This window comes from Nostoc sp., assembly GCF_036917555.1.
Lineage (GTDB): Bacteria > Cyanobacteriota > Cyanobacteriia > Cyanobacteriales > Nostocaceae > Nostoc.
Genome location: NZ_JBALDD010000050.1, coordinates 1 through 54,026 on the forward strand (window position 1 = coordinate 1; position 54,026 = coordinate 54,026).

At 41.1% G+C, this 54,026-nt stretch carries 71 protein-coding genes and 2 pseudogenes (1 of these 73 running past the window's edge); 39 read left to right on the forward strand and 34 right to left on the reverse strand.

Annotation, left to right across the window (positions count from 1 at the left end; translation table 11 throughout):
* Positions 1–263 precede the first annotated feature (263 nt).
* The 6 genes from V7K60_RS19430 to V7K60_RS19455 all read right to left on the reverse strand — a co-directional run bounded on the left by V7K60_RS19430 (position 264) and on the right by V7K60_RS19455 (position 2,363).
* Complete coding sequence (locus tag V7K60_RS19430; protein WP_334927456.1) at positions 264–473, reverse strand: hypothetical protein; 210 nt, start codon at positions 471–473, stop codon at positions 264–266.
* Positions 470–1,141, reverse strand: a complete 672-nt coding sequence (locus V7K60_RS19435; RefSeq protein WP_334927458.1) for a hypothetical protein — start codon at positions 1,139–1,141, stop codon at positions 470–472. Before V7K60_RS19435 ends, V7K60_RS19430 begins: the two co-directional genes overlap by 4 nt.
* Before the next feature lie 3 nt (positions 1,142–1,144).
* On the reverse strand, positions 1,145–1,396 hold the full coding sequence (locus V7K60_RS19440) for a hypothetical protein (RefSeq protein WP_334927460.1): 252 nt from the start codon (positions 1,394–1,396) through the stop codon (positions 1,145–1,147).
* Between the two features lie 68 nt (positions 1,397–1,464).
* Complete coding sequence (locus V7K60_RS19445) at positions 1,465–1,650, reverse strand: hypothetical protein (protein ID WP_334927462.1); 186 nt, start codon at positions 1,648–1,650, stop codon at positions 1,465–1,467.
* 20 nt (positions 1,651–1,670) lie between these two features.
* Positions 1,671–1,889 carry a hypothetical protein gene (locus V7K60_RS19450; RefSeq protein ID WP_334927463.1) on the reverse strand — a complete coding sequence of 73 codons (219 nt, stop codon included), beginning with the start codon at positions 1,887–1,889 and terminating at the stop codon, positions 1,671–1,673.
* Between the two features lie 129 nt (positions 1,890–2,018).
* Positions 2,019–2,363, reverse strand: a complete 345-nt coding sequence (locus tag V7K60_RS19455; RefSeq protein WP_334927465.1) for a hypothetical protein — start codon at positions 2,361–2,363, stop codon at positions 2,019–2,021.
* 571 nt (positions 2,364–2,934) lie between these two features.
* Between V7K60_RS19455 and V7K60_RS19460 the strand changes: the two genes are divergently transcribed.
* The 3 genes from V7K60_RS19460 (at position 2,935) to V7K60_RS19470 (ending at position 4,378) form a co-directional block, all read left to right on the forward strand.
* The gene (locus V7K60_RS19460) at positions 2,935–3,198 is read left to right on the forward strand and encodes a helix-turn-helix domain-containing protein (protein ID WP_334927468.1); all 264 of its coding nucleotides are present in this window, start codon (positions 2,935–2,937) and stop codon (positions 3,196–3,198) included.
* Between the two features lies 1 nt (position 3,199).
* The gene (locus tag V7K60_RS19465; RefSeq protein WP_334927470.1) at positions 3,200–3,616 is read left to right on the forward strand and encodes a helix-turn-helix domain-containing protein; all 417 of its coding nucleotides are present in this window, start codon (positions 3,200–3,202) and stop codon (positions 3,614–3,616) included.
* A 216-nt stretch (positions 3,617–3,832) separates the two neighbouring features.
* Positions 3,833–4,378 carry a hypothetical protein gene (locus tag V7K60_RS19470; protein WP_334927472.1) on the forward strand — a complete coding sequence of 182 codons (546 nt, stop codon included), beginning with the start codon at positions 3,833–3,835 and terminating at the stop codon, positions 4,376–4,378.
* Positions 4,379–4,405: 27 nt separating this feature from the next.
* Here V7K60_RS19470 and V7K60_RS19475 read toward each other — a convergent pair whose 3' ends face one another.
* Complete coding sequence (locus V7K60_RS19475; RefSeq protein ID WP_334927474.1) at positions 4,406–4,663, reverse strand: hypothetical protein; 258 nt, start codon at positions 4,661–4,663, stop codon at positions 4,406–4,408.
* A gap of 126 nt (positions 4,664–4,789) precedes the next feature.
* On the opposite strand from V7K60_RS19475, the gene V7K60_RS19480 reads away from it, so the two are divergent.
* Together V7K60_RS19480 and V7K60_RS19485 are read left to right on the forward strand one after the other, a co-directional pair.
* Entirely contained in the window at positions 4,790–5,014 is a 225-nt protein-coding gene (locus V7K60_RS19480; protein ID WP_334927475.1) for a hypothetical protein, read from the forward strand.
* A gap of 10 nt (positions 5,015–5,024) precedes the next feature.
* A complete protein-coding gene (locus V7K60_RS19485; protein WP_334927477.1) occupies positions 5,025–5,171 on the forward strand; it encodes a hypothetical protein in 147 nt (48 codons plus the stop codon).
* A gap of 113 nt (positions 5,172–5,284) precedes the next feature.
* On the opposite strand, the gene V7K60_RS19490 is transcribed toward V7K60_RS19485, so the two are convergent.
* Together V7K60_RS19490 and V7K60_RS19495 are read right to left on the reverse strand one after the other, a co-directional pair.
* On the reverse strand, positions 5,285–5,437 hold the full coding sequence (locus tag V7K60_RS19490) for a hypothetical protein (protein ID WP_334927479.1): 153 nt from the start codon (positions 5,435–5,437) through the stop codon (positions 5,285–5,287).
* Positions 5,434–6,018, reverse strand: coding sequence for a tyrosine-type recombinase/integrase (locus V7K60_RS19495; RefSeq protein WP_334927481.1), 585 nt, complete (start codon positions 6,016–6,018; stop codon positions 5,434–5,436). The genes V7K60_RS19490 and V7K60_RS19495 overlap by 4 nt, the downstream gene beginning before the upstream one ends.
* A gap of 221 nt (positions 6,019–6,239) precedes the next feature.
* Between V7K60_RS19495 and V7K60_RS19500 the strand changes: the two genes are divergently transcribed.
* The 11 genes from V7K60_RS19500 to V7K60_RS19550 all read left to right on the forward strand — a co-directional run bounded on the left by V7K60_RS19500 (position 6,240) and on the right by V7K60_RS19550 (position 15,279).
* Entirely contained in the window at positions 6,240–6,569 is a 330-nt protein-coding gene (locus tag V7K60_RS19500) for a hypothetical protein (RefSeq protein WP_334927483.1), read from the forward strand.
* On the forward strand, positions 6,569–6,790 hold the full coding sequence (locus tag V7K60_RS19505; RefSeq protein ID WP_334927485.1) for a hypothetical protein: 222 nt from the start codon (positions 6,569–6,571) through the stop codon (positions 6,788–6,790). Before V7K60_RS19500 ends, V7K60_RS19505 begins: the two co-directional genes overlap by 1 nt.
* A gap of 212 nt (positions 6,791–7,002) precedes the next feature.
* The gene (locus tag V7K60_RS19510) at positions 7,003–7,437 is read left to right on the forward strand and encodes a hypothetical protein (protein WP_334927487.1); all 435 of its coding nucleotides are present in this window, start codon (positions 7,003–7,005) and stop codon (positions 7,435–7,437) included.
* A 6-nt stretch (positions 7,438–7,443) separates the two neighbouring features.
* Entirely contained in the window at positions 7,444–9,543 is a 2,100-nt protein-coding gene (locus V7K60_RS19515; protein ID WP_334927489.1) for a collagen-like protein, read from the forward strand.
* A 104-nt stretch (positions 9,544–9,647) separates the two neighbouring features.
* Positions 9,648–10,529, forward strand: coding sequence for a hypothetical protein (locus tag V7K60_RS19520; protein ID WP_334927490.1), 882 nt, complete (start codon positions 9,648–9,650; stop codon positions 10,527–10,529).
* A gap of 81 nt (positions 10,530–10,610) precedes the next feature.
* Complete coding sequence (locus V7K60_RS19525; RefSeq protein WP_334927491.1) at positions 10,611–11,237, forward strand: hypothetical protein; 627 nt, start codon at positions 10,611–10,613, stop codon at positions 11,235–11,237.
* Positions 11,230–11,466, forward strand: a complete 237-nt coding sequence (locus V7K60_RS19530; protein WP_334927492.1) for a hypothetical protein — start codon at positions 11,230–11,232, stop codon at positions 11,464–11,466. The genes V7K60_RS19525 and V7K60_RS19530 overlap by 8 nt, the downstream gene beginning before the upstream one ends.
* 1 nt (position 11,467) lies before the next feature.
* A complete protein-coding gene (locus tag V7K60_RS19535) occupies positions 11,468–11,920 on the forward strand; it encodes a hypothetical protein (protein ID WP_334927493.1) in 453 nt (150 codons plus the stop codon).
* A 213-nt stretch (positions 11,921–12,133) separates the two neighbouring features.
* Positions 12,134–12,379 carry a hypothetical protein gene (locus V7K60_RS19540; protein ID WP_334927494.1) on the forward strand — a complete coding sequence of 82 codons (246 nt, stop codon included), beginning with the start codon at positions 12,134–12,136 and terminating at the stop codon, positions 12,377–12,379.
* Between the two features lie 275 nt (positions 12,380–12,654).
* Positions 12,655–13,920: a M16 family metallopeptidase gene (locus tag V7K60_RS19545; RefSeq protein ID WP_334927495.1), complete on the forward strand. Its 1,266-nt coding sequence runs from the start codon at positions 12,655–12,657 to the stop codon at positions 13,918–13,920.
* A gap of 87 nt (positions 13,921–14,007) precedes the next feature.
* Entirely contained in the window at positions 14,008–15,279 is a 1,272-nt protein-coding gene (locus tag V7K60_RS19550; RefSeq protein WP_334927496.1) for a M16 family metallopeptidase, read from the forward strand.
* Here the strand turns inward: V7K60_RS19550 and V7K60_RS19555 are convergent.
* Positions 15,238–15,492 (reverse strand): hypothetical protein, encoded by a 255-nt coding sequence (locus V7K60_RS19555; protein WP_334927497.1) that lies wholly within the window; start codon positions 15,490–15,492, stop codon positions 15,238–15,240. The two genes, V7K60_RS19550 and V7K60_RS19555, sit on opposite strands and share 42 nt — an antisense overlap.
* Here V7K60_RS19555 and V7K60_RS19560 point away from each other — a divergent pair.
* Both V7K60_RS19560 and V7K60_RS19565 read left to right on the forward strand, forming a co-directional pair.
* Positions 15,390–16,385 carry a peptidoglycan-binding domain-containing protein gene (locus V7K60_RS19560; protein ID WP_442944431.1) on the forward strand — a complete coding sequence of 332 codons (996 nt, stop codon included), beginning with the start codon at positions 15,390–15,392 and terminating at the stop codon, positions 16,383–16,385. The genes V7K60_RS19555 and V7K60_RS19560 overlap by 103 nt on opposite strands.
* Before the next feature lie 432 nt (positions 16,386–16,817).
* Complete coding sequence (locus tag V7K60_RS19565; protein WP_094347683.1) at positions 16,818–17,171, forward strand: phage holin family protein; 354 nt, start codon at positions 16,818–16,820, stop codon at positions 17,169–17,171.
* Positions 17,172–17,176: 5 nt separating this feature from the next.
* Here the strand turns inward: V7K60_RS19565 and V7K60_RS19570 are convergent, their stop codons facing one another.
* The 3 genes from V7K60_RS19570 to argS all read right to left on the reverse strand — a co-directional run bounded on the left by V7K60_RS19570 (position 17,177) and on the right by argS (position 20,144).
* A complete protein-coding gene (locus tag V7K60_RS19570; protein ID WP_334927598.1) occupies positions 17,177–17,644 on the reverse strand; it encodes a cobalamin biosynthesis protein in 468 nt (155 codons plus the stop codon).
* Between the two features lie 47 nt (positions 17,645–17,691).
* On the reverse strand, positions 17,692–18,255 hold the full coding sequence (locus V7K60_RS19575) for a Uma2 family endonuclease (RefSeq protein ID WP_334927499.1): 564 nt from the start codon (positions 18,253–18,255) through the stop codon (positions 17,692–17,694).
* A gap of 125 nt (positions 18,256–18,380) precedes the next feature.
* A complete protein-coding gene (gene argS, locus V7K60_RS19580) occupies positions 18,381–20,144 on the reverse strand; it encodes an arginine--tRNA ligase (protein ID WP_334927500.1) in 1,764 nt (587 codons plus the stop codon).
* Positions 20,145–20,871: 727 nt separating this feature from the next.
* Between argS and V7K60_RS19585 the strand changes: the two genes are divergently transcribed.
* On the forward strand, positions 20,872–21,705 hold the full coding sequence (locus V7K60_RS19585; RefSeq protein WP_334927501.1) for a DUF4114 domain-containing protein: 834 nt from the start codon (positions 20,872–20,874) through the stop codon (positions 21,703–21,705).
* Positions 21,706–21,829: 124 nt separating this feature from the next.
* On the opposite strand, the gene V7K60_RS19590 is transcribed toward V7K60_RS19585, so the two are convergent.
* On the reverse strand, positions 21,830–23,098 hold the full coding sequence (locus V7K60_RS19590) for a tetratricopeptide repeat protein (protein WP_334927502.1): 1,269 nt from the start codon (positions 23,096–23,098) through the stop codon (positions 21,830–21,832).
* A gap of 210 nt (positions 23,099–23,308) precedes the next feature.
* Between V7K60_RS19590 and V7K60_RS19595 the strand changes: the two are divergent.
* Positions 23,309–23,529, forward strand: a pseudogene (locus V7K60_RS19595) (DUF711 family protein); the annotation flags it as partial.
* Between the two features lie 122 nt (positions 23,530–23,651).
* Here V7K60_RS19595 and V7K60_RS19600 read toward each other — a convergent pair.
* Entirely contained in the window at positions 23,652–24,320 is a 669-nt protein-coding gene (locus tag V7K60_RS19600) for a 2OG-Fe dioxygenase family protein (RefSeq protein ID WP_334927503.1), read from the reverse strand.
* Between the two features lie 240 nt (positions 24,321–24,560).
* Here V7K60_RS19600 and sfsA point away from each other — a divergent pair, with 240 nt between their 5' ends.
* Entirely contained in the window at positions 24,561–25,286 is a 726-nt protein-coding gene (sfsA, locus tag V7K60_RS19605; protein WP_334927504.1) for a DNA/RNA nuclease SfsA, read from the forward strand.
* 192 nt (positions 25,287–25,478) lie between these two features.
* On the opposite strand, the gene V7K60_RS19610 is transcribed toward sfsA, so the two are convergent.
* The gene (locus V7K60_RS19610) at positions 25,479–25,880 is read right to left on the reverse strand and encodes a fasciclin domain-containing protein (RefSeq protein ID WP_334927505.1); all 402 of its coding nucleotides are present in this window, start codon (positions 25,878–25,880) and stop codon (positions 25,479–25,481) included.
* Positions 25,881–26,345: 465 nt separating this feature from the next.
* Positions 26,346–26,510 carry a hypothetical protein gene (locus tag V7K60_RS19615; protein WP_334927506.1) on the reverse strand — a complete coding sequence of 55 codons (165 nt, stop codon included), beginning with the start codon at positions 26,508–26,510 and terminating at the stop codon, positions 26,346–26,348.
* 111 nt (positions 26,511–26,621) lie between these two features.
* Here V7K60_RS19615 and modA point away from each other — a divergent pair, with 111 nt between their 5' ends.
* From modA to V7K60_RS19630, 3 genes are all read left to right on the forward strand, one after another.
* Positions 26,622–27,464, forward strand: coding sequence for a molybdate ABC transporter substrate-binding protein (gene modA / locus V7K60_RS19620; protein WP_334927507.1), 843 nt, complete (start codon positions 26,622–26,624; stop codon positions 27,462–27,464).
* A 66-nt stretch (positions 27,465–27,530) separates the two neighbouring features.
* Positions 27,531–28,133: a DUF642 domain-containing protein gene (locus V7K60_RS19625; RefSeq protein WP_334927508.1), complete on the forward strand. Its 603-nt coding sequence runs from the start codon at positions 27,531–27,533 to the stop codon at positions 28,131–28,133.
* 274 nt (positions 28,134–28,407) lie between these two features.
* Entirely contained in the window at positions 28,408–29,061 is a 654-nt protein-coding gene (locus tag V7K60_RS19630) for a DUF642 domain-containing protein (RefSeq protein ID WP_334927509.1), read from the forward strand.
* Between the two features lie 160 nt (positions 29,062–29,221).
* Here V7K60_RS19630 and V7K60_RS19635 read toward each other — a convergent pair whose 3' ends face one another.
* Both V7K60_RS19635 and V7K60_RS19640 read right to left on the reverse strand, forming a co-directional pair.
* Positions 29,222–30,880, reverse strand: a complete 1,659-nt coding sequence (locus tag V7K60_RS19635) for an S-layer family protein (protein ID WP_334927510.1) — start codon at positions 30,878–30,880, stop codon at positions 29,222–29,224.
* Positions 30,881–30,986: 106 nt separating this feature from the next.
* A complete protein-coding gene (locus tag V7K60_RS19640; RefSeq protein WP_334927511.1) occupies positions 30,987–31,187 on the reverse strand; it encodes a hypothetical protein in 201 nt (66 codons plus the stop codon).
* On the opposite strand from V7K60_RS19640, the gene V7K60_RS19645 reads away from it, so the two are divergent.
* The 3 genes from V7K60_RS19645 (at position 31,173) to V7K60_RS19655 (ending at position 33,492) form a co-directional block, all read left to right on the forward strand.
* Positions 31,173–32,612 (forward strand): alpha-amylase, encoded by a 1,440-nt coding sequence (locus tag V7K60_RS19645; RefSeq protein WP_334927512.1) that lies wholly within the window; start codon positions 31,173–31,175, stop codon positions 32,610–32,612. The two genes, V7K60_RS19640 and V7K60_RS19645, sit on opposite strands and share 15 nt — an antisense overlap.
* Before the next feature lie 253 nt (positions 32,613–32,865).
* Complete coding sequence (locus tag V7K60_RS19650) at positions 32,866–32,997, forward strand: hypothetical protein (protein ID WP_334927513.1); 132 nt, start codon at positions 32,866–32,868, stop codon at positions 32,995–32,997.
* Positions 32,998–33,273: 276 nt separating this feature from the next.
* On the forward strand, positions 33,274–33,492 hold the full coding sequence (locus tag V7K60_RS19655; protein ID WP_334927514.1) for a hypothetical protein: 219 nt from the start codon (positions 33,274–33,276) through the stop codon (positions 33,490–33,492).
* Between the two features lie 130 nt (positions 33,493–33,622).
* Here V7K60_RS19655 and V7K60_RS19660 read toward each other — a convergent pair whose 3' ends face one another.
* The gene (locus V7K60_RS19660) at positions 33,623–34,639 is read right to left on the reverse strand and encodes a FecCD family ABC transporter permease (protein ID WP_334927515.1); all 1,017 of its coding nucleotides are present in this window, start codon (positions 34,637–34,639) and stop codon (positions 33,623–33,625) included.
* Positions 34,640–34,716: 77 nt separating this feature from the next.
* Positions 34,717–34,884 carry a hypothetical protein gene (locus V7K60_RS19665; RefSeq protein WP_334927516.1) on the reverse strand — a complete coding sequence of 56 codons (168 nt, stop codon included), beginning with the start codon at positions 34,882–34,884 and terminating at the stop codon, positions 34,717–34,719.
* Between the two features lie 81 nt (positions 34,885–34,965).
* Between V7K60_RS19665 and V7K60_RS19670 the strand changes: the two genes are divergently transcribed.
* Both V7K60_RS19670 and V7K60_RS19675 read left to right on the forward strand, forming a co-directional pair.
* The gene (locus V7K60_RS19670; RefSeq protein WP_094348971.1) at positions 34,966–35,745 is read left to right on the forward strand and encodes a cysteine hydrolase family protein; all 780 of its coding nucleotides are present in this window, start codon (positions 34,966–34,968) and stop codon (positions 35,743–35,745) included.
* 129 nt (positions 35,746–35,874) lie between these two features.
* Positions 35,875–36,330 (forward strand): cupin domain-containing protein, encoded by a 456-nt coding sequence (locus V7K60_RS19675; protein WP_334927518.1) that lies wholly within the window; start codon positions 35,875–35,877, stop codon positions 36,328–36,330.
* Between the two features lie 313 nt (positions 36,331–36,643).
* Here V7K60_RS19675 and V7K60_RS19680 read toward each other — a convergent pair whose 3' ends face one another.
* The 6 genes from V7K60_RS19680 to V7K60_RS19705 all read right to left on the reverse strand — a co-directional run bounded on the left by V7K60_RS19680 (position 36,644) and on the right by V7K60_RS19705 (position 42,879).
* Complete coding sequence (locus tag V7K60_RS19680; RefSeq protein ID WP_334927520.1) at positions 36,644–38,785, reverse strand: HEAT repeat domain-containing protein; 2,142 nt, start codon at positions 38,783–38,785, stop codon at positions 36,644–36,646.
* Positions 38,786–38,965: 180 nt separating this feature from the next.
* A complete protein-coding gene (locus tag V7K60_RS19685; RefSeq protein ID WP_334927522.1) occupies positions 38,966–39,232 on the reverse strand; it encodes a hypothetical protein in 267 nt (88 codons plus the stop codon).
* A 96-nt stretch (positions 39,233–39,328) separates the two neighbouring features.
* On the reverse strand, positions 39,329–39,805 hold the full coding sequence (locus tag V7K60_RS19690) for a hypothetical protein (RefSeq protein WP_334927524.1): 477 nt from the start codon (positions 39,803–39,805) through the stop codon (positions 39,329–39,331).
* Between the two features lie 246 nt (positions 39,806–40,051).
* Entirely contained in the window at positions 40,052–41,140 is a 1,089-nt protein-coding gene (locus tag V7K60_RS19695) for a 2-aminoethylphosphonate aminotransferase (RefSeq protein WP_334927526.1), read from the reverse strand.
* 77 nt (positions 41,141–41,217) lie between these two features.
* The gene (aepY, locus tag V7K60_RS19700) at positions 41,218–42,378 is read right to left on the reverse strand and encodes a phosphonopyruvate decarboxylase (RefSeq protein WP_334927527.1); all 1,161 of its coding nucleotides are present in this window, start codon (positions 42,376–42,378) and stop codon (positions 41,218–41,220) included.
* A gap of 135 nt (positions 42,379–42,513) precedes the next feature.
* Positions 42,514–42,879, reverse strand: a complete 366-nt coding sequence (locus V7K60_RS19705) for a LysR substrate-binding domain-containing protein (protein ID WP_334927599.1) — start codon at positions 42,877–42,879, stop codon at positions 42,514–42,516.
* A 151-nt stretch (positions 42,880–43,030) separates the two neighbouring features.
* On the opposite strand from V7K60_RS19705, the gene V7K60_RS19710 reads away from it, so the two are divergent.
* Positions 43,031–43,624, forward strand: a complete 594-nt coding sequence (locus tag V7K60_RS19710) for a class II glutamine amidotransferase (RefSeq protein ID WP_334927528.1) — start codon at positions 43,031–43,033, stop codon at positions 43,622–43,624.
* Positions 43,625–43,820: 196 nt separating this feature from the next.
* Here the strand turns inward: V7K60_RS19710 and V7K60_RS19715 are convergent, their stop codons facing one another.
* On the reverse strand, positions 43,821–43,952 hold the full coding sequence (locus V7K60_RS19715; RefSeq protein ID WP_334927529.1) for a hypothetical protein: 132 nt from the start codon (positions 43,950–43,952) through the stop codon (positions 43,821–43,823).
* A 459-nt stretch (positions 43,953–44,411) separates the two neighbouring features.
* Here V7K60_RS19715 and V7K60_RS19720 point away from each other — a divergent pair, with 459 nt between their 5' ends.
* Positions 44,412–44,621, forward strand: a complete 210-nt coding sequence (locus V7K60_RS19720; RefSeq protein WP_334927530.1) for a hypothetical protein — start codon at positions 44,412–44,414, stop codon at positions 44,619–44,621.
* A gap of 64 nt (positions 44,622–44,685) precedes the next feature.
* Here the strand turns inward: V7K60_RS19720 and V7K60_RS19725 are convergent, their stop codons facing one another.
* Positions 44,686–45,006 carry a DMT family transporter gene (locus V7K60_RS19725; RefSeq protein ID WP_334927532.1) on the reverse strand — a complete coding sequence of 107 codons (321 nt, stop codon included), beginning with the start codon at positions 45,004–45,006 and terminating at the stop codon, positions 44,686–44,688.
* A gap of 390 nt (positions 45,007–45,396) precedes the next feature.
* On the opposite strand from V7K60_RS19725, the pseudogene V7K60_RS19730 reads away from it, so the two are divergent.
* Positions 45,397–46,034, forward strand: a pseudogene (locus V7K60_RS19730) (IS4 family transposase); the annotation flags it as partial.
* Between the two features lie 71 nt (positions 46,035–46,105).
* Here V7K60_RS19730 and V7K60_RS19735 read toward each other — a convergent pair.
* Positions 46,106–46,759, reverse strand: coding sequence for a hypothetical protein (locus V7K60_RS19735; protein ID WP_334927533.1), 654 nt, complete (start codon positions 46,757–46,759; stop codon positions 46,106–46,108).
* A gap of 588 nt (positions 46,760–47,347) precedes the next feature.
* Between V7K60_RS19735 and bchM the strand changes: the two genes are divergently transcribed.
* On the forward strand, positions 47,348–48,034 hold the full coding sequence (gene bchM, locus V7K60_RS19740) for a magnesium protoporphyrin IX methyltransferase (RefSeq protein ID WP_334927535.1): 687 nt from the start codon (positions 47,348–47,350) through the stop codon (positions 48,032–48,034).
* 52 nt (positions 48,035–48,086) lie between these two features.
* Here the strand turns inward: bchM and V7K60_RS19745 are convergent, their stop codons facing one another.
* The gene (locus V7K60_RS19745) at positions 48,087–48,236 is read right to left on the reverse strand and encodes a hypothetical protein (protein WP_334927537.1); all 150 of its coding nucleotides are present in this window, start codon (positions 48,234–48,236) and stop codon (positions 48,087–48,089) included.
* Positions 48,237–48,496: 260 nt separating this feature from the next.
* Here V7K60_RS19745 and V7K60_RS19750 point away from each other — a divergent pair, with 260 nt between their 5' ends.
* Entirely contained in the window at positions 48,497–48,976 is a 480-nt protein-coding gene (locus tag V7K60_RS19750) for a hypothetical protein (protein WP_334927539.1), read from the forward strand.
* Positions 48,977–49,085: 109 nt separating this feature from the next.
* On the forward strand, positions 49,086–49,466 hold the full coding sequence (locus tag V7K60_RS19755) for a DUF423 domain-containing protein (RefSeq protein WP_334927601.1): 381 nt from the start codon (positions 49,086–49,088) through the stop codon (positions 49,464–49,466).
* A 136-nt stretch (positions 49,467–49,602) separates the two neighbouring features.
* Here the strand turns inward: V7K60_RS19755 and V7K60_RS19760 are convergent, their stop codons facing one another.
* A complete protein-coding gene (locus V7K60_RS19760) occupies positions 49,603–50,364 on the reverse strand; it encodes a nucleotidyltransferase domain-containing protein (protein ID WP_334927541.1) in 762 nt (253 codons plus the stop codon).
* A 1-nt stretch (position 50,365) separates the two neighbouring features.
* Here V7K60_RS19760 and egtC point away from each other — a divergent pair, with 1 nt between their 5' ends.
* From egtC to egtD, 3 genes are all read left to right on the forward strand, one after another.
* Entirely contained in the window at positions 50,366–51,154 is a 789-nt protein-coding gene (gene egtC, locus V7K60_RS19765; RefSeq protein ID WP_334927543.1) for an ergothioneine biosynthesis protein EgtC, read from the forward strand.
* 1 nt (position 51,155) lies between these two features.
* A complete protein-coding gene (locus V7K60_RS19770; RefSeq protein ID WP_334927545.1) occupies positions 51,156–51,335 on the forward strand; it encodes a hypothetical protein in 180 nt (59 codons plus the stop codon).
* Positions 51,336–51,499: 164 nt separating this feature from the next.
* Positions 51,500–52,534, forward strand: a complete 1,035-nt coding sequence (gene egtD, locus V7K60_RS19775; protein ID WP_334927547.1) for an L-histidine N(alpha)-methyltransferase — start codon at positions 51,500–51,502, stop codon at positions 52,532–52,534.
* A gap of 323 nt (positions 52,535–52,857) precedes the next feature.
* Here the strand turns inward: egtD and V7K60_RS19780 are convergent, their stop codons facing one another.
* Positions 52,858–53,172, reverse strand: a complete 315-nt coding sequence (locus V7K60_RS19780; RefSeq protein WP_334927549.1) for a hypothetical protein — start codon at positions 53,170–53,172, stop codon at positions 52,858–52,860.
* A gap of 581 nt (positions 53,173–53,753) precedes the next feature.
* Between V7K60_RS19780 and V7K60_RS19785 the strand changes: the two genes are divergently transcribed.
* On the forward strand, positions 53,754–53,897 hold the full coding sequence (locus tag V7K60_RS19785; RefSeq protein ID WP_334927551.1) for a hypothetical protein: 144 nt from the start codon (positions 53,754–53,756) through the stop codon (positions 53,895–53,897).
* 120 nt (positions 53,898–54,017) lie between these two features.
* Here the strand turns inward: V7K60_RS19785 and ilvB are convergent, their stop codons facing one another.
* A protein-coding gene (gene ilvB / locus V7K60_RS19790) for a biosynthetic-type acetolactate synthase large subunit (RefSeq protein ID WP_334927553.1) crosses the window boundary here: on the reverse strand, positions 54,018–54,026 show its 3' portion. The gene runs 1,905 nt beyond the window's last position; the window shows 9 of its 1,914 coding nt (coding positions 1,906–1,914); the start codon falls outside the window, past its right edge; its stop codon occupies positions 54,018–54,020.

Below are 54,026 nucleotides of genomic sequence, written 5' to 3' on the forward strand. Positions count from 1 at the left end.
CTTTGGATATCCCGAATTTAATAGCGCACGAATCACCCTAACGCCCCACGCTTGAGGGGCGCGATTCAGGAGTAAACGCATTCGGGGAGTTAACTTAAGAAGTGCCGCGCCTGAAATTAAGAACGCCACAATTGAGGGGCGCAATTCTCGGTGAACGCCGCACTTTCTCTAATTAACTTGCGGATGCTTTGGACACACTAGCCGAAACGGTGGCAATAATGCCACCGTTTCGGCTAGTGTGTCAGTTAGCCTCATCAGGCGCTCTAAAAGCTTTTAAGTTCGTTAACTATTTCCTGCATTCGTTCAGCAGATAATTGACGGTACTGCTCATTAGCTATTACCCCTATATGGTTTTTCCATGCTTCTATGCTTTCCCCAGTTGTTTGGGCAATAATTTGTATAGCTATTCCCATAGCTAAAGTATTCAGAACACATACATCTTTGGGTAAACTAATGTTTTCTTCATTACTCATTCATAAATTTCCTCATCATCAAATTCGTCATCATATCCAACTAATGAATATTCGTTTTCCGGGTCAATTTGGTTAAGAACATCAATCATTGCTTGACCGCTTAAAACATCAAAGACTGAGTAATTACCTTGCCCTAGTGCAGTTTCAATCTTCCTCATCTTCAAAGCACGTTCGACTTCTGGAGTACGGAATCTGGGGTCGACATCCTCAATAGAATTAATTGGCGGCGGCTGCTCGTTACCTTCAATCCAGCGCTTGTGTTGGCTGTTGTAAAATTCTCGGTATGCGCGGGCGCTAGGTGGCTGTGGTACAGTTTCAAAAAAGTCAGCCAGTTCTTTCTGCCTTTGAAACCCTTCTGATCCACACCACATAAAATCAACCCACTCATGTTTCATTGCAAAGCCACCTTTAGACATTGCCTCTTGTGCAACTTCAAGTGAATTGGTGTTGCAAGTACTGGCAATCAGTTGAGAAATAGCAGTAGCTTGAGAACTTTTGAGCCGTTCCAGGTCAACAATCCACAGCACCACTTGTTCGCTATCAGCTGTGGTCACTCGCTCCAGGGGAAACGGGTCACGCATGGGTATCATGCCGTCTGGAAATAAATCTAAAATTGGCTCAAAGGGATTGCTGGGCTTGAGTGTCACCCAAGTGTCGTGCTTGGTCATAAGTTACCTCCGGTTTTTAACACGATGATTGCTACAACGTTCAGCCAACAGTACAGCAGCTTCCTCCCAGGCGGCGATTAGAGCTACAGCATCTTCACTGAAGAATAGTTGCGTGTCTCCGTTCTGCCAAGTGACGACGAGAGTACGGCTGGGTAAATCTTCAAATCGAATTTGGCGGATTTGAGCCAGGTTTATCCACCCAGCTGTCGGCAATTTACAGGTAAACACAGATGGGGTATTAACTATGGTGTGCATTTTGGTAAACTAATTTTGGTGGTCTAAGGCGATCGCGTTGTCATTGGTGCGTTCGCTTTTGAATTAACCTACAGTCCAAACTCTGTGAGGCGGTTGCGGAAAACCACTTCAATCGGGTCCGGGGATAGTTTTCTCATCATTTGGTAGTAGCTATCCGCATCGTTGCGTTTTCTAAATTGGGATAAAATAACCCAATTGCATGGCGTTGCTTCTTTGACAACGATCCAATCAAAAAGCTGTTGTCGATAAGTCATGGGTAAATGCTGTTGATAAATTAGGTTGGGTAGTTCTCTTTCAAAAAGGTGTGTAATTCCTCATCAGAAAATTGATGAAACTTTTGTTGTCCAATATCCAGGTATTTCACTCGGTGAACAATCGCCGATTGTCCTGTGTGTTTTGCTAAATCCTCTGTGACGAGGGCATAAGCGACAACCAAATATGACAGAAAGTCATTAGAAAGCAATAGATCAGATTCGTGTTGTTTAATCTGCATAATTTAAATTTGATTACAAGAAAAACCAGTCAACCAATCAGCTGATGACTGGTTTTTTTGTGGAACGGTTTACTTTTGGCTCATATCAATGAAAGTTATTTTATAGGCATATTCCTCTTACAAAAATAGTTAAGTTTGAGGGCGCGGTGATGAAGAGTTAGCCGTGCCCTTAATAATTAGGCGGCCATTCCGATCACGTTCCATCACCAAGTCGGCGCGGGGTGCAATTGATAAATTTGGGATTTTGCGTCGCGATGGTTTTTTAGCGATCGCTGGTAATTCTGATGGCAATAACTCAGAGTGAAAATCTTCCTCAATGCCACGCGCCAAGCCAGGACGGGAACGATAAATCATCCCGTGGGCATCGTCAAGCAGTTGGGTGAGGGTTTTAACCTGACATTTCAACTGCTCAATTTCTTTTTCTAGTTGGCGAATCCGTTTTTTTCGTGTTACATACTTTCCCTTCTCAGTCATATAAGTAAAAAAGTCCGACCGGTCGCAGGTTTGCGCGAAATTCATAAGAAACTGTGAGCAATTGCATAACCACACGGTGATTTGCAATTTCACGATCGTGCATCTGTGCGTGAGCCATTACCTACACGCCAGCCTCTACGGGATTTTCACCCAGGTCTTAATTTCCACAGCCCACCGTGTCACCACGTCGGCAAATAGCCCAAGGTAACTGTGGAGCGCCTTACTAAGGTCATTTACAGATTGCGGCCGCATACAAATGCACGTCACCAGCTTTTATCTAAGCCGCGACTTGTATAGACAAACACTTCAGTTCTCAACTTACTTCACCGCTTACGGGACACTGGTAGCCTGAAACACCCTTCATCGGCTTTCAACGGCTATTACACAAAGTGCTAATTTTCCCGGATTTGGCTTTTGTTACTCAGATGAGACACTTTAGGTGAAACCAGCCAAATAAAACCATCTCTCTGCCGAGTCAGTTATATCGGCTGGTCTTTTTTTGTCGTTCAACATGAATGATACGTCCTGTCATGTCTTCTTTCAAGACGTTTCATTCATGAACTAAGCGTCTATGATAGAAGATAACCAACAAGAACAGGAAAAGTCTCCCTTGAGGCTACTAAGAGAAGAATCAGGACTAACACGTCCTCAAGTTAAACAGAGAATAGGTGTTTCAGAGCGACGGCAAGCTGACTGGGAGTCTGGAAAAGCTATGCCAAGTGCTGAAAACATTGCAGCACTATGCCGTTTATACAAAGTCTCCTTGAAGACTATGTTCAAATCGTTAGGGGTTGATGTGTCAGCCATACCTGACGACTACGAGGTAGCTGACTGATGTGAAAAAATTCGCCACAGTGCTTGCTTACAGCCCTGTGGTAGGGATTAACACTAACCTAATTATGACGGAATCCGACAATCGAGAGCAGCCAACCTTGAAAGGACTTCGAGAAAGTGCAAACCTAACTCAACCAGAATTAAGCCGTCGAATGAAAGTAGGCATTCGTATTATTGGCGACTGGGAGAGGGGAGAATCTATCCCCAGGTTTGATCGTGCTATCGCATTAGCTCGTGAACTGGGAGTTTCCCTTAAGATTCTTGCAAAGTCAATGCAGATAGATGTCGCCGACCTACTTGATGATGGCCCATCCCTTGCTCATTTGAAAGCTATATGCAGAGATTTGGGCATTACAGAGGTGGGTGAACTTCCAGACGACTGGAAACAACTCAAGCGATCGCCTAAGTCCGAAATCTAAAAAACTCACCACAGTGCTTGCTTACAGCCCTGTGGTGGGGATTAACACTAACCTAATTATGACGGAAACCGACAACGGAAGGGTCCCCAGGCAGCTGACATTGTTCGCGGTCGAGTCAGTTGCAACGGCTCCCCCTCTCCCCCCTGCTCCCTCTTGTGAACCTGAGTTTGGGGAACTAACTTCTAGGATCGCTGGAATCCCGCCGACTTTGGAGAAGTGCCCCATCTAAGCGACAACGGACAACTGACAATTTTTTATGATGACAGCGACGAGCCACCAGACCCAGACGATTTTTTAAATCTGACCGAATATAAGCAAGCCTGGAGTGATTGGGAGTCAGGCCGCGTTCTGGAACGGGATACACAGGCAGCTCAATTAGTCAGTAGTCACTCGCAGATTTCCCCTAGCGAGCGCCAAAGTTTTGTTCTGGAACGTGATACCAAAAATCCTGTTCCAGAACAAAATACCCCAGGATTCGGGGACTATACCGATGTTCCAGAACACATTAAAGCTGTTCTGGAACATCTTCACTGGGTAGAAAAGTATCATCCTTCCAAGCGCAAAGATAACCATTATTACCGCTATTGCTGGAAGACTGGGGGGAAGATTAGGCATCGGCACATCACCGGGGGGAATGTGCGATCGCAGCTGGCCCAAAGCAGGAGGGAGGAAGTTGAGATTGCGATCGCGGATGGATTAACCCCGGTGGAGATTGAAAACTTAATCCGCTCCTGGCGTAACTCCCCAATGCCCAATGACTAATGACTAATGACTCTTATGCCAAAGTAACTAGCGGCGAAACTCATTGAAAATTTTCCAGCGATCGCCACTAGTCATTTCGTCATTGTGAATAGGACGGGAGTACTGCCGACGCTTAATTTTCAAAAACTTGTTGACTAGATATTCCAGTGGGTCATTAGCCCCGTCCAATGCCCTAGCGTATTCTAAGACCTGGGGAACAAGTGCGACTGGTACGCGGATCGATTGAGTTTTACCGTGATTCCAAGCTGGTTGCCAGCTGGTGTGATTCTTCCCCGGCTTTAGCATTACCATTACCTTGAAAGGCCTGTTTCAAGGCAGGATACAGTGTTTTGAAAGTGAATGCAAACAAAGAGTTAAGAGTTAGGAGTTAGGAGTTAGGAGTTAGGAGTTAAGAGTTAGGAGTTAGCAGTTATGAATAAAAATCCACATCTTAGCGATACAGATGTTTTTGCAAGCTTAGACAAACTAATTCCCGATACCCATGAAATGAGGCTTATTGGGTTATTGGAGTGGTGCAAGATTATCCAAGTCGAACTGGATGCAGGCAGAATTGATAATGCCAAAGAATATTTAGCAATGGCGATAGCCGAAGCCGAAAAGCCCCGGTCATCCCCCATGCCCCCTGCTCCCCAATGACTAATGACCAATGATTAATGCCCAACAACTATCTAGTGTCAAGCATTCTCAACAAGGGGAAGCTGTACTGCGGGCCTCCACAAGTGGGGTAAAAGTCTTGATTTTTCGTAGAATATTGTTTAAAAGCAAAATTTTTATTGGGAGTGAATTTCATTAAGTCCTCAAAAATGAAAAATGCGATCGCGCTTGTAAGCCGAAGTGCGATCGCTTTTGAAATCCGGTAAGGCTAGGTGTTACCTGAGTCCAGCCTATCCTCCCCGACAAGCTTTGTCACAGGTTTGGGTAGAGTTGGTCAACCTCATCCCATGCCTGAGAAGCGAGATTTTCCAGTGCCATAGCTAAATACAAAGGATGGTCATATTCACCTTTCTGTAAGCGATCAAAAAATATCTCAATTTGGAGGAATAGCAGGTTGGCGTTCATAGAGTTGCGATCGCGCCCCGGCGTTCGTCCATTTCAATTTCAAAATAAGGGTCAAGTCCTTTGTTGTCGCGGTGTCCGGTGAAAGTGCGGATGATTTCTTTAGAAATGCCACTTTTCCGCAATTTGTTGACCATACTCCGGCGGGTGCTATGGGTCGAAATTCCTTTAGCATCAAATCCCGCGTCATCCGATGCCCGCATGAAAATGTCATAAGCATTTTTCCAACAGATTGGCTTAGTTCCGCACCTTGAGGGGAATAACCACTCGCTATCTGTTTCTGGTTGGTATCGCTCCAGTGATTCCTTCAAAATGTGATGTACTGGAATTTCTGTCGTTTCAGCCGTCCCGTCTGGTCTGTGTTTCCTGATGATCGCGGGGAAGATGATGTCTTTTTTGGGCTTACCAGTACGATCGTAAACATCACTCACCTTGAGTTGAACCAGCGCCCCCCACCGCTCGCCGGTGAACCATGCAAGATCCAAAAGCAATCTGTACTTCTCAGTTCTAATCTGCCGTCGAATTTTTGAATATTCACCATCTGTTAATACTGCGGCTTTTCCCTTTCTGTTATTCTTTGGCATAGATATAAAAAATAAACTTCTCGTATTCCGCTTTTACCTGGTTCAGAGGTGAAAGTGGAATTTCCTAAATATTCACTATTAGTAAATATTCGCTCAATCCTAATGCTGGCAAAGGATACATGGCATCAGTGAATATTCCACTTCTACAGAAAAGTGGAACATTTACATAATTTTGGCTACCGCATAAAACGGATTTATTCACTTCATCAAAATTCGCTTTTATGGCAGAACTAACTTTAGTAGAAGTTTTTGGCACGGGGGCAACTCAGGATAGCAGCAGTATCACAATTCAAAAAGCAGCCCTTCCTCGTTTAACTGCAAGTGCGAGCAACAGTGCTGAAAGTTTGCTAACAGGTATTGTGTTGATGGCTCAAACCAATCTGGCCCAAACCAACTTTGATGCAAATGTTGACCAGTCTATTTACATTGGGCCTGGATACCCTAGCTTCACTAATCGGGGTACAAACAACGATCAATATCGGGTTGATCAGATAATAGTTAACCTTGCCAAAATTGACACTGCCTCAGTAATTGACCCGGATAATTACTAATGGCAACCGGACACGTACACGGAACAATTGGCAATGGTGCAACGGTTAGTTACATTCCAGGTGACTCTCCTAATATTGATATCCCTCCCAATGCTTCAGGTGGGTATGATGTCACCTATACTTTCCTCACTTTTTTTGCTGGACAGAACGCCTACTGTTGCCTTGTGAACGGCATTGATGTTTATCCTGGGGCAGGATGGCTACTAGATTCCTGTATCTGAATATTAGACAGCACTGATGTACCGCACGATTGTATTAACGGTATATGTGTACCTGCAAGTACTCATGGCACTCTAGGTTTATATGCTTCGTTATTGGCTTGCGAAGTAGCCTGCGGTAGTTACGGCTGTAGCGGCAAGTGTATTTCTAATATTGAATGGGCGCAAATAGAGGGTTTATCCACTCAACTAAGAAATAGGAATTGCAACTAAATATGAGTACCTCCAGCGTGATTGGGAGTATGCAATCAGCGCTGAATTGTGCTGGTAAGTGCGATTGTTGTCAGAACTTGCAATCACAAATTAATGCGATTAATGCTCGACTTTTAAACCTTAAGGGTGTTGATGAAAACACCCTGAAAACATCACTTAAAGCGTCACTGCAACCCGACATTTTGACTGCTGTAGCAGCAGTAGGTGTGGTAACTGCTAACAAATTGCAACTACAAATTGATGCTGCTAAACAAAAAGCAACCGATGCTTTTTTACAAGTTGTAGAGAACACAAAAAAACAAAGATTATTAGAAATTGAAGCTAGAGGAGCGAGGGATACAGCTACTAGGGCAGAAAGAAACGCTGCTGAATATGCCAGACAAATGAAAGAAGCGCAAGCAGAAGTCACTCAACTCAAGGGTGAACAAGCGCGATAGAATCGGGTGAATAAACAATTAGAGATTGCGGAGGCTGATTTAAAAGAGCTAGAGCGACGTAATGCACGAGATGCCGAACGAATGGCACAAATTGAACGCAAGAATGCAGCGAAATTTAATGCTTTAGAGAGTGCAACTGAAGCCACAAGAAAAGATGCGGAATTAGCTAGAGGATTATCAAATCAGGCTAAAAACGAAGTTATTACGGCAAGCACAAAAGCTACAAATGCTGCCACTGAAGCTGCTACGGCCTCAAAAGCAGCGCTGAACGCATCTCTTGATGCAAACGGCTTAAAACAGCTTGTTAATGGCATTGGGGCTAAAGTCGATGGCTTTGGCAAAGCGATCGCAACCTTAGAATCAAAGGTCGGTATTGCATTGACGAAGGCTGCAAATGCAGTTGGTATAAGCAGTGAAGCACTTGCGGCAACAGGGCGACTCGCGGGTAGAATTCTAGAAATTTTTCAGGTTATTGGAACACTTTTTACTTTGATTGAGCAGTTGGCAACTTTGAATGTTTTAGGAGGAAGGATTGACGCTGTTGAAGATGGATTACAAGCAATTGGTAATGATTTATCCCGTGTTCTCGGTAAACTGCTAGGACTTCAAAATCGGATCGGTGCTTCGGAGTCTCTGGCAGTACAAGCAAAAAATATCGCACTCGATGCCAAGGGTATAGGTGAAGCGGCAAACCTGAAAGCGGGTGCAGCGCAGGTGACAGCAACTCGTGCTGAGAACTTTGGAAAGACTGCAATTACTAATGCAAAACAGGCACAATTGACCGCAGACGGTGCGGTACGCAACACGGCAATTGCCAACAAAAATGCTGCAACAGCATACAAACAAGGTGTCAAAGCCGAAGGTATTGGGGAGCAAGCCAAACGTATTGCTGGCGACGCACTAGGTAAAGTAGGTGTAGCAGTGACTACAGGACTCACGGCAATTGCCTTGTACCAGACTGTGAAATCGTTATGCGGCTTGCCGGGTATACCTGGAATACCTGGCAGAGATGGCGCACCAGGTAGGCAGGGTGAAAGGGGATTACAAGGAATACAAGGAATACAGGGTATACCGGGCAGGGACGGTGTGACCACAATAGTACAAGTGCCCGCAGTACCTGGCAGAGATGGCAGGAACGGTGTAAACGGTTTGCCCGGAAGAAACGGCAGGGATGGCAGAGACGTGAATCCAGTAGATTTGGCGAGTTTAAAGGCTTTGATCGTTACTCAACACGCTGCAACTCGAACAAGCATAAACACAGTAACAACTAGCGCCATCGGCGGAGTCAAAGGATTTCTTGTAGCACAGTTCACCGCATTAACCGCACTGATTACAGCGTTTGCAAGTAGTGCATTAGTAAATACTGCTCTAAATATTATGACGTTCGCGGCGACAGTACATAACGCTGTGATGTTGAGCAATGACGTTGCAATGACGCTGGGAACAATTATAGATCAGATAACTGGATTTATATTACCAAAGGGCTTAAACGGTGAATCAATAAGCATTAGCACCGTATTAGGAAAAGCAGCAAAGGAAATCATCAAGGATACCATTGGCGCTGCTAACTATGCACAAATTACTGAGGATTGGGCAAAAGCAAATAGGATTTATCAGTCAGTAGTGAATGTCCATAATCAGCTTTCAAATATGATGGGCGTACTGACGGCTAGTATGGAAGTCATTGGTGGCAATGTCGGTAAAATCGGTAACGCATTGCGCAAAGGTGGTGTACTACTTGAAAATGCTTATGGGTACATGAACCCACAGCCAAATTTGCAAGGTAAGTTTTTCAACTTCCTGCAAGGTGCTAGCGAAAAAGCATCCACTATTGCAGCAGTAATTGCTATTCCAATTGCCATCAAGGAAGCAGCAATTGGCATTAACGATAGTGTGGCTCAACTTCGTAAAAATCTCACACAAGAAGATCCAAAAGACGGCGATGGCCACCCAATAAAAGACTCCCTTGGTAATAACCTACGACATGAGCCTGGGCTTACTGTTCCCGATCCAACCAAGACAGCCGATGCTGGGAAGCAAGCAAAAGCCGACAGTAAAAACTTTATTGAAGCAACCCTAGAAGATATCTTTGACGGAGACGACTAAGCATGACGGAAAGCACGCCATCATATATTCCGCCAAGAGATGAACTTGGCAGACAACTTCCGCCTACGTCCGACATAGTTACTGGGAGAACTCTCAATCCTCACATGACTTCACCCACAGCTAAAACACCATCTACAGACTCATTACCAGATAATTTTGACTCTTTTGAGCATTTACAAGCTGTATATATTCCCCAACATAATGCACTTGTAAAACGATACTTTAGTGATTTGGGTGATGACTGGAAGCCAAACATAGCAAATCCTAGAAGTGCATTAAGAGTTGCTTGCACAATGGTTGATAATGACAACCAATTAATGATGAATCTTAGGCATCATTTATTGTTTGATTTGTTGGGATATGGAAGAAAAGGATTAGCTTTATTTTACGGCAGTAGAGAAAGTATTGATATTCCGGTTACGGGACATCCCAAAATAATTTTTTATTTTTCACAGGACTCTGCTTCGATGCCAGAAGGACAGGATTATAAAGCTGACGCTGAATGCAGCGTTAGGCTAATGAAACTAGAAAACACTTCATTGAATTTACGTGAAAAACTAATTGAGATAGCTACTGAAATCAAATCACAGTTTCTTGTTAATAAACAAGGAATTATGCTAACTAAAGGGAATCTATGTATCAGTTACAAAGATGTTAAGAATGGCTTTCCAAATGGGACTAAAATATTTGCACATACAGAAGAAGACGCCATCGATATTTATAAAAAAATTTGTAATGTAATTGATGTAGTTTTTGATGAAAGCCATATAAGTGTAGGTAATCCAAAAAAACCTAGCACAATTGGTGAAGTTACTGAAACCCAAACAATTATGGGTAAAAAGCGAAAATTAAAAGCTTATCGACGAATTATGAAACTACGATTTAGGTATGCTTATTGCTTTATTCTCGGTGAGCCTAATCCTGTGTTTCTAATTGATACTACGGGCAGATACGACCCCTTGGTTAAAGTTCAGCTGTTAATATAGCTGGGACATATACTATATCTCCGATAAAAAATAGTTTGAAATATAGGGTTAGTTTAAAGAGAACAAGAGGTAAAAAAGACTATGGGTAGATATAGTGATATGTCCAGAGGCGCTGAATTAGCAGCTGACTGGGAAAAGGTAAAGGTGCTGGCGTGGCAAAAAAAGACTCGCGCAGAAAAGCAAGCTTTATATAAAGCGAACAAAAAAGACGTACCCAGGATATTAGTGAAAAGAGTCCAGGGGTATATTCGGCCATTCAATACTCCAAGCGGATTATTAATTATACAAAAATCAATACCAGATAATACCCAGCCAGTACAAGCCGTTCAAGCAAATATTACAGAACTTCTGGCAATTGTTCAAGGTGGCACGGATGGTGCTGGAAGAGTATTAGAGAGCGCACCAACATCAACATCAGAACCGGGTTTGATTGCTTTATCCCATACTAGATACAATTTCGCCAAACTTTCTTGTATTTCTGTTGTCAAACAAGTTCTTGAAAAAGAAGGACGTATCAGCGGCAATAAGTACAAAAAAATAGTTACTGACACGGTTTCTACTCCTTTTGGCCGCGGGAAAGCCTCTGAAACATTCGTTCAAGCTGTTACTCAAATTCAGGGTTCTGGGGCTTACGATACTTTCATCAACAAGGTTATTGCTGGTACTACTGCATCTAATAAAGTCTTGATTGTTCCAGAAAATGAATAACAACATTATTTTACCTTCTGAAGATATCCGAGATACTTTAGCTATTGCTTCAGGACATGATGAAAATGGGCAAGAAACTACTTTTGAGCAAATGATAATTGCTAATACTGCAATGGTCGGTTGGCTTGGTGGAAAGGTTGACGCTGATTTTTACTTTGATGTGCTAGCTCAAACAGGGTTAGATCCTTTTGAGCATCTGACCCCTGTTTTTGATATTGTCTACGGTTGAGATGACTAGAATCTTGCAGCTAGGGATAGAAAATAATTGGCATTTGCAATACAGTAATTCTTTTCCTGCTGTAAGTTACTTAAATGATTCAACAGGGAAGCCAATTTATCAAAAGATAACTGAGATAAATATTCCTGTAGTGTTTGACAAACCCATCATTGCTGTATCTGTCAGTACTACTATTCCTATAGGAAAGATTTGGAATTATGCAGGATACTTGCGCCGCAGCTTAACAACTGGTTTGGGTGCAAGTTTCGTGGGTGAGCCGGAAAGCTTGTTTTTAGGTAAGTTCAATTTAATAGTTTTTGATGATTTGAATATTAATTATTTTCTATCCCTTCAAGTTCCTAAATGGTTTATCAATTCCAATGTTGCTATTTACCAGTACGAAGGAACAGATTCAACGACGCTAGAAAATGATGTAAATACAATTAAAGTATTGCTAAATATTTAAATGAGTACTATACGATCAACAATAGCTGTTACCAACTCTTCTAGTAATAGTTCTCCTGGAATAGTATTAACTCTAGAAAGTACTGGGATATTTTGGGCATTCTTGTTAGTGTTTCTATTTTAGCTGGTTTAAGAATAAAAATTGTTACTAGTATTAATAAAATTTCCTCTTCAATTGAAAAGATTGAAGAAGATTTAAAGGGTTATGCTGATAATGCTAAAAAAAATCACAGATATAGATCATAGACTTGATTTACATATTCAAGACTATGTAAACCGAAAAGATACCATAACATTGCTAATTGGTGGAATTAAGGAAACGATGGAGCATAGAACTAATCGCCTTTACACCTCTATGAAAGATATTGAAAAACACTTGCAGCTTCAGGGAAGTTTTAAAATCCGAGAATTTCAAGATGTGATCAAAATGGAGGAGGAAGATCCTTTTAACAAACTTTAGACACAAGTATTTATTCCCTGCCTCCCATTCTGAAGAAGAGTTAACCTTCCCCCGCACTATGTCCACTACCTTCTAGCAGGCGTTGCGTAGTGTACAGGCAAGCGAACGCTGTTTTCCCATGTGCTAACTTCAGTTTCCTCTCTGGGGATTCTCGGTAGTGCAGAGAACAGCGGTAGCACAATTCTACAAAATCTGTATAACTTGATTCTAAATGAGATATCGTTCAGAGTTAAAATGACACAATTGCGTTAAATTGTGGTTAAAGCTACAAAAAATTGTTAAAACAACTAACTGATACCCTATTTTCAGCCTCAGTCTTCCGACTAGAGAGTGGTTTAACTTTTATTCATCAAGAAATTCCCACTACTCCCGTAGTTGTGGCGGATGTTTGGGTGCGTGCTGGAGCCAGCCTAGAGCCAAAACCGTGGTTTGGTATGGCGCACTTTTTAGAACACATGATTTTTAAAGGTACGGCGACGCTACCCCCTGGAATGTTCGATTCCGAAGTTGAAAACCGGGGTGGCGTAAGTAATGCAGCGACAAGCTATGATTATGCTCATTATTCACTCACCACAGCTGCCCCTTATTTAAAAGATACTCTACCCTACTTGGGAGAACTACTACTCAATGCGGCAATTCCAAAAGATGAATTTAGCCGCGAACGGGACGTGGTGCTAGAAGAAATTCGCTCATGTCAGGACGATCCCGACTGGATAGGATTTCAAGCTCTAATTCAAAGCATCTATCCGCATCACCCTTACGGGCGTTCGGTGTTGGGTACTGAGCAAGAACTGATGCAGCAGTCACCAGAAGCAATGCGCTGTTTTCACCACGCCCACTATCAGCCAGAAAACATGACGGTGGTAATTGCCGGAGGTATAGCCCAGCAACCCGCTTGGGAAATGGTAAATCATTCATTTGCTGATTTTGCCGAACGCTCGAATTGTCCGCAGTTTGAGAGAGTGACAAAGCCAGTGATAACAGGAATTCATCGTCAAGAGTTGTATTTACCACGCATAGAGCAAGCGCGATTGTTGATGGCGTGGCTGGTACCCGGAGTAGAAGATATCCGTACTGGCTATGGTTTAGATTTTTTGTCAGTTTTATTGGCAGAAGGGCGGACTTCACGTTTAGTGCGTGATTTACGAGAAGATTTGCAATTGGTACAGGGGATTTGCAGTAGTTTTTCTCTACAACGGGAATCGAGTTTATTTACAATTACTGCTTGGTTAGAACCAGAAAATCTGGAGGAAGTTGAGTCTTTAATTTGCGCTCATTTGGATGATTTGCAGACTAAAGGAATTAGCGAACAAGAACTTGCTCGTACACGCAGGTTGCTATGTAACGAGTATGCGTTTTCTACCGAAACGCCAAATCAACTTACAGGGCTTTATGGATATTACAATACCATTGCCCAAGCTGAATTAGCTGTGACATATCCCCAGCAGATTCAGTCTTTTGATACCAAAGAACTGCAAGAATTAGCTAAACAGTATCTATCACCGGAGAATTACGCGGTTACTGTACTTAAACCGTGTTAGTCATCTGTCCTTTGTCATTAGCAAAAGACGAATGACAAAGGACAGATGACAAAGGACAAATGACAAATGACAAAGGACAAATGATAAATGACAACCTTGCTGCAAAAATCGCCCATCCATCGCACTGTATTGAACAATGGCCTTGTCGTGCTGGTGGCAGAAAATCCGGCTGCGGACATTATTGCAGCGCGAATCTTTGTGCGTGCCGGTAGTTGTAACGAAAACCGGGAGCAAGCAGGGTTGGCACATTTGCTCTCAGCAGTGATGACAAAGGGATGCGATGGTCTTTCTAGCTTGGAAATTGCTGAAATTGTCGAGTCTGTAGGGGCGAGTTTGAGTGCGGATACTGGCACTGATTATTTTTTGCTATCTTTCAAGACGGTAACATCTGATTTTGGGGAAATTTTAACATTGGCAGGGCGGATTTTGCGATCGCCGACTTTTCCTGAAACTCAAGTGGAACTAGAACGGCGTTTAGCACTCCAGGATATTCGTTCCCAAAAAGAGCAACCGTTCAATGTCGCCTTTGAACAAATGCGGCAGGTAATGTACCAAGATCATCCATACTCCATGTCAGTGCTGGGAGATGAAACCACCATGAGCCGCTTAACTCGTGCGGATTTAGTGGAGTATCACCAGACTTATTTCCGTCCAGATAATGTAGTAATTAGTATTGCTGGTAGAGTCACACCCACAGATGCAGCAGCGTTGGTGGAAGAAGTTTTTGCTGATTGGCAAGCGCCAGCCCAAGCACTGCCAATACTGAATTTACCTGAGATTAAGGTAGAACCGCAGGTAAGGGTTAAGCCAGTACAGACACAACAATCAATCGTGATGCTTGGGTATTTGGGAACATCAGTGAGTTCTGTTGACTACGCCGCCCTGAAGTTACTGTGTACCTACTTGGGAAATGGACTTTCTAGTCGCTTGTTTGTCGAATTGCGGGAAAAGCGTGGTTTAGCTTACGAAGTATCCGCTTTTTACTCCACAAGGCTATTTCCAGCCTCCTTTGTAGTTTATATGGGTACAGCACCAGAAAATACCAGCATTGCCCTAGAAGGACTGCGTACAGAAGTAGATTTGTTATGTACCACCGAAGTATCCGAAAGCGCACTCCAAGCTGCTAAAAACAAGATTCTGGGGCAATACGCCTTGGGTAAACAAACGAACGGGCAAATTGCTCAGATATACGGTTGGTATGAAATTTTGGGCTTAGGAATTGATTTTGACACCAAGTTCCAAGAATTGATTGCGGCGGTGAGTGCCAAGGATGCGATCGCTTCAGCTTGTAAATATTTAAAAGAGCCTTACTTGTCTTTAGTTGGTCAAGAAGAAGCAATTAATCGAGCGATCGCGTAACTGAGAATGTGCCACAGCGACGCCTGTTGGAGATATCGTAAAATCCAGCAGCTGTTTTTTCGACCAAGCGGCTGTACCATTAGCATGAGAATATTCTGGGAGTGAATTCCATGCAAAGCAGCCTGACAGCAAGTATTTTGAGTTACTTAAAATTACTAGACCCAACTGTAAATCGCTGTAGAATGGAAAAGCGGCAAAAAGATTGGTGCCCAAAGAGGTCTAAATCTTTATCAGCCATTAAAATACTCTTGTTCTTGACTACGCCTCTGCTTATTACCTCAACGACTCTAGTATCAATAGCAGCCCCACAAAAAATTGCCCAAGTAAATCCTGGAAATAGTATCAACCGCCCTAGCCTGAAAGTTGGTAGCCAAGGCGAACGTGTGGCTGAACTTCAAGCAGCTCTGAAACTTTTGGGTTTTTATTCTGGTGCAGTAGATGGTATTTACAGTGAGAATACAGCTAGTGCTGTTTCCCGATTTAAACAAGCAGCTGGCTTGAATCCAGATGGCGTTGTTGATGCCAGCACTTGGCAACGACTTTTTCCTAATCAACCAGTAGCAGCATCAACCGCCCCTTCATCCCAGCCAAGATTTAACTCAGCTACAAATTTTCCTGTTCCAACCCAGGCTAGTAACCTCACCAACGTTGCAAATCCCAACCCTAACCCTCCCAGACAAGCTGTAACACAAGTTCCGACTAGACCAGAACCAAAACCTCCTACCCCAAAAAAAGCTGTAACCCAAGTTACGAACAACCCTGAACCAAAACCTGCTACTCCCAGAAAAACTACAACTTCTAGTACAAAGAAAACGCCGAAGCGTACTACATCAACTACTCGAACTCAGTCAAACACAACTACAAAACGAACTCCTGGTATTCAATACACCTCAGAAGGATTGCCAATTTTGCGTATAGGATTACGTGGTTCTGAAGTTGTTAAATTGCAACAACAACTGAAAAAGCTTGGTTTCTTGAAAGGTGATGCCGATGGAGACTTTGGCGAGACAACCGAAGCAGCAGTGAAAGCTGCACAAAAGCGCTATGCTTTAGAAGCTGACGGCGTAGTTGGTGGCTCTACCTGGGAGGTTCTTTTGCGGCGTTAGGCATAAAATGAGCATAGCCAGCGTCTCCTTTGCGTGTAAGCAAAAGCGCAAACGAAATGCTCCGAAGTTCTGATAACTTATTTCTTTTTTGGAAATCCCCAAGGTACAGAGGTTTTTCAACTTCAATAAACCTCTGTAGGGGTTTTGCGCTTCACAGCATTTATGAATTTAACTAAATCACCGTAAGTCTCCCACTTAAACTGTACTCAGGTCAGCATGGGTAGTTCACTGCGGTACATCCTGCAATACGATAAAGATATACCCATTAGAAGTATCTCTCTTGCCAGCACTGAAAAATTACATTGATTTTAGGCTGATAAAAGATGATGGCAACTTTAGGAGTCAAACACAACAACACTCGATAGTGTTACAAATCACAACTGGCAATAGTGAAACTAATTAAACTTACTGCTAATTCCTCTAAAAAAACTTATGCAACACTTTTTATTAACTTGGCTCGGTACTGCGGTGGCGTTATTCATTACAGCTAATATCGTTCCGGGATTCTTTATCAAGAATTTTGTGACTGCCTTAATCGCTGCCTTTGTAATTGGTCTAGTTAATGCATTTATTAGACCAATTTTACAGATTTTGACGTTTCCAATTACCTTACTCACCTTTGGTTTATTCACATTGGTGATTAACGCCTTAGCCCTTTGGCTGGCAAGTGTCCTAACTCCTGGTTCTGGTTTTGAAATTCAGGGCTTTTTACCTGCTTTGTTAGGTTCAATTGTACTAGCAATTGTTTCTAGCATAATTAACTATTTTTTGAGAGTTGTTGACTAGAAAAATTAGAGAACTTTTGTAATACTAATATTTAAAGCTTGGGCAACAGCAAGAGTTACCGCTCCTGGTTGCCCTTGTATTTGGAAAATTTGTTTAGGAACTAAGAACTTCACCTGCAATTCCTCTATGTTTGTAAAGGGAAAAACAGTCAACGATGTGAGTTGAGAGGCTGAAAGCATAGCAGCTGCCTCCGCTACGCTAGGTGTACCTACTTTATCGTCAGTAGTTGTAGCAGGATTGGGGACACAGACAGAACTAAGGATTTCCGCAGAAAAGGTTTTTAAGGGCAAATTGCGGAGGCGACAAAGTTTGACTAAGCCAACTTCTGAGGCTTTAGTGTCAATGGTAGCAATACCTGCGATCGCACTTGGAAAAAGCTGATTTTCTTGAAAGACTTTCTCAACTGCCCAATCAATCAACTCCCATGAGGTTCCCCGTTTACAACCGATTCCTACCCATAAAACCTGTTGCACTTGATGTATTTTCTTATTCAATTCGTCACGGTTTGATATGCTTGGGTTTACTCCAACAGCCAACCAAATAAATCTCCCACTGTCAGCCTCAACTCACTTGCAAAATCTGGCACAGGGAGTAAAGCTTCTAGTTCATCCAACATCAGTGGCTGTTGATTGCGGATGTAGACAAACACTGTTTGTTCTTCTGGATCGATCAGCCAACCCATTTGTGTTTCATAATTCAGGCAATGTAAAATATTTTTTATAACTTTCGTTTGTCTTTGGTCAGGTGATAGAATCTCGATAGTCCAATCGGGAGCTGCTGAAAATAAATTTGCTACCCTGCCATTTTCTTTGCGAGGTATTCTCTCCCAAGTAAATACCGCTACATCCGGGACAATTGATCTGCCACCAAAAGTACACCGCAGTTCTGGATATGCTCGTGCAACTTTTTGGGGTTTCAAGATAGCATTAATAAAAATAATCAGTTCACCTTGAATGGTGCTATGTTCTCCCTGTGCCATAGGTTTTTGTATAATTTGTCCATCTATGTATTCACTAGCGGGTTTCATTTCTGGTAACATTAGAAACTCTGCCAAAGTTATATTTTTAGATGGTGTGCGTACCATAAGCGATCGCCTCCAAATCCTGCAATTCTTATTAAAAAACCCCAAAGTACACAAAGAAGCTTTAACTTAACTCTTACTCTGTGTACCTTTGCGCTACCTCAGCGTCACTTTGCGTTAAAAAAATATTACATCCTTTCCAATACCTGAATTCCCAACAAAGATAGTCCCAATTTCAGAGTTCTAGCAGTCAAATCACATAAAACTAAACGGGATGTGCGCTGCGGTTCCTCCGCCTCTAACACCTGAACTCCCTGATTGCGATCGTAAAACTGATTAAACTTTTTACTCAGTTCGTACAAATACTCACATAAACGATTGGGCAGCAAATCTTGCTCTACACTACTAATAACTTCATCCAGTTGAAGTAAATATTTTGCTAGCGCTAACTCTGTTTCATGCTCCAACAAAACAGCATTGTTTCCCAACTCTTTAAAGTTAATATCACCCTTGCGGCTAATCCCCTGAATCCGCGCATAAGCGTACAGCATATAGGGCGCAGTATTACCTTTAAAATCCAGCATTTTGTCGTAGCTGAAGATGTAATTACTAGTGCGATTTTGGCTTAAGTCTGCATACTTAACTGCGCTGATTCCAACTACTCTAGCAACTTCATTAATGAATTCTTCAGTTTCTTGGCGTTCTTCTTCTTGTAATCTAGTTTTAAGGTCAGTATGGGCACGATAAACAGCTTCATCTAATAAATCCCGCAAACGCACACTATCCCCAAAACGAGTTTTGATTCTTTTACCATCTTCTCCTAACACCAACCCAAAGGGAACATGCACTAATTCCACATCATCAGGAATCCATCCGGCTTTGCGTGCTACCTGAAAAAATTGGGCAAAATGGTTTCCTTGTCCAGCGTCTGTTACATAAATTATCCGCTTTGCTTCATCCTTCTGAATCCGGTAACGGAGAGATGCTAAATCTGTTGTGGCGTAGTTATAACCACCATCTGATTTCTGCACAATTAAAGGCAAAGGTTCACCTTCTCTATTTGTAAACCCTTCCAGAAAAACGCATTTTGCTCCTTGGTTTTCTACCAGTAACCCAGACTTTTCTAAATCTTCTATAACTCCTGGTAGTAAGGGATTGTAGAAAGATTCGCCTCGTTCAATTAACTTGATATCCAGCAATTCATAAATTATTTGAAACTCCCGCTGCGACTGTTCGCACAACAGTTTCCAAGCATGAAGTGTATCTTCTGCACCTGCTTGTAATCTGACGACTTCTTGGCGTGCTGTTTCTTGAAAAGCTTCATCTGTATCAAACCGCAATTTGGCTTTGCGATAAAAAGAGACTAAATCACCAATATCTAAAGCATTAGCGGTGGTAAGCGCGTCTGGGTAAACTTCCCGCAGATAGGCTATTAACATTCCAAACTGCGTACCCCAATCGCCTACATGATTTAACCGCAGTACATCATGTCCTTGAAATTCTAAAATCCGGGCGATGGAATCACCAATAATCGTCGAACGCAAGTGTCCGACGTGCATTTCTTTAGCAATATTGGGACTGGAAAAATCCACAATTTCCCGCTTCGGTGTTTTTGCAGCTGGAACTCCCAGTCTAGGATCATCTTGAATTGCGTTTAGTTGTGCTTCTAAGTATGCTGTTTTCAGTTTGAGATTGATAAATCCTGGCCCAGCGATTTCCGGCGGTTCACAGATTTCGGATACATCTAGTTTCTCAACGATCGCACCTGCGATCGCTCTTGGTTGCTTTCCTAACTTTTTACTCAGGGATAAAGCCACATTCGCCTGATAATCGCCAAATTTCAGATTGCTAGCAGGAACCAAAATTGGATCTACTCCAGCGACGTCAGCGCCAAAAGCTGCGATTAAAGCCTGCTCAACCTGAGCTTTTAGTTTTTCTTGTGTAGCGTTCATATATAGATTTTATCTGTGAAAGGGGGAATGTAGCTCTGGAAAAGCTTGATTATTTTAACCTTAAAAGATATTCATCAAGTCTAAGCAAAGACTGTCATTTTCAGGTACAACCCCCTTAAATTGTCTCCCATCCTTGGGATAACTTCTAGATTCTGACAATACGGAAGTCGATTTTGACAGACTATTAGTTAATCAAGCCAACGAAAGCGTAGTACGTAGTAAGCACTTGAGTACTTAAAACAAAGACTAAATTTCTTTCCCTAGGTTTCATTGATTTGATAGATTACTACGTTTCCCAACGTAAGTACGGAGATAAACTCTGCTTGTATAGTCGCGTATTAACTAAGCCTTGGCTCAGTTGATACGGATGACAGCGCACTATTACTTATCTACCTTATTTAAATAAAAGTTTTTATAGATTAAGCTTTTAGCTTGTCACTAAAGAAATTGCACATCTTATTTTCATAAAAAGTATAACTTCTTCATTAAACTTTTATCCTATATCAGGTTAATTAGTAGGTAATAATAACAGTGTAATATCCAATCACCAATAGTCTTTTTTCAGTAGATATACTTTAAATAAAGAGCTATTTAAACCTATTAGTAAAAGTAAAAAAACAGATTGACTTCGCAGAATAATAGCTGTTAGAAGTAAGAGACAAGCGAAGAAAGATAGCTGCTAAAAAAGCATTATCTAAATTGTTTTTCCTACTTAATGGTTCATAATATGAAACTTAATTTATTTACAGCTTTGATTGCCGCTACAGCTACCTTGACCGGATTAATTTCCAAAGTAGAAACTGCATCTGCTGCTGATTTTAATTGGAATAGCTCTTGGACTCAATCAACTGTATATAGTAAGTCTAAAACTGGTTTTAATGACGCTCCTTTTCAACAATTTGTCCAAGCAGAAAGCGCTGCTCTTCCAAACAGCGGACAATTTAAATTAGACCCCAGTAAATTAAACCTAAAATATGACCACGATGTTTCTGTTTACTTTATTAATGAGGGTGCAGGTTATAGAAACCAGTTAGCCTTTGAAGCTACAGGAACTACTAAGAAGTCTGGGCTGCTTTTTAATGATATTTCTTGTGAAGGGACTGGATGTGTTGGTGGCTGGGGCGGTAACGCACTAAAACTAGGTGATGGAGTCAAAGTTGGTAATGTTACCGCAGGTACTCAACTAGACTTCTGGTTGAGAGCTGATGGTTTAAGCCGTGGTAAATCTGCCAATATCTTTGGTACTGATACTGCCTCTAACGCTGACGGACTACAGCACGCAGTTGCTTATGCTTACAACAACTACATCCTCCTGGCATTCGAGGATTTATACGGTGGTTTACACGCTTCAGGGGTAGATTCTGCAACTGGTAAGTGGAACGAAGGTTCTGATCGCGACTTTAATGATGTTGTCGTCGTTCTTGATGTCGGTGAGGCAAATGTTAAAGCTTTAATTGGTGCTACCGTTCCTGAACCATCTGTTACTCTATCAATGTTTGCGGTGGGAGCAGTTGGTATGTTTGGATTACGCCGCCGCCGTCAAAGTCGCACTTCTCACTAAACTTGGAAACAGTGCTTAATATAGGGTACGTTTAGTTTTATTCAAAAATAACAAGCGATCGCCCGCATTTTCACCCGTGTAAATAATGTACGGGTGATTTTACATTTGTAGTGGCATTTATATTTTATCTATTGCGATCGCGTTCTAAATCATCAATCACTTTTTGCAAATACCACTCGTCTGACATCCCAGGATGGTAATCCTGGTTTTGCTGAATCAATCGTTCGGCAATTTCCCAGTATCCCCCAACCATTCGTAAAAGTCGCTGACGTAGCAGGTGATATTTTTGCTTTTTTGACTCTGGACTAAATTTCTGAATTTTTTCTAGGCTACTTAAGACTTGTTGATAATTTTCCCAGTCTTCTTGTTCGCAAAAGATACTTGCCGCCCGTTGATAATCTTCCACGGCGTTTTGTATTTCTTCTAAGCAAGTATAGGCAATGCCGCGATTGTAGTAAGCTTGAGCATCATCAGAATTAATTTGCAACGCTTGCGTGTAATCTTGAATTGCACCGAGATAATTGCCCGTTGCCCGATAGACATTACCTCTGGCAATATAAACTAAGACATCTTCGGGTTGCATCTGGAGTGCTTGGTTAAGATCGGCGATCGCACCTTGATGATCTCCTAAGACAGAACGTGCTTTACCTCGGTTGCGATAGACAATCGCATCTGGAAAATTTAGTCGTAATGCTTGATTAAAATCTGCGATCGCTTCTCGATAATTCCCGATTTTACAACGCACAACCCCACGACAGCAGTAAGCTTGGGCATCTTGCGGATCGGCTTTTAATATCCAGTTTAAATCGGCTAGTGCCTCTTGGGTATCTCCCTTTTCGGCCTTTTCTAATAATTGCGTGAAATAATCATTGGTGGATAAAATTGGCGCATTAGTGGAACGCGATTCCTCAAGGGCAGGTAATTCTTTAGGTTGTAGCTGTTTAATTCTTTCTAGACAAAGACGACAATTCTCTTTGTCTTGTTGCTCTAGATATAACCCAGCAGCTTTTTTAAAGTTAGCGATCGCATCTTGAATATAACCTTGTTTGCGCCGCACCATTCCCCGCAGATTATAAGCAGCAGCATAATTGAGATTGAGACGAATCGCGCGTTCAACATCGTCTAGCGCCCCCGATAAATTTTTCAGCGCTACCCTAGCCAGTCCCCGACAATAATATGCCTCGACACTCTCAGGATTCAGCTTCAGGGCTTCGGTATAATCTGAAACAGCTTTCAGGATTGCTCCTGAGTCATAATGTGCTAAACCCCGTTGCAAATAAGCTTCGTTAAAGTAAGGTGTCAGTTGTAAAGCATGGTTAAATTCCTCAATTGCTCCTGCATAATCTTTTCGCCTAGCCTTTTCCAATCCTCTATTGTAGAATTCGTCATTCATGACATTTTTTGGTTAATTCAGTTAATTGAATTCCAGCAGACTTGTTTCGTAGCCTAATCTATCCACTCATCTTCATATTTTAAGTATATTTCATAGTTTTTGTGAAATAAAACCAACACACTACCCTAACTTTTGATAAATGGAATATTGTACACATCCAGATTTTGGAGTTCAGTTTAGTGGAAATATCACTAATCAAATTTATTATGACATTCAGCAGCTTGTGGCTATGTATTTTCTACAGTTATGATTCCAGTTGATATAACTATAGAAAAAATTATATATTTATTAATTGACATGGAAACTTTAGCTATCAAGTTGAATAAAACATTATCAGATTTATTCTGTCCAATTACCAATAAAAAATTGGGGAAATGACTACATTCAATTCCCCATATCTCGTAGATTGTAAAATATTTATGGTTAACTAGAATTCAGAATTTAGGAGTCAGAATAGTTCAAAAATCAGCAGGAAATTTTGGAAATCAATATACTAATAATACTGGATTTATTTTGACTTCTGCTTTTTGGGTGCTGAATTCTCGCACTAACATTATTCTGAAAGCAAGCTGGGAGAAGTCAGAACAAAAACATCCCAATTTCCTTGAGCCTCAGTTTGTGGTTTTATAGGATTGGCGTAGTGGAAAAACTCATGGTCATTAACCAATAGGAGTTCTCCCGGATTTAGAATTTTACTAAATACAGGCTTTTCTTTTTTGGCAGTATACAGATGTGTTTCTCCACCTTGAATATTCTCTCTATCTACTGAGAATATGCCAATAAAATCAGTGCCATCTTGATGGATACCTTCAGGTGCTGGATTACCAAAATTCTCTGGAGAACAACTAATTCTAATTTGATGAACTCCGATTTCAGCTTCAGGATGAAGTTTACAAGAATCACTAAATGCCAAAACAAGATTTTTGAAAATATCAAGTTCTATGAGGGCATCATCTAATTCTGCAAACTCTCTTTTTGTGTCACCCGCTAATCGATTATACTCTTTACTTTGAAAGAAGACGCCATGAGGTAATTTGATTAACTGATTTCCAGAGACTGTGAACCGAGATAATCTTCTAGAACGATAATTGTTTTTGATATAAGGGTCAAGAGGCATACTACTAAAAAATGGCTTGAAACCTTCTAGACTGATGGAATTTACCTTTCTGAGAGTAAATAGAAAAGCATATTCTAATTCCGTTGCTGTCCACACCTTTTGCATAGGATTTACCTCCTTGCACGTTGAAATATCTCCCAGTTTTTTATGGGAGGCTTGTAATATTTAGTATATGCTACTTTTTATTACTATGTTGTCAATTTAACTACAAAAGTTGACAATCTATGATATAGGAAGTTGCTCAAATTCTGTCACAGGGCGGAGTCGCTGCTGAAAAGATTTGCAGATATGGGTTCGGTGGGCAAAAAATCAACGTATATTTACAAGCAGCAACAAGGTTCAATAATGATAGATTGGCTTTACCGTTACCCGCGTTTGTATCCCGGTATTTTACTCAAGCGTTACAAGCGGTTTTTTGCTGACGTTCAACTTACTTCTGGCGAAATAGTGACAGCACACTGTCCCAATACAGGGCCAATGACTGGAGTATCGACACCTCAAAGTGCGGTACAGCTTTCCAAAAGCGATAATCTTAACCGCAAATTGGCTTACACTTTAGAACTAATTCAAGTACATGACAATGAGCCGACTTGGGTAGGCATAAATACTTTTTTGCCCAATCGGGTGGTAAAGCTAGCTTTGGCGAAATATCTTTTTCCAGAATTGGGTAACTATAGCCAAATCAAGGGCGAGGTGGTTTATGGGCTAGATAAAAAAAGTCGAGTAGATTTTTTCTTGACAGGGAGTGATGAGGAACGCCCGATTTATTTAGAAGTAAAAAATACAACTTTGTCTAAGGGGAGATTAGCCCTATTTCCTGACACGGAGACTACAAGAGGGCAAAAGCACTTGCGAGAACTGATGGCGTTGTTACCTTTAACTCGTGCGGTGATGCTTTACTTTATCAATCGCGGTGATTGTATCGAGTTCTCCCCTAGCGATCGCACAGATCCTGTATATGGTAAATTATTACGGGATGCGATCGCTCTCGGTTTAGAAGTCTTACCTTGCCGTTTTGACATTTCCCCCGAAGGTATCCGTTATTTGGGTTTGGCAAAACTAAAAATTTGATTACAGCTAATGAAGAGAAATTAGCAATTGCAACATTTTTACACGTATAAAACAACAAATCCATCTAGACAGAATCTAGATGGATTTGTTGATAGTTGATGTTTACTAAAAAACATTCAACCAGACTGTAATGAAGAAACGACTATAGGTAGTCGCCACCCCAGAAATAGCATTTGCTATTCTGACGTTTGGTTATGCAGGAATCAAAACTGTGTCAATGACGTGGATAACACCGTTATCAGCAGCAACATCTGCTGTTGCAACTGTTGCATCATTGATCTTAACGCCATTAGAAGCGTCAATTTTTACATCTGAACCTTCAACTGTTGTAGCTGTCTTCAGCTTAACTACATCAGCAGCCAGTACCTTGCCTGAAACAACATGATAGGTCAAGATTTTCTTGAGCTTTGCAGTATCTTTCAGTAATGCGTCTACAGTACCTGCTGGAAGCTTGTTAAACGCTTCATCGGTGGGTGCAAAGACGGTGAATGGCCCAGGGCCTTTAAGTGTATCTACCAGACCAGCTGCTTGGATTGCTGCAACTAGTGTCGTGAAAGAACCATTGTTAGTGGCAGTCTCAATTATGTTGGCCATGTGTTTTACTTTGTTCTGTGTAACTTGTTACAAATCTAAACTATTTATTCAATAAAATCTATCTATCATTAGGCGTATGTAAAATCAAATTTTTTATTGATATTATAAAAGTTTATATATATTTTTATACAAATAAAGAATTATATGTACATCGTCTAGGCGGATGAGTTATTAGCACTGCTGGATGCGCTCACGATTTTTTTATGCAGTGGTAGAGGCGATCGCATCAAAAGATTGTCAGTAGCAGCACTTTAAATACCAACAAAGTTAGTTAAACAGATGATTGAAAGTATTTAGTTGGTATAAATAAAGCTCTAGATATTTAGGAGCAATCGGAAAACTTTGTAGCAGAATCCATTCTAGATAGACAAATCAAGGTTTTTAGAGAATTTAAATATACTTGCATTAGCTTTTTGTCAGGATTTATTGACCAAAAAAGTTGGTAAGAATCATATTTAACTGATATTATTGCATCACTAAATACATTTCACTCGCTGTTTGTGTAATTCCACTTGGAAATAATAAACGGCCCATTACACCAATGCTTTTAGCAATTGTGATTGGCCGGGCCGTTGATTTCCACAATTTATGATGCGTAAGATTTACGCCAAAACCTTCTCTAAGTCCCATTTATCTATATCCTCTACCTTCTGTGTGGTCGGTATTTCTGTCGCCTGTGCGTAAGTCAGGTATGTCAACAAAGAGACTTTTAGGTAATATTTTCCCCAAACTATGACTTTCATGAACAGAAGAAGACTTATCGCTTGGATTGCTACGGCAGTTACCAGCATGATGCTGGTAATAGGCTCTCAGTTTGTCAATTTCTCGCCAGCCAACTCTGCAACTACACTTAATGTGTATGCGGCTGTCAGCTTAACAAACGCGCTGAATGACATTAAGACTCAGTACCAAAGTGCTAACCCAAGTGTCAACGTTGTTTATACCTTTGGTGCTTCTGGTACTTTACTTAGTCAAATACAAGCAGGAGCACCAGCAGATATTTTCATTTCTGCTGCCACCGATCAACTGGATGTCTTGCAGAATTCAAGCCCAAGCAAAATAGTAGCAGGTAGCCGTAAAAACGTTGTCAAAAACCGTCTAGTTTTGATAGCTCCGACGACAGCTCCTGTTAGTGCTGGTAGTGCGGCTCTGACTACCATCAATGGTTTGACCAACGCCAACATTACTGGTATTGCTATAGGTGATTACACAGGTACTCCACCAGTTGTACCAGCAGGAAATTATGCCAAACAAGTTCTGACTAGCCGAGGGATTTTCACTACCGTTAGTCCTAAATTATACCTTGCTAGCAATGTGCGTAACGTCTTAACTGCTGTTGAAAATAAAACCCTAAATAGTCACACCATTGATGCAGGTTTTGTTTACAAAACCGATGCTTCCCTTTCTAACAAGGTAAGAGTCGTAGAAACTGCTCTAACAACAGAGAGCGATCCGATTGTCTATCCACTGGGTATACTCACCAGAACTACAGTTTTATCGACAGCACAGAGTTTTTCTACCTACTTAAGTGGTGCTACTGCCCAGAATACCTTCAAAAATACTTACGGGTTTATCTTGCCTTAATCACCACAAAGAAAATCAATCAAGTACTAGCTGTCGTGAATTTTGAACTATTTGGAGTTATGTCTTGTGAAGTTCACTAAAAAACTGTCAATTATTTTTTGTAGTTTGACTACTGCTCTCCTTAATACTGCTGTGATTACCAATACTTATAAGTCAGCAGCACAAGCAGATGGATCAGAACGAATTATCAACGGGGGATTTGAAAACGATTCTCTTGTAGATCCGAATAATCCCAATGCTACAAATCCTAATATTACAGGATGGATTAAAAATGGCGATCCGGTAGATACATCAGGTACTAGAATTGACAATTTTCCTAACACTGGGAACCAAGGTTTATCGCTTGGTGGATTTTCCGCCTTGAGCTATATATCACAGAATGTGCCTACAGTCGTTAATCAATACTACAAACTTACTTTCTATTTAGCATCAACAGAGGAAGCACCTGACCTAGATAATCAATTTCAGGCTTTTATACGTGAAAAGCCGGTTTGTACGAAAAAAAATACTTCTTACCAACCCTACACACAATACACGTTTTATTTTCAAGCCAAAGAAACATCCACCGAGATCAGGTTTGCTTCCAGAGCCAAGTATGCATTTTTATATTTGGATGATGTGAGTTTCAAATCTATAGATCAACTAGGGCAAAACTCTGTATGTGAGTGACGCTCCTGGGAGTGAATAAGCCACAGAGCGTAACCCTCACTCTCTTAAAATTCCAAGCGATATCTGGCTCTATAGTCTTGAGAATGCCACTTAAATTCATCTGATTAAAAAACTCCATCATCGTTTTATCGAGAGATAATCTATGGTGAATAACTAACTTTTATCAACCTGGATAAAGTGTTGATTTTTCTTGACACCAATTAGAGCCAGCATATAATGTAACTATCACCTTGTTTGAATTGCCGTAATTTAGAATTATTTTGAGTCAACTTTTATGAACTTCACTAAAAAACTCTCAATTATTGTTTTTAGTTTTACTACTACCTTAATTAGCACTGCTGTAATTACTAATACCTCTAATGCAGCAGTACAAGCGGCAGAACTTGTTAAAAACGGAAGCTTTGAACTCGATCCCCTTTTAGATCCTAACAATTCCAACGCTACAAATCCGAATATTACAGACTGGACTAAGGCTGGCAATCCGATGGATATATCAGGGATAAGAATCAGCAATTTTCCTCAGCATAATAGTGGTAATCAGGGCTTATCACTTAGTGGATTTATAGACCTCAGCTATATATCACAAACGCTTTCTACACAACCTGGTCAGCAATACGAACTTAGTTACTATTTAGCATCTATAGATGAAGCCCCTGACCTTGATAATCAATTTCAGACGTTTGTAGGTGGAAATAAGCTTTTTGATCAAAAAGACATTTCTTTTCAACCATACACGCAATATAAGTTCAATTTCACGGCAGATGCATTATCCACAGAGTTAAAGTTTGGGGATTGGGATAAATATGGATTCTTATACTTGGATAATGTGAGTGTAAAACCTGTGCCTGAGCCATCAACTATTGGAGGAATAGTTGTTACTGCTGGTTTATTGGGAATATGGCTGAAGAAAAAGAAAGCAATTAGCTAGAAAGAATAGCCCTTTTTTACCTTTTGGAAAATAACAGATCGTAAATCCCTCCAACTACTGTGCGGTAGTTATGAGGGATTTGGTCATCTTCTACTAAAAGTTATTCACTGAATTCTACTAACTATTCATTTTTTAGTTGGAAACGGTATAACCTGGTTTCTTAGAAACAAGAAGCAGGAGTAAGCCAGGAACTATGAGGCAAAGCTGTGGGCGCATCAGCCGTGAGTACAACTTCACCTTTAGTATTTCTCACCCACCCTTGCGCTTCCACAATTGGCGCTGGACTGGAACTATTTGCCTGATTTGAAACATTTGTACTAGAGTGGTTTTCCCCCTTTGGGTTGAGAGTTACCCAATCTAGTTGAACTGCATCAGGAGTAAGGGGTTCGGTTCTGGGATTGGGTGGTAAGCCACCGCGTCCGGCGATCGTAAAACTGCTTTGATTTTGTGCTGTACGCGCCTGACAGACTTGCGACACTTGAGTATTGACTGGTACGGCTGGTAAGTTAATTAATCCTCGATAAGGGTCAATATTGAGCGTGTTAATTTCTACAATGCCGCTTAAATCAGGTCTTGTTTGAGAAATTGCTGTAATATCATTTGTCTGAAGTTTATGCGGGTCTGAATCTGGATCATTAGGGCGCAACCTTTTAAGGTCTTCGCTAGTTAGTGAGGCAATTCCAAAAATTTTAGTAGCGTTGATTTTGACTGTTCCCCCATTACCATTGTAGGCATTGGCGGTAATGTCGCTGTTTTCATTTGGTTTAGCGGCAATAAAGCCATTAGGGGCATTGATGATGATATTACCACCATTTCCACCAGCCCCTTTAGTGCCTGCTGAGGTAGAAATCTCACTGTTGCGGCGCAGTAGCAATAAGTCTTGCAAGTTTAGCGTAATATTGCCGCCATCACCGAAGTTAGCTTGCCCAATGAGCTTACCTTGGTCATCCAATTTGATAAAACGAGCAGTAATTTCCAAATCACCTGCCTTTTTTGTACCTTGACTGCTCACAGTTATGTCAGCGTTATTTAAAACATTTAATTCTCCAGTTTTAACTATGATGTTTCCCCCCTGTCCAGTAGACTCACTAAAAGTAGAAGCTGAAATTCCTGCTCCTTTTTGAACAATCAATTGCCCAGTTTCTATCTCTAAGTTTCCGGCATCTCCACCAGATGTAGTTGAAACAAATAAGCCACTGGGTTTACCTATTGCCGAAGTTCCAATGAGTTGGATAGAGTCTGCGGTAACAGACAACGTTCCTGCCCTTCCCTGAGTAATAGTGGAAGCTGAAACCTGCGCTCCATCTTGAACAATCAACTGCCCAGTTTCAATCTTCAATTCTCCGGCATTTCCAGTACCTTGCGTTACAGTAAACAAGCCACTAGATCGTTTTTCAGGTTCTCCAATTGACGAGGTTCCAATCAGTTGGATAGAGTCTTTTGCGTTGACAAACAAAATTCCTCCACCTCCTGTAGATTGTGGAGCAGTGGAGGCTGAAATCTGCGAACCATCTTGAACAATCAACCGCCCAGTTTCAATCCTTAATTCTCCGGCAGTTCCAGAGCTTGTTGTCTCAGTCAACAGACGGCTTCTTTCCAAGAGTTCTACTGACTCTGATGCGTTCACTACTAATGTTCCTCCCGATTTTGAGACTACGGTATTAACCGCAATTTCTGAACTATCGAATGTAACGCGCCTGCTTTGTATTTGGACACCACCACCGCCTTCAGCAGTAACATCTACATCAGTTAGATTGCTAACAGATACATCGGCTCGCGCTACACTCTCAGGAAAACTTAAGCGGAAATTGTTCTCCAAAACTTTATTTGTGGGTTGAAGAGGCAAATTATAACGATTTATTCTGGGTAGCTGAAGAAAAGTATCATCAAACTTTGCAGGAGTTCACTAACCTTGTCAAGGCAAATCAGCAATTATCCTGTCCCACTAATTCGTAATTGCTCTTTGTGAAGTCGTTATTGAAACCTAAATAAATTCGGGTGAAGTTAGGATGTGTGACAAAAGTAACATATCCTAGCATCAGAGATTTCTGACAGAAATCTGTATAAATCAAAGATTCTACAAAGGCGATCGCATGACCAACGGCGTAATAATGCAGTATTACCATTGGTACATCTCCAATGATGGTACGTTATGGGACAAGCTGGATAAAACAGCCAATGAGCTAGCTGATGCAGGCTTCACTGCCTTATGGCTGCCGCCAGCTTATAAGGGCAGTGGTGGAACATGGGATGTTGGATATGCAGTCTACGATTTGTTTGATCTGGGTGAGTTCGATCAAAAAAATACTGTTCGGACAAAATATGGAACACGCGAGCAATACTTAAGGGCGATTAAAACGGCACAGCGTGCAGGTATTCAAATCTATGCCGATGTGGTTTTCAACCACAAAGATGGTGGGGATGAAATAGAACGCATCTCGGCCCAAGAAATGGATTGGAATGACCGCAACCGTCCAGTCAGCGATTGGTACGAAATTGGAGCTTATACAAAGTTCAATTTTTCTGGTCGTGGAGATAAGTACTCTAGTATGAAGTGGTATTGGTGGTGCTTTGATTCATTATCATATAATGCAGATACCAAAAGGGCAGACAAGCTCTACCGCCTTAAAGATAAACATTTTGAGACGGAAGTTAGCCACGAACATGGCAACTATGATTATTTAATGGCCAACGACCTGGATACAGGTAACGACCTCGTGCGGGGTGAGTTAATGTATTGGGGGCGTTGGTTTGTTGACACCACAGGGGTAGATGGCTTTCGCATTGACGCTGTTAAACATATCCGCTCCACTTTTTTCCGTGATTGGTTAAATCACCTGCGAGTTCATTTTGGTGAGCGGGAACTGTTTAGCGTTGGTGAGTACTGGTCTCAAGATATCGATGCCTTACACGGTTATATTACTTCTAGTGATGGGCGTTTGTCGTTATTTGATGTGCCTCTACATTTCAAGTTTCACCAAGCTAGTAGCCAGGGTAGTAGTTTCGATCTGCGATCGATTTTCGATAGAACTCTAGTTAAAGAACAACCTGCCCTAGCTGTTACCTTTGTTGAAAACCATGATACCCAACCTTGTCAATCCCTAGAGTCGCCTGTTGAACCTTGGTTTAAGCCCTTAGCTTATGCACTAATCTTACTGCGCCAAGAAGGCTATCCTTGCGTTTTCTATGCAGATTATTACGGGGCACAATATCAAGATAAAGGACGTGATAATACCCTTTACTCTCACCGTTTCTTGATTGACAAGTTCTTGAAAGCGCGTAGAGAATACGGTTTTGGCGACCAGCATGATTACTTTGACCATCCCAATACTATCGGTTGGACGCGCTTGGGTACTAGGGAATATCCGGGTGCAATGGCTGTAGTGCTGACCAATAGCTCACCAGGGAACAAGTGGATGAACGTGTTCCGACCCAATCAGGAATTTTACGATGCCACAGGACATATAAACGATATCATTCACACCAATAACGACGGATGGGGAAATTTCCCATGTCCTGGTGGTTCAATATCGGTCTGGCTGCAAAAATAGTTTGAATAGAAAACTAAGGTTAAAGAGGTAGATAGTAAGGAGTTTTCTCCCCTATCTACCTCTTTGACAATAGTATTCAATGTAGAATGGAGCAAAATTTTCAACAGGATTACGGAATTGAGATGACATCGCTTGAAGTCATAATCATCAGGACACAAACTGACTACGTTCACTGAACTTTTTGCTTGACCAACTCCAAGCAAGAAATCTTAAAACAGCCAAATAATTAAAGCTATTAAGGAGATAAATTAAGATGAGCGAGAATAATAACCCACAACCTAAAACAAAAAAACAACCTCCTAAAACAATAGGAAAACCACCTAAGACTGAATTCATTAGCTCCGAACAACAGCCCAAAACACCAAAATTATCAGATATTAATTGACCAGGAGTAATCCCAATACTACTCGGTTAAGAAAATTTGTAGGTTGGGTTGAACTTTAGTGAAACCTAACAAAGCCCTAAAAATGTTGGGTTTCGTTCCTCAACCCAACCTACACCGAAGTGATTTTTTAGGCAAAACCTACGCAGTATTGGGAGTAATCCCTAATTAATCCATACAGAAATTTCTGCGAGGGCAATTAAGAGGTTGTCCTGAAATAACTCAAGGCAACTTCTCTCAATTTATTTGGTAGCTGAATATAAATTTTAGCTTAAACTTATGATGCAAACCTCAAAAAAAATAGTCATTGAAGATATTTATTTTCAAGAGATCGAACTGACAGACACTGAAGCTCAATCTATTAATGGTGGTTCATCAACTTTACCACTACCACCACCTAGTAATGGTAGATTTTTGTTATTTTCTTTTGACTGGCTAGCACTTAATCCCCAACCCTTACCTCCAAAAACCTCTTCTACCCCAACATTTTATTTATAACTACAAAACAAATTCTAGTGTAGGGCCAATAAGAAACTAGAAGTCTGACGAAAATATTCATTTGCTACTAGATTTTGGGAACCATTGGTTCCTCTTTTTTTCATCTCTAATCGCATTGCTTATTGATAGCTCAAAATTTATTAAACCCAGCAGAACGACGATAAAGTAACCAGATAAACAGGGGTGAACCCAGCAAGGCAGTGACGGAACCTACTGGTAGTTCTACTGCTCCTAGTCTAGAGAGTAAATCTGCAAAAGTGAGTAACCATGCACCTGCAAGGGCGGAAAGTGGTAAAACAAAGCGATGATCTGTACCAACAATCAGGCGGACACCGTGAGGAACAACAAGACCAACAAATCCAACCAAGCCACTGATGCTGACTGCACCTGCGGCTAATAGAGTGGCGACACCACCAATTAACAAGCGCGATCGCGTCAACGAAAGCCCTAAACTCACAGCTAAATCATCTCCCAAAGCCAGTATGTTTAGCGATCGCGCCAGCAAGCATCCCCCGATCAATGCAACGATGATATAAGGTCCAGTCGTAGCAATTTCTTGCCAACCCCGTCCATTAAGACTACCAACTAGGAAACTGAGCGCAATTTGAATTTGCCCATCTTCAGCTAAAAGCAGCAATGTACTTTGTACAGCACCAAATAAAGAACTCACCGCCACTCCACCTAAAATCAACCGCTCAACAGAAATTCCCGACCCCGAACGACCCAGTAAAATAACGATCGCGGCAGTTAAAATTGCTCCCATCCATGCTGCTAAAGGAATTGCGATCGGGAATATTTGGCAGACAATCATCAAAATTACAAGTAGTCCCGCACCTGCTGAAATGCCCAAAATAAATGGATCGGCAAGACTATTACGTAACATTCCTTGCAGCAGTGCTCCTGACATTCCCAAAGCTGCGCCGACAATGATCGCAGCAGTAATGCGTGGGAGACGTAAATCCCAGAGAATTGTCTGTTTTACCGGATCGCCTTTGTGGAGAATGGCTTGCCAAAATTCCGACATATTTAAAGGTACTGCTCCTTGAGAAAGTGACAGTGCTAGTGTTACCACCAGTGCTGTACCAAAGAGTAAAACAGCCCAAAATACGCGGTGTTCAGTAAAAATTGTCTGAAATGGTCTAGTCATATTATGTCCGGGTTGCCATCTATGGCAGTGCCAATTACTTGTAGATTGGGGGAAATGGCTGCGATGTCTACAACGGGCTATGACGCTCGTTCGCGCAGCGTGCCGTAGGCAAGACTTGCTAACACTTCTCTACGAGACGTACTCACGTTCGCTATCGGCGTCGCTCCATCTACAATCTGTACATCTACCGTTGCATAATCATCATTGACAGCAACCAAAATATTTTGGATAGTGAAATTTACCATATTTAACCTTGATTAAGTAATTGTATTTTGACTTGAATTTCAAGTTACAAAATAGAAAATGGTGTTGGGTACTGAAATTTTATGAATTTACCATTACGGACATTGGGAGTTGCACCAAATGCGTGGACAGTGAATGATGCGATCGCAGATATCACTCGTCCTCAAAAGACCCCACAACCCGTTATCTTATCAACAGAAACTAAAACCCTGCGCCTAGACTTGGCAAAAACTGCTATCCTCGTCATTGATATGCAAAACGACTTCTGTCACCCTGATGGCTGGTTAGCGCATATCGGTGTAGATGTAACTCCAGCGCGTCAGCCCATTGAACCTTTGAACAACTTACTTCCCGAACTGCGTGAAGTTGGTGTTCCAGTCATTTGGGTAAATTGGGGGAATCGTCCTGACTTGCTCAATATTAGTGCTAGTTCGCGCCACGTCTATAATCCCACAGGGGAAGGTGTGGGATTGGGCGATCCACTACCAAGCAATGGTGCTAGAGTACTCATGGCAGGTAGTTGGGCTGCGGCAATAGTAGACGAACTAGAACAGATTCCCGAAGATATTCGTGTGGACAAATATCGCATGAGTGGGTTTTGGGATACTCCTTTAGATAGTATCTTGCGGAATTTGGGAAGGACAACATTATTTTTTGCTGGTGTAAATGCCGATCAATGTGTGCTAACTACCTTATGTGATGCCAATTTTTTAGGATATGACTGCGTGTTGGTTAAAGATTGCACCGCTACCACTTCTCCTGAATATTGTTGGCTGGCGACATTGTATAATGTCAAACAATGCTTCGGTTTTGTCACTGACTCGCAAGGAATTTTAACAGCGCTGCAAAATGGTGAGGAGTAGGAGAGACGCGATTAATCGCGTCTGTACAGGTGATGAAAGTGATTTAGAGATATAACTAATAACTTAATATTCAGGACTCAGATTTCAGGAATTTTCATATCCATCGATAACTTCAGAGGAGATAAATAAATGAACGCTACTAGTTGTGTAATTCCGGTTATCAAATCTGCTAAAGATTACCAAGTATATCGCATTAGTCCCAATGACTCTAATCGATTAGCAATTGTCTTCGATTCCACAAATGCTAATACTTCCTTGACTTGCTGCATAGAAATTTTTGATGTTGGTGGACAAACACCGCCAAATCGCCATCAGTGGGCGGTGGAAATGTTTTTCGTCATTAAAGGGGAAGCGATCGCCACGTGTGACGGCAAGAGTACCACGATCAAAGCTGGAGATAGTTTATTGATACCTCCCACTGGGACTCATTTAATTAAAAATACTGGTTCTAGTCGCTTGTACACGTTGACTGTTATGGTTCCCAATGAAAACTTTTCAGAATTAATTCGCAGTGGAATTCCGACAGAGTTAGATGAAGAAGATATGGCAGTACTAGGAAGATTTGATGCTTTGATGCCCTGTTAAAGATATAGCAGGAGGCAGAAGGCAGAAGGTAGAAGGCAGAAGGCAGGAAGTAAAACTATTACTATTCCTAGCTTTTACGCTTGTCATTATGTCCTAACCTATGTGACTACGGCTATATTTGAAACCTCACTTCTATTTCTCTTTTTTACAAGGCTACGGTGTACACATAAGTTTTGCCGTAGCTATATCTTTATTAATAAATGAAATCTCACATTGCGCTTCTATCCCGCCTCCTTTACCTCCCCTGCCTTTCCTGCTCAAGAATAGCCTGCCTTAACATATAAATTTCTTTAACCCAACCGTATTGCACTTGTCAATATTTCACATGATTAATTACTGACTGTAGTGCTTCAGCCTGAGTGGAGTTAACTTTTTTGAGGTTACTGTAATGAGTGTTCAGTAAGTTAATATCCTGGGCTTTCCAAATAATTTGTTTTTTAGCAGCAACTTCAGAAATTTGTTGTGCTAGTTCTGTTCGCAGTTCTGGCAGAGAATCACAATCTATCCAGGCTTTCTCGAAAACTTGCATTGCTTCCACTCCTTGCTTATAGCTCAGTTTCTCTGGTCGCATTTTAGGCTCACCAACCCATTGCATAAGAGTTTCTAACTCTGGTTTACCAGCTGCCAAAAAATGAGCTAAAAACCTGAGTTGACCAATCTCAGAGGGATAATAGTGAACTGAATTGAGAATTTGCACAATAACTGGCAAATCTTGTTGCCCTAGTTTCATGAGTACCTTTGCTGCTGCATAACGGACCCCAGAGTCAGAATCTTTGAGCAGTAGGGCAACTTGTGGAGCTTGTTCCTTGGCTTGCATCTGCCCTAGTGCTTGTGCTGCTGCTTTACGGACATCACTGTTAGAATCTTTGAGCAGTAGGGCAACTTGTGGAGCTTGTTCCTTGGCTTGCATCTGCCCTAGTGCCTGTGCTGCTGCTTTACGGACATCACTGTTAGAATCTTTGAGCAGCAGGGCAACTTGTGGAACTACTTCCTTGGCTTGCATCTGCCCTAGTGCCTGTGCTGCTGCATTACGGACCCCAAAGTGAGAATCTTTGAGCAGCAGGGCAATTTGTGGAGCTTGTTCCTTGGCTTGCATCTGCCCTAGTGCCTGTACTGCTGCATTACGGACCCCAAAGTCAGAATCTTTGAGCAGCAGGGCAATTTGTGGAGCTTGTTCCTTGGCTTGCATCTGCCCTAGTGCCTCTGCTGCTACCCTACGGACTTCAGAGTCAGAATCTTTGAGCAGCAGTGCAACTTGTGGAGCTTGTTCCTTGGCTTGCATCTGCCCTAGTACCTCTGCTGCTGTATAGCGGACTTCAGAGTCAGAATCTTTGAGCAACAGGGCAACTTGTGGAGTTTGTTCCTTGGCTTGCATCTGCCCTAGTGCCCGTGCTGCTGCTTTACGGACATCACTGTTAGAATCTTTGAGCAACAGGGCAACTTGTGGAGTTTGTTCCTTGGCTTGCATCTGCCCTAGTACCTGTACTGCTGCTTTACGGACATCACTGTTAGAATCTTTGAGCAGCAGGGCAACTTGTGGAACTTGTTCCTTGGCTTGCATCTGCCTTAGTGCCAGTGCTGCTGCATAACGGACACTAAAGTGAGAATCTTTGAGCCGCAGGGCAACTTGTGGAGCTTGTTCCTTGGCTTGCATCTGCCCTAGTGCCCGTGCTGCTACATCACCGACCTCAGAGTCCGAATCTTTGAGCAGCAGGGCAACTTGTGGAGCTTGTTCCTTGGCTTGCATCTGCCCTAGTGCCTGTGCTGCTGCTTTACGGACATCACTGTTAGAATCTTTGAGCAGCAGAGCAACTTGTGGAGCTTGTTCCTTGGCTTGCATCTGCCATAGTGCCTGTACTGCTGCTTTACGGACATTTATATCAGAATCTTTGAGCAGCAGTGCAACTTGTGGAACTACTTCCTTAGCTTGCATCTGCCCTAGTGCCTGTGCTGCTGCATAACGGACACCAAAGTCAGAATCTTTGAGCAGCAGGGCAACTTGTGGAGCTTGTTCCTTGGCTTGCATCTGCCCTAGTGCCTGTGCTGCTGCATAACGGACACCAAAGTCAGAATCTTTGAGCAGCAGGGCAACTTGTGGAACTACTTCCTTGGCTTGCATCTGCCCTAGTGCCTGTGCTGCTGCTTTACGGGAAAATGCTGAATCTTTATCCTGCGACTGTTTGACAAACTGTTTTACAAGCTCATCATAATAGTTTTTTATCTGAGATTTAAAGTTATCTGGCTGATATCGCTGTAAGTTTTCCGTTGCTGTAGCCCTGACTTCGGGTATTGGGTCTTTTAGGGCTGAGACAAAACCGTTAATCTGCCATACTTCCAGTTTAGGTTTTTCTTTAGCGTTTACCCAAGGTAAAGAGAGGAGGAAAGTCAGGAGTAGGGTGAAACAAAAAAGGAAAAAGAGCGATTGCTTGCTGGTGTGGCGGGGTATGGTGAGCATAATTGGGGGCAAGGGATTACATACGGTTATGAATGAGTATAATAACAACCTTGCAATTCCTAATTCCCGATTTAGAAAGTTGGATCTTGTAGGGTGACTTTCTAAGCCCGCACAATTAATAAAACGGGCAAGACACCCATATCACAAAAATAATTAAATATTTTTTTAGTTGGAAATGCCTTAATTTTGATTGACGAGTATCAAAGACTCATCCACGAGTATCAAAGACTCTCGCGCGAGTATCAAAGACTCGCTCACGAGTATAAAAGACTTATTCACGAGTATAAAAGACTCATTCACGAGTATAAAAGACTCGTCCACGAGTATTAAAGACTCGCTCACGAGTATCAAAGACTCGTCCACGAGTATTAAAGACTCGCTCACGAGTATCAAAGACTCGTCCACGAGTATTAAAGACTCGTCCACGAGTATCAAAAACTCATTCACCAGTTGACAAAATAAAAAGGGGACAAGAAAAGGAATTAAATCTCCCTTTAACTTTTCCCCTTTGACTCTTCCGGTATCTTTGGCAAGATTTTCAGTTTATGAACCAGAGTTAGTTTTAGTAGGTTTATTTTTAATAGCCTTAAAACGATCGCCTAACTGTTCAGCAATACTTTTTAACCCTGGAGTTTTCTTAGCAGCAGTCTTGACGTAATCATAAACTGTCAAACTGCTGCCCATTGCTTCGCTGCCGACTGCCATTAAGGTATCATCTACTTGTTCTGTCAGTTGTCGCAATCTAATCAAAAGCTCAGTAAGCGTTGCTGCTAGTTGATAATCCCGTACAAAATCATCTACATCAAAGCTGGCTGGGAGAATTTCTCGGTTAGACTGGGCCGCAGTCAGGCTGGTATTGACAAAAGCTAGGCTTTTATCGCCCATCTTAAATAACTTGCGTCGTTCTTCCACACTCAGGGTTACGAGAAAAGGCATCTTTGCTTGGATAGTTGCAAAGGCTGCTTTGATTTCTTGGATATCTGCTGGGGAAAGGGAGGCAGTAATGTTTTGGTAAGCCATTGGTTATTTACTGTGGTAAATCTGTTTGTTATGATTCCCACTGGTAAATGCGATCGCACATTTCAACGTCAAGCTGACTTTTCACAATATCTGGAAAACCTCTCTCTAAATTTCTCTCCTTTTAGGCTACGGTGTACACACAAGTTTACCCAGAGCGAGTTCCCAGCCAAAAAAGGTGGATTCAAACTGCTCAAGCCCACGAATCAAAGTAGTAATTTCGGGAGGCTTCTAAAGTGAAAAGTCAGTTTACCGAATAATTTCCTTAACAACAACAACAAAGCGTTCCATATCAGTGTCGGTAATAGCTCCCATTGTCGAGACTCGGAAAATAGATTGAGCTAAATTTCCCTGTCCAGAATAAATGATATAGTCTTGTGCTTTCAGTTGGTCGTGAAATTCTTCATAGCTGAATCCGTCTGGCAAATAGTAGGCATTCAAGACAACGGATGAACTGCCAAGAGGAAGTAGGGATTTAATTCCGATTGAGGCTAACCCGTCTCTGACTATATTGGCAAGTTGGTTGTAATGGCTGTGTCTGGTACGCCAACCTCCTGCTTCTGCCATTTCTTGCAAAGCTTCTGTTAAGGCATAAAATGTCTGTACTGATTGCGTAAAAGGTGTGCCGCCTCGGTCTTGTTGCTGGCAATAGGTTGCTAAATCTAAATATAAGGTGCGGGGGATTGTGTCTACTGACGGCAGTGCATCCCTTTGCAGGATGACAAAAGACACTCCAGGAACACCATGCAGACATTTATTCGCTGTCGCAGCGCAAGCGGTGATTCCCCAATCTGCAAAATTTAATTCCTCAGCACCAAAACTGCTGACTGCATCTACTAATAGTTTGATACCGCGTTCTTGACAAATTGGCGCAAGTTTCACCAAATTATTTAAGCGGCCAGTAGTAGTTTCGTGATGGACGACAGCAAGGTGGGTGATATCGGTATTTTCATCCAGGAGTTTGACTAAAGCGTTGATATCTATTTCGGCATTCCAAGGATGGGAAAGTGTGATGTAATCAATGCCGTGGATTTTGGCGATTTTGGATAGTCGTTCGCCATATACACCGTTTTCAATTACTAGCAATTTACCGTCTGCGGGTACTAAACTGCTAATCATCGCTTCCATCGCGGCGGTTCCAGAACCAGTGAGGAGAATTGCTGCCCAGCGATTGCTTCCAAGACCATAAACTTGAAGTAATTGTTCGCGGATTCTACTTTGAAGTTGGGAAAATTCCACCTCACGGTGACACAAATCGGGACGCAACAGGGCATTTCTGACGCGATCGCTCAAATTAACGGGGCCAGGATTTAGTAAAATCATTTTGTCATTTATCATTTATCATTTGTCATTTGTCATTAATAAATTAAGAATTTGTACTTTGAATTTATTAATTACGAATTACGAATTACAAATTACGAATTACCAATGTGTTTCATGAAGCGTTGTAAAACTTCTTCCGGGGTGAGGTTGGGTCTGGGTAGCTTTTCTAAAGTTCCGGGACGGATTTTCAGATGAGCAAATTTAGGTCTAGTGTTACTATCTGCGGTAAATAAGGCATCTAAAAGGGCGGGGTCATCTCCGGCTAATGTAACGCTGTAACCACACGCTTCGGCAATTTTAGCAAAGGAGATACCCGCAGAAACGGTGGCTTGTGCGCCTGTGGAATCGTGGACTTCATTATCTAAAAGAATATGGGTCAAGTTAGCACCGCCATAAGTGCCGATGGTAGCAAAATTACCCATTCGCATCAAAGCTGCTCCATCCCCATCAATTACTACTACCTTGAGGTCTGGACGTGCTAAGGATAATCCCAATCCCATTGAGGAAGCGCAGCCCATTGAGCCGACCATGTAAAGATGATTGGCGCTGTCTTTACTAGCGAAGAGTTCGCGTCCCGTGTATCCGGTGGTGGCAATTACTACAGTGTTTTCTGGATCGGTAAGTTCCACAATCCGAGCCAATGCTTCGCTGCGAGAAATGCGTTGTTCTTTGTTATCCCAAAAAAAGCTTTGCTGAATATGAGCGATCGCACTATTTTCTCGTTCGGGGATAGAAGAACGGGTGAGTGCATGGGGTGCAATCGCTCCTTTACGCATAATTAAAGCATAAGGACAGCGTTCTTGTTGCATATAGGCTGTGGCTCTTTGCAGAACTGGTTCTATTTCTGCTGCGTCTGTGGGAAAAAATTCCCAAGGTATAGTCATTGTTTGCAGCAATTTCTCTGTAATTTGCCCCATTAATTGATGTTGCGGTTCATCTTGCAATAAGCGATCGCCTCTTAGAGTACAAATCAGCAGCAGCGGAATCCGAAAGATATAAGTGAGGGAGGTTAGCGGGTTAACTGCATTTCCCAAACCAGAGTTTTGCATCATTACTACAGCTGGTTTCCCAGCAATTGCGGCTCCGGCTGCGATCGCTACAGCATCTCCCTCATTGGCTGCGGAGATATATTTAAGTTGAACGTCATTGATGACGTAGTTAATAAAAGGCGTGAGAAAAGAACAGGGTACGCCAGTGTACCACCCAAAGCCAAGATTACGCGCAGCTTCTACAAATTCCTCTGCCTGAATCATAATTAAAAATTTACAGTAAATTTTGAGATAGGGAGAGACACGATTAATCGCCTCTGTAGTGGAGAATTGAGAGAAAAGATTATTACTTCGACCTCATAACTCGAAACCTCAACCTTAGAATAACGTGAGGTGGCATCATTTTAACTGACCAGATTCAGCAATAAAATCAATGAAGGTTCGCACTTTCGATGAAAGATATTTGCGGCTGGTGTACACAGCGTAAAGCATGGTGGCTGGAAATCGATAATCCAGCATCACCCTCTCTAGATGTCCGGCGGCAATATCGTCTTCAATCAGCCAAGTCGGTAAGAATGCCAGACCCATCCCATCCATTACCGCGTCGTGGATTAGATTTTCATTGTTAGTTCGCAGCACCGACGACTTGATCTGAACACTTTCTTTCTTGCTTACTCCTTTAAAAGGCAGTTCAACATCTGAAAGTAATGAATAAGTAATCATAGCGTGCTGCGATAAATCTTTACAAATGCTTACTACGGCTATGCTTGTTGGGGAGCAAAAGCTAAAATTGCAGACTTAGAACAACGCTATCCCGAATTATTAGCAACTATACTCCAGCAGCCACAAATCAGTTTAAATCTAGATCGTATACCGAAATACGATCCCGCTGTGGAATGAGCCGAATCTGGAAGATTTGAGCAACTATGTACAATCCAGTTGTACTGTAGGCTATGTCCGATTAGCTGGGATAGGTGAATCGCTTGACATTAGCAATTGTCAGCCATTTCGTAGTGGGAAACTTTTGTTTGTGCATAATGGCGAAATATCAAACTTTCAACAAACTCTTTATAGACCAATACGTGAGAGCCTCTCTGATTCCACATACCGCCTGATTAAAGGCACGACTGACTCTGAACACATCTTCGCCCTACTAGTGGAAATGCGGCAGTCGTCTCCAGACAGTACTCTGTTGTCAGCATTAAATACCACACTTCAAAAATTGACTGAGTTGGTATCAGAACATAACACTAGCTTTAGTGCCAATGTAATTGTCAGTGATGGTCAAGCAGTTGCAGCAATTCGCTATGCTTATCGCACACAAGCCCCTACTCTTTATTGGTCTTATGATGAACTCAAGCAGCCAAACCAAGTTATTGTTGCTTCTGAGCCTTTATCCAATAACCAAAATTGGACTGTTTTTGGTGAGCAAAGTGCGCTATTTGTTGAAGCCCAATCATTACAGCCAACAATTAGCCTGTTGGAGAGATTTGTTCCCATTGGGGTTTAGATAAGCATTGCGATTTTGTTGAAATTGAGCTTTTCCCTCTAAAGTTGGTGCGATGGTAGACAAGCATTGCTGTTGCTTGTGCCAAAAGACAACAGTTGAAGGCAAGTCAGAGAGACAACATAAATTATCCGTCTTTCAACTCCTCTGGGAGCTAGCGTCACCGATAGCGAATGTGAGTGTGTCTCGTAAAGAAGCGTTAGTGAGTCATCGGTGACACAATCATCATTCCTTTATGGCTCCCTTGTACTCTGTCCACCACTATACCCACGCAAGCTAGAGCGATCGCATACTTACTTATAATTTTTAGAGGAAAATGGCAGCTGTTCATTCGCTTATTTTAGAGATGGCGAGATGAATTAATGCCTTGAGAGCAAAGGAATAGGACAATTTTCCAACCCAATCGCATAACACCTGCCATTTCTCAGTAGTGTGGAGAACAGCAATAGCGCAATACTTGGCTAAAAGTGTAGTTTACCAACGTTCGCAAAGCCTCTCATCGCTGATTGTGCCGAGTACGAGTATACGGGGAAACAGATGATTTCCTAAGACCTCAACGTAAGGAATGCCCTGCTGCCTTATTCAATCCAATTTCAGATTACCCTGAATGACCCAAATAGTTTTATGATTCTCTACGAAACCATATTTGAAATTATTTAGGTCTAGTACCAAAATATTCTCAAGCTCATTCTGGAACATGGTGAATGGTGAATTACCGAAAGGTGATTTGTGCAATACTGGTTTTGAACCTTCTTCCAGAGTCAAATAAAGTACAGGGAAATGCAAAAGTATGGTTGAACACCCATTTCATGACCAACTGAGTTTAGAGGAGCAAACTGAAAAACTCGGAAAGCAAGCAGTAAGCTTGGGTTTAATTCCCAGCTTTGTGGTACATTACTTTCCTGATACTTGGGTATTTTATATACCCAATGAAAGTCAATCAGAACCGCTGACACCAGAAGAGGCATACTTTCGCTTAAAGCAACTGGTTAAACAGTAGATATTTTGACGACAGATTTTTGAAGATAACGGCTCTCTCCCCTGCCCCCTGCTCCCTGCCTCCTTCATTTACTTGCGTTGATGCCAATTACCCCGATGATGATTAAGGCGATCGACACAAGTTTGATTAATGTGGCAGATTCCCGAAACCAAATAATACCAATAATAGCAATTAGAATAGTTCCCAATCCAGCCCAGACAGAATAGGCGACACTCACTTCAAGTCTCTTGAGGGCAAAGGTCAAAAAAGTAAAACAAAATCCATAGAAGACAAATATTAATATTGAAGGAACTATTTTAGTAAATCCCTGCGATAATTTCATGCAAGTTGTGCCTGAAACTTCAAAAAGGATTGCTAATATAAGGTAAATCCAACTTGTTGACATATTTTTTGTAACTGGTTTGTTAAGAGCAACTCGCCCTAAAAATAGAATGAACAGTCCTAAAGTAACTCATTAAAAATTTTTACAAGTATAATATCAATTTTCCATAAAGATGTTTTGGGGGGACGGCGTAGCCGGGAGGTAAATATATGCAGCTTCACAAAGAAACAGTATATGTGTTCCGACATTTAAAACCAAACGTGCAGTAGTATAATTGAGGCTGATTCTGGGGCTTTATGGCTATGAAATTATAGCGGTTTCCATTCAGATGCGGTACAACATTATATCGTGGGGTGTAGGGGCACGGCAGTGCCCATTGGTGTCAACTTAAGCAAAAAGTAAGCAAAAGATGCAATCTAAGAACATTAATAATGATGTTGTTAAAAATACTTCATGGCAAGAAAACGTCCAGCGCGAATAGGAAACCCAGACCTGCGGCAACAAAAACAAGTACCGATGCCGCCAGTAAAGGAAATTGAGTAAAAAATTTACTCATTACTATCTCCGCTCAACTTTAAACCCTTGAAATTGTACGAAAAGGAAGAAAAGAAACCATTGCGCGACAGAATACTGATCTTACCAATAATGATGGCGATCGCTGTGAGCAAGCGTGTATCGTCAGATTCCTGGATCAAGAGAAGTGCAAAGAGTCTTATGCGAAGAACGATTGTTGTGGGCAGGTCGAATTAAAGTGAGTGCCCAAGCAGTTTCAAAATGATTGAGAACACTGCCAATAGAATTATTTGCACAAATTTTCGAGCAAGTAATAGAAAGAATCAATGTGCAGCCACAAAATTAGGCAGTACCAAAGAATTGGCAGCCAGTAAGCGCCAAATTTACAGCCATCTGGATTGCTGACGGTTCAACCCTAGAAGCACTAAGACGTAAACTCAAAGTACTACAAGAACAAGAAAAAACGCGCTTCAGGCAAAATTATGATGGTGGTAAAAGCATTTAGCCATCGCCCAGTCACAACCTGGTATACACAAAATAACAAAGCCAATGATAAAACTTGGTGCAATCAATTTATCTCCCCCTCTTTGTGAGTTCAGAAATAAGTTTTGATATGTACTTTATCCACCTGGGAACTGCTATATATTTTCTATGCTTTTTTGGTAGGTGCATTGATCGCTCGTGCATCTATAATGTTTTGCGATACGTTTGGGATAAACCAATTCACTTCACCGCTTTTCAAGATTTTAGTACCAGCTTGATTGAATTCAATTACCCCAGTATCTGGATTTGTCTTCAAAACTAAGTTAGTTCCATTTGGAACCTTAAGCACAAAGCCACCTGCCAATTCTTGCCCTTGTTTGTCTCTTCCCAAAGTAAGGGCTGTAGAGTCATTTGCTAGATAAACTCCCTTACAATTCCATCTATCTTTAGTTGTCTGGCCATTACCCAGAAAATACAGTGCAGCCCCTTCAGAATATTCATCATCATCAATATTTGGTTCTGGCCCGTAGATAGCTAGAGTCTTACCTGTTTGATTAGTACACTGACCCCAATCAATTCCTGACTCAAAGGCATATTTTTGCAACTCTAACTCGTTGATTTTCTGGTCGATTTGCTCTGGTGTATAGCCCTCTAACTGAGTTTGTGTTTTTTCCGCCATTTTTAAAATATTCACTTGTTGAGTCAGCGTTATATAATCAGGATTTTTGCTATATTCCGGGCGATCAGCTAGCGAAGGTTGAGCAAATACTAAACTTGCGAGTAATACAACCACCATCAAAATATATTTGAAGTTTTTCATCTTTTTGTCCCTATTTTTACAAATTGCAGGCTCTACTTGCTCTCTAAACAGTATTGCCAGCATTATAACTAATGTTAAATATTGAACTTTTGTAATTTTTTTTTGCCGCAATTATTTTTACTTTTCCTTTTTTACTGGCATTGACTCGCACATCACGAATGAGGCTGTTTCAACAACATATTGATTACAGATAATTAATCAAATTGCTAATAGTATAAATATTGCACTCACAATTAAATTCTATCTTAAGGAGGTATTTTTTATATCCATATATATAAATCTCAATTAAATTTGAGGTTGTGAAAATCATGGATATTTAAATATTTATTTAAATATAAATCGCTGTTATAAGCAAAAGGTATATCTAAAAGCCATAAAACCCAAGTTAAATTCAGTATTTTGCTTGTTAAGCCAGTACAGCTTCAATTTTGCACGTCTAGACTGGAATTCGACAGCCTAAGTTACTCTGTGTACGTAAGTATCCTTGCTGATCGGCGAACTATCATCTGGAAAAATCTGGAAGACCGCTCTTATGGGTTCCTATCAATGATAATTTTAAGCATTGGGAACCCCTAAAAATCGAAGTTTATGAACGCAGCCGACGACAAAACGATTGTTCGCGAGTATTTCAATTCCACAGGGTTTGACCGTTGGAAGCGAATCTACGGTGATGGCGAAGTCAACAAAGTCCAATTGGACATCCGCAATGGACACCAGCAAACTGTGGATACAGTTCTCGGTTGGCTGAAGGCTGATAACAATTTACCAGAGCTATCAATCTGTGATGCTGGGTGTGGTGTCGGTAGTCTCAGCATTCCCCTGGCAGTAGATGGTGCCAAAGTCTATGCCACCGATATTTCAGAAAAAATGGTAGAAGAAGGTAGGGATAGAGCAAAGCAAACTTTGGGAAATGCCGAGAATGCCATTTTTGCTGTGCAGGATTTGGAATCATTGAGTGGTAGCTACCATACCGTTATTTGCCTAGATGTTCTCATCCATTACCCTCAAGAAAAAGCCGATGAGATGATATCTCACCTCTGTTCTTTGGCACAGTCGCGGATAATTCTCAGTTTTGCGCCGAAGACTTGCGCCCTGAGTATACTCAAGAAAATTGGTAGTTTCTTTCCTGGGCCAAGTAAAGCCACTCGTGCATATTTGCATCGTGAGGCTGATGTGGTAAAAATCTTGGAAAGTAATGGCTTTTCATTGCAACGACGGGCAATGACGAAGACTCGCTTCTATTTTTCTCGGCTACTGGAAGCTACACGCAATTAAGGTTAAAATCGCAGCAAAGGTATAATAAACATCTTGCTGCGATTTGACAATCTCAAAGCTGAGATATGGTAGATATTGCCGTTGGCATCAAGCTTTGTTTTTTCTCTAAATAACCGTTGTTCCGCTCTGCATAATCATACATTCTTACAAAGTAAGCGATCGCAGCTGCTCCCGAGAGAATAGTGAAAGCAAATAACCACATTTACTTTTTATTCAGATAAAACTTCTTCTTTGAAGCTTCAACAGAAGATATCAGACTTTTGGGGATGCTGACTCAAAGGGTTTTATCTAGTTTCTCTAATTCCCTAATTTCATACCACAACGGGTGACATTGTATTAACCAACGCTGCACAAAGAGAGTGTATAAGCTAAAAAACTGTCGCCGCGAGTAGATTGATATATTGGAACCTTTATGAAAGTCAGGTTAAAATCACAAGCAAAGTGTAAATCTGAAGTGAAACTATGAAAACTGCTGAAAAATTAGCTGCTGGTTGGCTACTGACACTCGGATTCATGTTTGTAACTCTATCAGCAACAGCGGCATTAGAAAAATTTGCTACACGTAAAGCCATCATAATACCCACGGGTGAGTATGAGTTTAACGCACCGAATGCTACTTATGAAGATAATAATGCTGGTGTTGGTGGTCTAATTTTTGGCGTCCCTACCCTAACACTGGGCACGTGGTTAGCATTGGGATTGTACCGTCAAAGTCGGCAGGAGAAGAAGGCGATTAATCAACAAGTTAGCGATCGCCTGCAATCGATTTTTTATGAGATGCTACAAGAAAATCACGGGCGCGTAACTGTTTTAGGTTTTGCCATGCAGTCACAACTACCCGCAGCCCACGCCAGACAATATTTAGATGAAAAAGCTAAAGAATTCAATGCAAACTTTAAGGTGAACGAAGAAGGGGCTGTATCATATCATTTTGATGTCTAATTGTCATTAGTCATTTGTCCTTTGTCCTTCGTCATTTGTTATTTGTTATTTATTAATGACCAATTACTAATGACTAATGACTACAATACCCAACTTACGGCTAGGTCTAATGACGCAGATTTTTTTGAGCGTAGCTGCCATTTTAGGCGGTTTGTCAGTTGCTGCTGGTGCTTTTGCTTCCCATGCCTTGCGGGAAAAGATTAGTGAGCGATCGTTAGAAATTTTTGAAACTGGCGCTCGTTACCAAATGTATCATGCTCTAGCACTTTTTTTAGTAGCAATACTAATTAGTCGTACCGAGTCCCCTCAACCCACACTTGTAGCCAGTGGATGGCTGTTTATCATTGGCATTGCTATTTTCTCAGGTAGCTTGTACGCCCTTAGCTTAACCGGTATTAAATCCTTGGGAGCGATCGCACCACTAGGCGGTGCAGCCTTTCTTGCTGGCTGGGGTGCTTTAGCTTTTGCTGCTTGGAATTTGAAGTTGTAAAAAAGTTAGGAGTTAAGAGTTAAAAACTCTTAACTCCATTTTTTATAAGCTCATTTACCTGATTTTTACAACATATTCTCTAAAAATATACTATAATATATTTAGTATTTTAATGCCCACAAATTGAGTTAAAAACTTATAATTTATAGCTCTTTGTTCTCAGGCGTATTAACAAATCATCCAAAGCTGCATAAGCTGAAGGTGTTTCAGGTAATGGGCTAGATTGATACACCTTCTGTAATTTATTACGCAGACGTTCATATTCTCTTTGATGAAAATCTATATTAATATCTGATAATACAGACTTTTCTATACCTGCTAATTTTTGGGCGATCAAATCAGAAATATATGAGAAATTAAAAACCTCATTTAGATTATTTAAATTAGCTTCAATTATCCCTGTTTGCATCAGATAAATTCCAGTTAATAGAACTCGGTAAACATAAAGCAATGGCTTAATTCGATAAGTATGTTCTTTTTCAAAAAGTTTCCATTGTGTTGCAGTGAAACCAATATAATGGTAGCTATGATGACGGGTAATACAATTTTTAGCAATAATTTTCAATTCCTTATGTTCGGGTGAACTTGTTAATATCAAAGGTGAGTACAGTTGTTCTAACACATAACCATTCTTTTTAAGTAGCATCAAAAAGAATTTTTTGACATCATGAGTGACTAAATCAATCTCTAAAGATTCACTAATTTCTGAAACTTTAATAGCTTCATTCCTAGTCTTTAATCCGACTATTTCTTGAATTGGTAAAATATGCACACCACGTAAGTCATAATCAGAATCAGGTGATGGAAAGCCATATAAGTGGGAACCACTGATGATGGTGAATAAAAGCGGGTAAGGCTGTTGCCTAATAATTGTGTTAAGTGAAAGTGGAATATTCATAATGTGCCGTTTACTTGCTTACCTCGGTTCGCCTGTCTCTTTAGAACATCTTCTGTATAAAGCAGAACACTCACTAATAGTCCAGAGTTATCAACCTCGTGAAATGACTTCTGGGGTATTAAATGCAGATGGCTTTGGTGTGGGTTGGTATCATAGTCAAAAAGATACTGATCCTTTTATCTACAAAAATACCCTACCTATTTGGAATGATATAAATTTACCCAGTCTCAGCCGTTATGTCGAATCAAAGTGTGTACTTGCTTATGTCCGCAGTGCTACACCAGGACAAGCCGTAGATTTTGCTAATTGTCAGCCCTTTAGCCATCAACAACAGCTATTTATTCACAATGGACGAATCGAAAATTTCCGCAAAACATTACACAGAAAAATTCGCAGCACTTTAACCCAAGATTTTTACGAAAAAATTAATGGTAGTACTGACTCCGAACACATTTTTGCATTGTTACTTTCACAAAGTCAAATTAACAAACATCGACCTCCAGAATATGCTTTACGCACCACATTATTAACGCTTTTAGAGATGGCAAAACGCTATCAAGTAGAAGCCTCGCTCAACGTAATTTTTAGTGACGGGCATCGCTTGATAGCCTCTCGTTTTGCTACCACTTCACCACCTCCATCTCTTTACTGGATACGAGATGATCCAACCTTCCCAAAATCCGTAATTATTGCGTCTGAACCTCTATTTCTAGGTAATTGGATTGCTTGCCCAGAAAATAGCATCATTAGTGTGGGAGCAGACTGTGAGATCCAAATTGAGCAAATCTAGTGTGAAAGAGGCTATTTCTCAAGCCTTTGATAAATATCGCTCGAAAACTTTTGCGCTATTCCAGGATATGGACGAAGCCACATTATCTAGTCAATCTCATTCTGACTTTAGTCGTGTTGGCTGGTACTTGGGGCATATTGCCTGTATCGAGTCTTTATCGCCGCTAAAACATAGCACTTAGGCACTTACTGGCTACTATTCTAATGTGAAAATGCCGAAAAATAGCTTTAAAGCTTGAGCTATATTGCTCAGGCATGATTTTATTAACTATGGCTATGTGTTTCACTGATTGGGGTAAAGGTCTGCTATCAAAGTAACCTATTACGCCAAGCAAACGGAGGTTTCATGTCGATATCTAAAGCTGTTAACAGCAAGGTTACTTCTCAAAGCAACGTTGAAAAACGCTTGCTGATAGAGCGTTTGATAGGAGCAACTCAAATAGTTGCACCTAGTGCTGGGAGTGATGTAGTGAAGGGATTAACTCAAACACCTAAATCTCTACCCCCTTGTTACTTTTATGATAACCGTGGTTCCGATCTGTTTGAGCAAATCTGTGATTTACCAGAATATTATCTTACACGCACAGAAACAAAGATTTTACAGCAGTATGCTGGTGAAATTGCTAAGATAACTGGCGTTTGTGAATTGGTAGAACTTGGCAGTGGTAGTTCTAGTAAAACCCGCATTTTACTAGATGCCTACCAGCAATTAAGCTATCCTCTGCATTACCTACCAATTGATGTAAGTGCAGGTATGTTGGAAAGTAGTGCCAAGCAGTTATTAGAAGATTATCCCTTACTCCAAGTTTATGCACTAGCGGGAACCTATGAATTAGCCCTTGCAAAACTCCTACCAACGCAATTACCCAGTCGGATGATTTGTTTTATTGGTAGCAGTTTAGGTAATCTTACCCCTGATGAGTGTGATCTGTTCTTCTCTCAAATTACCAATGCTCTACAAGTAGGTGAGTATTTTTTATTGGGGATAGATTTACGAAAGCCAAAACAGATTTTGGAACCAGCTTATAACGACAGCCAGGGAGTGACAGCAGCATTTAACCTCAATATGCTGGAACATTTAAATCAGCGGTTTGAGGGTAACTTTGACACCACCCAGTTTGAACACCGAGCATTTTACAATGAAAGCGAGCATCAAATAGAAATGCATTTATGCAGCCTGCGATCGCAAATTGTAGAATTACGCGCTCTTAATCTTAAGGTTAATTTTGCACTAGGTGAGACTATCCTCACGGAAATTTCCCGCAAATTTGACCTTAATACTATCAAACAGCAACTAAATGCACAAGGTTTATTACCTCTTGATGTGTGGAGAGATCCAAATCAATGGTTTGGCTTAATGCTCTGTCAGCTGCAAGCATAAAGCAAATCAGAGTATGACTCACATATATAGCTGAAAGCTCATTGATTGATGCAAGAAGTATATAGATATGAGTGAAAAAGAATCTAGAGACGTAGCACTGCTACGTCTTTAAAAGGTTTCTCGATAACGCATATTTAATTTCACCAAATCTCTATTGCATACAAACGAGAACAGCTATAGATGATATTCGTCCCACCCCAACAAGAGAGAACAATTAGAATCCCTCTTGCTGGGGTAGTATTTTCATTAGGTAATGTTATATGTAACCTATGAATGCAAATTTCGATCAACCCAAGCAAGTAAACTAAATGTTTAGCCGCTAATTATTGCTGCATCGAAGGTGTGGCGAAAATTCTGCTGAATATAGGAACCCGTGGACGAGGCTTATTTGCTGTTATATTGGCATTAGTAGCAGAAGAGTTATTAGTTGCCTCAGAAAGGAGAGGTGGTTTGCTATTAGTAGAATTGGCAAAATCACTCAATTGGGTAGCCGAAGGTGAACTTGAAGATATAGAAGTAATATTCTCAGGATTTTGACTGTTGGTTTTTACTGGAGTTTGAGCTTGAGATGGAGTAACTAGGAAAGTTGAACTTGTTCCTAATACCAGTACGAGCAAATGAGAAATATATTGTTGCATAGGGATTGGTAAAATGGGTTGATAAATATTCAAAGCTTAAAGAAGTTGTGTTTGTTCTCAGTTAGAAATAAAACTGCAATTTTCCAATAGAAATCATGACGCTGTTGTCCAAGAAAACTTGAACACAGCGATTTACAAATGAACAGACTATTAATGCTTAGTACATTAATTCGCTAACAACAATCTAACTTCCCTCAATCAAGGGGAAGCTAAACTCTCTTTTGTAAAAAGAAAGAGAGCGGTTATTTTAAGACTACTTAATCTGCCTGAAAGAGAAGCAAATAGATACACCTGGAATAATTGACGTTTTTTAATCAACTAAGCCAGCACAACTATTAATATTCTAGTTATATTTAACTTGTTAATAAAAGAGGAATGTTACTGAAGTTTTTAAAAAAACTGATTTATATAAAATTAACTCTAACTCGCATATTTAACTAACTAAAGCAAAAAGTATATGAACTTTTAATAAAACCTAAGTTTGATGAAGTAGTTTTCATAATATATCAGCTTGTGTAAAGGTTTTAGCTGGTTTAGGGTTTGACAAAAATTTGATTACACACCTTTTCAGAGAGAAAATTATGCAAGAATCTATGATTTACCAAGACATTCGGATTCTGCAAAAGGGAGAAGAACGAGCAAAGAAACAGGAGGCGCTGTTAAATTCCAACAGTCAAAGCGATTTAGTGACATTACTTAGGAAATATCTTTTTACCTCAACCTAATCAGGAAGATTAAGCGATGCCTACGCAAGAAGAAAGGGGGCAGGAATTAGGGGGAATTCCTGTATCTTTCTCCCCTTCTCCTTGCTCCCCTACCTCTCTAGTCTGAATTATCAAAAAGCGTTACAGCTT

Excerpts from the sequence above, each read along its gene's own strand:
- V7K60_RS19430 (WP_334927456.1), bottom strand. The coding sequence starts at position 473 with ATGAGTAATGAAGAAAACATTAGTTTACCCAAAGATGTATGTGTTCTG.
- V7K60_RS19435 (WP_334927458.1), bottom strand. The coding sequence starts at position 1,141 with ATGACCAAGCACGACACTTGGGTGACACTCAAGCCCAGCAATCCCTTT.
- V7K60_RS19440 (WP_334927460.1), bottom strand. The coding sequence starts at position 1,396 with ATGCACACCATAGTTAATACCCCATCTGTGTTTACCTGTAAATTGCCG.
- V7K60_RS19445 (WP_334927462.1), bottom strand. The coding sequence starts at position 1,650 with ATGACTTATCGACAACAGCTTTTTGATTGGATCGTTGTCAAAGAAGCA.
- V7K60_RS19450 (WP_334927463.1), bottom strand. The coding sequence starts at position 1,889 with ATGCAGATTAAACAACACGAATCTGATCTATTGCTTTCTAATGACTTT.
- V7K60_RS19455 (WP_334927465.1), bottom strand. The coding sequence starts at position 2,363 with ATGACTGAGAAGGGAAAGTATGTAACACGAAAAAAACGGATTCGCCAA.
- V7K60_RS19460 (WP_334927468.1), top strand. The coding sequence starts at position 2,935 with ATGATAGAAGATAACCAACAAGAACAGGAAAAGTCTCCCTTGAGGCTA.
- V7K60_RS19475 (WP_334927474.1), bottom strand. The coding sequence starts at position 4,663 with ATGCTAAAGCCGGGGAAGAATCACACCAGCTGGCAACCAGCTTGGAAT.
- V7K60_RS19480 (WP_334927475.1), top strand. The coding sequence starts at position 4,790 with ATGAATAAAAATCCACATCTTAGCGATACAGATGTTTTTGCAAGCTTA.
- V7K60_RS19485 (WP_334927477.1), top strand. The coding sequence starts at position 5,025 with ATGATTAATGCCCAACAACTATCTAGTGTCAAGCATTCTCAACAAGGG.
- V7K60_RS19490 (WP_334927479.1), bottom strand. The coding sequence starts at position 5,437 with ATGAACGCCAACCTGCTATTCCTCCAAATTGAGATATTTTTTGATCGC.
- V7K60_RS19495 (WP_334927481.1), bottom strand. The coding sequence starts at position 6,018 with ATGCCAAAGAATAACAGAAAGGGAAAAGCCGCAGTATTAACAGATGGT.
- V7K60_RS19500 (WP_334927483.1), top strand. The coding sequence starts at position 6,240 with ATGGCAGAACTAACTTTAGTAGAAGTTTTTGGCACGGGGGCAACTCAG.
- V7K60_RS19505 (WP_334927485.1), top strand. The coding sequence starts at position 6,569 with ATGGCAACCGGACACGTACACGGAACAATTGGCAATGGTGCAACGGTT.
- V7K60_RS19510 (WP_334927487.1), top strand. The coding sequence starts at position 7,003 with ATGAGTACCTCCAGCGTGATTGGGAGTATGCAATCAGCGCTGAATTGT.
- V7K60_RS19520 (WP_334927490.1), top strand. The coding sequence starts at position 9,648 with ATGACTTCACCCACAGCTAAAACACCATCTACAGACTCATTACCAGAT.
- V7K60_RS19525 (WP_334927491.1), top strand. The coding sequence starts at position 10,611 with ATGGGTAGATATAGTGATATGTCCAGAGGCGCTGAATTAGCAGCTGAC.
- V7K60_RS19530 (WP_334927492.1), top strand. The coding sequence starts at position 11,230 with ATGAATAACAACATTATTTTACCTTCTGAAGATATCCGAGATACTTTA.
- V7K60_RS19535 (WP_334927493.1), top strand. The coding sequence starts at position 11,468 with ATGACTAGAATCTTGCAGCTAGGGATAGAAAATAATTGGCATTTGCAA.
- V7K60_RS19540 (WP_334927494.1), top strand. The coding sequence starts at position 12,134 with ATGCTAAAAAAAATCACAGATATAGATCATAGACTTGATTTACATATT.
- V7K60_RS19550 (WP_334927496.1), top strand. The coding sequence starts at position 14,008 with ATGACAACCTTGCTGCAAAAATCGCCCATCCATCGCACTGTATTGAAC.
- V7K60_RS19560 (WP_442944431.1), top strand. The coding sequence starts at position 15,390 with ATGCAAAGCAGCCTGACAGCAAGTATTTTGAGTTACTTAAAATTACTA.
- V7K60_RS19565 (WP_094347683.1), top strand. The coding sequence starts at position 16,818 with ATGCAACACTTTTTATTAACTTGGCTCGGTACTGCGGTGGCGTTATTC.
- V7K60_RS19575 (WP_334927499.1), bottom strand. The coding sequence starts at position 18,255 with ATGGTACGCACACCATCTAAAAATATAACTTTGGCAGAGTTTCTAATG.
- argS (WP_334927500.1), bottom strand. The coding sequence starts at position 20,144 with ATGAACGCTACACAAGAAAAACTAAAAGCTCAGGTTGAGCAGGCTTTA.
- V7K60_RS19585 (WP_334927501.1), top strand. The coding sequence starts at position 20,872 with ATGAAACTTAATTTATTTACAGCTTTGATTGCCGCTACAGCTACCTTG.
- V7K60_RS19590 (WP_334927502.1), bottom strand. The coding sequence starts at position 23,098 with ATGAATGACGAATTCTACAATAGAGGATTGGAAAAGGCTAGGCGAAAA.
- V7K60_RS19600 (WP_334927503.1), bottom strand. The coding sequence starts at position 24,320 with ATGCAAAAGGTGTGGACAGCAACGGAATTAGAATATGCTTTTCTATTT.
- sfsA (WP_334927504.1), top strand. The coding sequence starts at position 24,561 with ATGATAGATTGGCTTTACCGTTACCCGCGTTTGTATCCCGGTATTTTA.
- V7K60_RS19610 (WP_334927505.1), bottom strand. The coding sequence starts at position 25,880 with ATGGCCAACATAATTGAGACTGCCACTAACAATGGTTCTTTCACGACA.
- V7K60_RS19615 (WP_334927506.1), bottom strand. The coding sequence starts at position 26,510 with ATGGGACTTAGAGAAGGTTTTGGCGTAAATCTTACGCATCATAAATTG.
- modA (WP_334927507.1), top strand. The coding sequence starts at position 26,622 with ATGAACAGAAGAAGACTTATCGCTTGGATTGCTACGGCAGTTACCAGC.
- V7K60_RS19630 (WP_334927509.1), top strand. The coding sequence starts at position 28,408 with ATGAACTTCACTAAAAAACTCTCAATTATTGTTTTTAGTTTTACTACT.
- V7K60_RS19645 (WP_334927512.1), top strand. The coding sequence starts at position 31,173 with ATGCAGTATTACCATTGGTACATCTCCAATGATGGTACGTTATGGGAC.
- V7K60_RS19640 (WP_334927511.1), bottom strand. The coding sequence starts at position 31,187 with ATGGTAATACTGCATTATTACGCCGTTGGTCATGCGATCGCCTTTGTA.
- V7K60_RS19650 (WP_334927513.1), top strand. The coding sequence starts at position 32,866 with ATGAGCGAGAATAATAACCCACAACCTAAAACAAAAAAACAACCTCCT.
- V7K60_RS19655 (WP_334927514.1), top strand. The coding sequence starts at position 33,274 with ATGATGCAAACCTCAAAAAAAATAGTCATTGAAGATATTTATTTTCAA.
- V7K60_RS19660 (WP_334927515.1), bottom strand. The coding sequence starts at position 34,639 with ATGACTAGACCATTTCAGACAATTTTTACTGAACACCGCGTATTTTGG.
- V7K60_RS19665 (WP_334927516.1), bottom strand. The coding sequence starts at position 34,884 with ATGGTAAATTTCACTATCCAAAATATTTTGGTTGCTGTCAATGATGAT.
- V7K60_RS19670 (WP_094348971.1), top strand. The coding sequence starts at position 34,966 with ATGAATTTACCATTACGGACATTGGGAGTTGCACCAAATGCGTGGACA.
- V7K60_RS19675 (WP_334927518.1), top strand. The coding sequence starts at position 35,875 with ATGAACGCTACTAGTTGTGTAATTCCGGTTATCAAATCTGCTAAAGAT.
- V7K60_RS19680 (WP_334927520.1), bottom strand. The coding sequence starts at position 38,785 with ATGCTCACCATACCCCGCCACACCAGCAAGCAATCGCTCTTTTTCCTT.
- V7K60_RS19690 (WP_334927524.1), bottom strand. The coding sequence starts at position 39,805 with ATGGCTTACCAAAACATTACTGCCTCCCTTTCCCCAGCAGATATCCAA.
- V7K60_RS19695 (WP_334927526.1), bottom strand. The coding sequence starts at position 41,140 with ATGATAAATGACAAAATGATTTTACTAAATCCTGGCCCCGTTAATTTG.
- aepY (WP_334927527.1), bottom strand. The coding sequence starts at position 42,378 with ATGATTCAGGCAGAGGAATTTGTAGAAGCTGCGCGTAATCTTGGCTTT.
- V7K60_RS19715 (WP_334927529.1), bottom strand. The coding sequence starts at position 43,952 with ATGAACAGCTGCCATTTTCCTCTAAAAATTATAAGTAAGTATGCGATC.
- V7K60_RS19720 (WP_334927530.1), top strand. The coding sequence starts at position 44,412 with ATGGTTGAACACCCATTTCATGACCAACTGAGTTTAGAGGAGCAAACT.
- V7K60_RS19725 (WP_334927532.1), bottom strand. The coding sequence starts at position 45,006 with ATGTCAACAAGTTGGATTTACCTTATATTAGCAATCCTTTTTGAAGTT.
- V7K60_RS19735 (WP_334927533.1), bottom strand. The coding sequence starts at position 46,759 with ATGAAAAACTTCAAATATATTTTGATGGTGGTTGTATTACTCGCAAGT.
- bchM (WP_334927535.1), top strand. The coding sequence starts at position 47,348 with ATGAACGCAGCCGACGACAAAACGATTGTTCGCGAGTATTTCAATTCC.
- V7K60_RS19745 (WP_334927537.1), bottom strand. The coding sequence starts at position 48,236 with ATGTGGTTATTTGCTTTCACTATTCTCTCGGGAGCAGCTGCGATCGCT.
- V7K60_RS19750 (WP_334927539.1), top strand. The coding sequence starts at position 48,497 with ATGAAAACTGCTGAAAAATTAGCTGCTGGTTGGCTACTGACACTCGGA.
- V7K60_RS19755 (WP_334927601.1), top strand. The coding sequence starts at position 49,086 with ATGACGCAGATTTTTTTGAGCGTAGCTGCCATTTTAGGCGGTTTGTCA.
- V7K60_RS19760 (WP_334927541.1), bottom strand. The coding sequence starts at position 50,364 with ATGAATATTCCACTTTCACTTAACACAATTATTAGGCAACAGCCTTAC.
- egtC (WP_334927543.1), top strand. The coding sequence starts at position 50,366 with ATGTGCCGTTTACTTGCTTACCTCGGTTCGCCTGTCTCTTTAGAACAT.
- egtD (WP_334927547.1), top strand. The coding sequence starts at position 51,500 with ATGTCGATATCTAAAGCTGTTAACAGCAAGGTTACTTCTCAAAGCAAC.
- V7K60_RS19780 (WP_334927549.1), bottom strand. The coding sequence starts at position 53,172 with ATGCAACAATATATTTCTCATTTGCTCGTACTGGTATTAGGAACAAGT.
- V7K60_RS19785 (WP_334927551.1), top strand. The coding sequence starts at position 53,754 with ATGCAAGAATCTATGATTTACCAAGACATTCGGATTCTGCAAAAGGGA.